The sequence below is a fragment of the Methylobacterium sp. E-045 genome (assembly GCF_022829685.1).
In the GTDB taxonomy this organism is placed as follows: domain Bacteria; phylum Pseudomonadota; class Alphaproteobacteria; order Rhizobiales; family Beijerinckiaceae; genus Methylobacterium.
In genome coordinates, this window is sequence record NZ_JAKSYE010000122.1 from 54,186 (window position 1) to 106,625 (window position 52,440).

The 52,440-nt window shown below is 65.3% G+C and carries 70 protein-coding genes and 1 pseudogene (2 of these 71 running past the window's edge); 38 read left to right on the forward strand and 33 right to left on the reverse strand.

The window, feature by feature from the left end; genetic code table 11:
* Both MKK51_RS22435 and MKK51_RS22440 read right to left on the reverse strand, forming a co-directional pair.
* A pseudogene (locus tag MKK51_RS22435) lies at positions 1-94 on the reverse strand (adenylosuccinate synthase) (its annotated part extends 113 nt beyond the left edge of the window); the annotation flags it as partial.
* 6 nt (positions 95-100) lie between these two features.
* Entirely contained in the window at positions 101-574 is a 474-nt protein-coding gene (locus tag MKK51_RS22440; protein ID WP_243981106.1) for a lysozyme inhibitor LprI family protein, read from the reverse strand.
* A gap of 339 nt (positions 575-913) precedes the next feature.
* Here MKK51_RS22440 and MKK51_RS27440 point away from each other — a divergent pair, with 339 nt between their 5' ends.
* The gene (locus MKK51_RS27440) at positions 914-1,069 is read left to right on the forward strand and encodes a DUF4113 domain-containing protein (protein WP_313898831.1); all 156 of its coding nucleotides are present in this window, start codon (positions 914-916) and stop codon (positions 1,067-1,069) included.
* Positions 1,070-1,357: 288 nt separating this feature from the next.
* On the opposite strand, the gene MKK51_RS22450 is transcribed toward MKK51_RS27440, so the two are convergent.
* Positions 1,358-2,083 carry a thermonuclease family protein gene (locus MKK51_RS22450; RefSeq protein ID WP_243981108.1) on the reverse strand — a complete coding sequence of 242 codons (726 nt, stop codon included), beginning with the start codon at positions 2,081-2,083 and terminating at the stop codon, positions 1,358-1,360.
* Between the two features lie 105 nt (positions 2,084-2,188).
* Between MKK51_RS22450 and MKK51_RS22455 the strand changes: the two genes are divergently transcribed.
* Positions 2,189-2,413, forward strand: coding sequence for a hypothetical protein (locus MKK51_RS22455; RefSeq protein WP_147833233.1), 225 nt, complete (start codon positions 2,189-2,191; stop codon positions 2,411-2,413).
* Between the two features lie 53 nt (positions 2,414-2,466).
* Here the strand turns inward: MKK51_RS22455 and MKK51_RS22460 are convergent, their stop codons facing one another.
* The 3 genes from MKK51_RS22460 to MKK51_RS22470 form a co-directional block, all read right to left on the reverse strand.
* Positions 2,467-3,120 carry an SOS response-associated peptidase gene (locus tag MKK51_RS22460; RefSeq protein ID WP_243981109.1) on the reverse strand — a complete coding sequence of 218 codons (654 nt, stop codon included), beginning with the start codon at positions 3,118-3,120 and terminating at the stop codon, positions 2,467-2,469.
* Positions 3,121-3,599: 479 nt separating this feature from the next.
* Positions 3,600-4,244 (reverse strand): RloB family protein, encoded by a 645-nt coding sequence (locus MKK51_RS22465; protein ID WP_243981114.1) that lies wholly within the window; start codon positions 4,242-4,244, stop codon positions 3,600-3,602.
* A complete protein-coding gene (locus MKK51_RS22470; protein ID WP_243981116.1) occupies positions 4,216-5,601 on the reverse strand; it encodes an AAA family ATPase in 1,386 nt (461 codons plus the stop codon). The genes MKK51_RS22465 and MKK51_RS22470 overlap by 29 nt, the downstream gene beginning before the upstream one ends.
* Positions 5,602-6,015: 414 nt before the next feature.
* On the opposite strand from MKK51_RS22470, the gene MKK51_RS22475 reads away from it, so the two are divergent.
* On the forward strand, positions 6,016-6,225 hold the full coding sequence (locus tag MKK51_RS22475) for a hypothetical protein (RefSeq protein WP_243981118.1): 210 nt from the start codon (positions 6,016-6,018) through the stop codon (positions 6,223-6,225).
* Here the strand turns inward: MKK51_RS22475 and MKK51_RS22480 are convergent.
* From MKK51_RS22480 to MKK51_RS22520, 10 genes are all read right to left on the reverse strand, one after another.
* Positions 6,222-6,455, reverse strand: coding sequence for a hypothetical protein (locus tag MKK51_RS22480; RefSeq protein WP_243981120.1), 234 nt, complete (start codon positions 6,453-6,455; stop codon positions 6,222-6,224). The genes MKK51_RS22475 and MKK51_RS22480 overlap by 4 nt on opposite strands.
* Before the next feature lie 7 nt (positions 6,456-6,462).
* Entirely contained in the window at positions 6,463-6,651 is a 189-nt protein-coding gene (locus MKK51_RS22485) for a hypothetical protein (protein WP_243981122.1), read from the reverse strand.
* 52 nt (positions 6,652-6,703) lie between these two features.
* Positions 6,704-7,000, reverse strand: a complete 297-nt coding sequence (locus MKK51_RS22490) for a hypothetical protein (RefSeq protein ID WP_243981124.1) — start codon at positions 6,998-7,000, stop codon at positions 6,704-6,706.
* 479 nt (positions 7,001-7,479) lie between these two features.
* Positions 7,480-7,881: a DUF6950 family protein gene (locus MKK51_RS27650; protein ID WP_409565747.1), complete on the reverse strand. Its 402-nt coding sequence runs from the start codon at positions 7,879-7,881 to the stop codon at positions 7,480-7,482.
* Positions 7,878-8,594: a hypothetical protein gene (locus MKK51_RS22495; RefSeq protein WP_243981125.1), complete on the reverse strand. Its 717-nt coding sequence runs from the start codon at positions 8,592-8,594 to the stop codon at positions 7,878-7,880. Before MKK51_RS22495 ends, MKK51_RS27650 begins: the two co-directional genes overlap by 4 nt.
* Positions 8,591-8,794, reverse strand: coding sequence for a hypothetical protein (locus MKK51_RS22500; protein ID WP_243981127.1), 204 nt, complete (start codon positions 8,792-8,794; stop codon positions 8,591-8,593). Before MKK51_RS22500 ends, MKK51_RS22495 begins: the two co-directional genes overlap by 4 nt.
* A gap of 463 nt (positions 8,795-9,257) precedes the next feature.
* Positions 9,258-9,470 carry a hypothetical protein gene (locus tag MKK51_RS22505; protein WP_243981129.1) on the reverse strand — a complete coding sequence of 71 codons (213 nt, stop codon included), beginning with the start codon at positions 9,468-9,470 and terminating at the stop codon, positions 9,258-9,260.
* Positions 9,467-9,793, reverse strand: a complete 327-nt coding sequence (locus tag MKK51_RS22510) for a hypothetical protein (RefSeq protein WP_243981131.1) — start codon at positions 9,791-9,793, stop codon at positions 9,467-9,469. Before MKK51_RS22510 ends, MKK51_RS22505 begins: the two co-directional genes overlap by 4 nt.
* 58 nt (positions 9,794-9,851) lie before the next feature.
* The gene (locus MKK51_RS22515; RefSeq protein WP_243981133.1) at positions 9,852-10,052 is read right to left on the reverse strand and encodes a hypothetical protein; all 201 of its coding nucleotides are present in this window, start codon (positions 10,050-10,052) and stop codon (positions 9,852-9,854) included.
* The gene (locus tag MKK51_RS22520; RefSeq protein WP_243981134.1) at positions 10,052-10,327 is read right to left on the reverse strand and encodes an HU family DNA-binding protein; all 276 of its coding nucleotides are present in this window, start codon (positions 10,325-10,327) and stop codon (positions 10,052-10,054) included. Before MKK51_RS22520 ends, MKK51_RS22515 begins: the two co-directional genes overlap by 1 nt.
* A 463-nt stretch (positions 10,328-10,790) precedes the next feature.
* Between MKK51_RS22520 and MKK51_RS22525 the strand changes: the two genes are divergently transcribed.
* The 8 genes from MKK51_RS22525 to MKK51_RS22560 all read left to right on the forward strand — a co-directional run bounded on the left by MKK51_RS22525 (position 10,791) and on the right by MKK51_RS22560 (position 15,573).
* The gene (locus MKK51_RS22525; RefSeq protein WP_243981136.1) at positions 10,791-10,949 is read left to right on the forward strand and encodes a hypothetical protein; all 159 of its coding nucleotides are present in this window, start codon (positions 10,791-10,793) and stop codon (positions 10,947-10,949) included.
* A gap of 59 nt (positions 10,950-11,008) precedes the next feature.
* Positions 11,009-11,233 (forward strand): hypothetical protein, encoded by a 225-nt coding sequence (locus MKK51_RS22530; protein ID WP_243981137.1) that lies wholly within the window; start codon positions 11,009-11,011, stop codon positions 11,231-11,233.
* A 334-nt stretch (positions 11,234-11,567) separates the two neighbouring features.
* Positions 11,568-12,338, forward strand: coding sequence for a hypothetical protein (locus tag MKK51_RS22535; protein WP_243981139.1), 771 nt, complete (start codon positions 11,568-11,570; stop codon positions 12,336-12,338).
* A gap of 87 nt (positions 12,339-12,425) precedes the next feature.
* Positions 12,426-12,617: a hypothetical protein gene (locus MKK51_RS22540; RefSeq protein ID WP_243981141.1), complete on the forward strand. Its 192-nt coding sequence runs from the start codon at positions 12,426-12,428 to the stop codon at positions 12,615-12,617.
* A 147-nt stretch (positions 12,618-12,764) separates the two neighbouring features.
* The gene (locus MKK51_RS22545) at positions 12,765-13,001 is read left to right on the forward strand and encodes a hypothetical protein (protein WP_243981143.1); all 237 of its coding nucleotides are present in this window, start codon (positions 12,765-12,767) and stop codon (positions 12,999-13,001) included.
* A 324-nt stretch (positions 13,002-13,325) separates the two neighbouring features.
* Positions 13,326-13,613: a hypothetical protein gene (locus MKK51_RS22550; protein ID WP_243981145.1), complete on the forward strand. Its 288-nt coding sequence runs from the start codon at positions 13,326-13,328 to the stop codon at positions 13,611-13,613.
* Positions 13,600-14,208 carry a hypothetical protein gene (locus tag MKK51_RS22555; protein ID WP_243981153.1) on the forward strand — a complete coding sequence of 203 codons (609 nt, stop codon included), beginning with the start codon at positions 13,600-13,602 and terminating at the stop codon, positions 14,206-14,208. Before MKK51_RS22550 ends, MKK51_RS22555 begins: the two co-directional genes overlap by 14 nt.
* A 3-nt stretch (positions 14,209-14,211) precedes the next feature.
* Positions 14,212-15,573 (forward strand): P-loop NTPase fold protein, encoded by a 1,362-nt coding sequence (locus MKK51_RS22560; protein ID WP_243981155.1) that lies wholly within the window; start codon positions 14,212-14,214, stop codon positions 15,571-15,573.
* On the opposite strand, the gene MKK51_RS22565 is transcribed toward MKK51_RS22560, so the two are convergent.
* The 9 genes from MKK51_RS22565 to MKK51_RS22605 form a co-directional block, all read right to left on the reverse strand.
* Positions 15,566-16,123 (reverse strand): hypothetical protein, encoded by a 558-nt coding sequence (locus MKK51_RS22565; RefSeq protein ID WP_243981157.1) that lies wholly within the window; start codon positions 16,121-16,123, stop codon positions 15,566-15,568. The two genes, MKK51_RS22560 and MKK51_RS22565, sit on opposite strands and share 8 nt — an antisense overlap.
* A gap of 10 nt (positions 16,124-16,133) precedes the next feature.
* A complete protein-coding gene (locus MKK51_RS22570) occupies positions 16,134-16,619 on the reverse strand; it encodes a hypothetical protein (protein ID WP_243981159.1) in 486 nt (161 codons plus the stop codon).
* Between the two features lie 90 nt (positions 16,620-16,709).
* Positions 16,710-16,982, reverse strand: a complete 273-nt coding sequence (locus MKK51_RS22575; RefSeq protein WP_243981162.1) for a helix-turn-helix transcriptional regulator — start codon at positions 16,980-16,982, stop codon at positions 16,710-16,712.
* 73 nt (positions 16,983-17,055) lie between these two features.
* Positions 17,056-17,262, reverse strand: coding sequence for a hypothetical protein (locus MKK51_RS22580; RefSeq protein WP_243981164.1), 207 nt, complete (start codon positions 17,260-17,262; stop codon positions 17,056-17,058).
* 70 nt (positions 17,263-17,332) lie between these two features.
* Complete coding sequence (locus MKK51_RS22585; protein WP_243981166.1) at positions 17,333-17,674, reverse strand: hypothetical protein; 342 nt, start codon at positions 17,672-17,674, stop codon at positions 17,333-17,335.
* 167 nt (positions 17,675-17,841) lie between these two features.
* Entirely contained in the window at positions 17,842-18,318 is a 477-nt protein-coding gene (locus tag MKK51_RS22590) for a hypothetical protein (RefSeq protein WP_243981168.1), read from the reverse strand.
* Positions 18,315-18,566: a DUF6074 family protein gene (locus MKK51_RS22595; protein ID WP_243981170.1), complete on the reverse strand. Its 252-nt coding sequence runs from the start codon at positions 18,564-18,566 to the stop codon at positions 18,315-18,317. Before MKK51_RS22595 ends, MKK51_RS22590 begins: the two co-directional genes overlap by 4 nt.
* A gap of 193 nt (positions 18,567-18,759) precedes the next feature.
* Entirely contained in the window at positions 18,760-19,005 is a 246-nt protein-coding gene (locus tag MKK51_RS22600; RefSeq protein WP_243981172.1) for a DNA-binding protein, read from the reverse strand.
* Between the two features lie 11 nt (positions 19,006-19,016).
* Positions 19,017-19,640: a hypothetical protein gene (locus MKK51_RS22605; protein WP_243981174.1), complete on the reverse strand. Its 624-nt coding sequence runs from the start codon at positions 19,638-19,640 to the stop codon at positions 19,017-19,019.
* Positions 19,641-19,743: 103 nt separating this feature from the next.
* Here MKK51_RS22605 and MKK51_RS22610 point away from each other — a divergent pair, with 103 nt between their 5' ends.
* From MKK51_RS22610 to MKK51_RS22650, 9 genes are all read left to right on the forward strand, one after another.
* Positions 19,744-20,859: a tyrosine-type recombinase/integrase gene (locus MKK51_RS22610; RefSeq protein WP_243981176.1), complete on the forward strand. Its 1,116-nt coding sequence runs from the start codon at positions 19,744-19,746 to the stop codon at positions 20,857-20,859.
* A 724-nt stretch (positions 20,860-21,583) separates the two neighbouring features.
* Complete coding sequence (locus MKK51_RS22615; protein ID WP_243981178.1) at positions 21,584-21,826, forward strand: hypothetical protein; 243 nt, start codon at positions 21,584-21,586, stop codon at positions 21,824-21,826.
* Positions 21,827-21,938: 112 nt separating this feature from the next.
* A complete protein-coding gene (locus MKK51_RS22620) occupies positions 21,939-22,157 on the forward strand; it encodes a hypothetical protein (protein ID WP_243981180.1) in 219 nt (72 codons plus the stop codon).
* On the forward strand, positions 22,154-22,930 hold the full coding sequence (locus MKK51_RS22625; protein ID WP_243981182.1) for a hypothetical protein: 777 nt from the start codon (positions 22,154-22,156) through the stop codon (positions 22,928-22,930). Before MKK51_RS22620 ends, MKK51_RS22625 begins: the two co-directional genes overlap by 4 nt.
* Before the next feature lie 100 nt (positions 22,931-23,030).
* A complete protein-coding gene (locus tag MKK51_RS22630) occupies positions 23,031-23,243 on the forward strand; it encodes a hypothetical protein (protein WP_243981184.1) in 213 nt (70 codons plus the stop codon).
* Positions 23,244-23,338: 95 nt separating this feature from the next.
* The gene (gene rmf, locus MKK51_RS22635) at positions 23,339-23,518 is read left to right on the forward strand and encodes a ribosome modulation factor (RefSeq protein WP_243981186.1); all 180 of its coding nucleotides are present in this window, start codon (positions 23,339-23,341) and stop codon (positions 23,516-23,518) included.
* 252 nt (positions 23,519-23,770) lie between these two features.
* Entirely contained in the window at positions 23,771-24,271 is a 501-nt protein-coding gene (locus MKK51_RS22640; RefSeq protein ID WP_243981187.1) for a hypothetical protein, read from the forward strand.
* Between the two features lie 281 nt (positions 24,272-24,552).
* Positions 24,553-24,828, forward strand: a complete 276-nt coding sequence (locus MKK51_RS22645) for an adenylosuccinate synthase (protein ID WP_243981189.1) — start codon at positions 24,553-24,555, stop codon at positions 24,826-24,828.
* A gap of 186 nt (positions 24,829-25,014) precedes the next feature.
* Positions 25,015-25,269, forward strand: a complete 255-nt coding sequence (locus tag MKK51_RS22650) for a hypothetical protein (protein WP_243981192.1) — start codon at positions 25,015-25,017, stop codon at positions 25,267-25,269.
* A 430-nt stretch (positions 25,270-25,699) separates the two neighbouring features.
* Here MKK51_RS22650 and MKK51_RS22655 read toward each other — a convergent pair whose 3' ends face one another.
* A complete protein-coding gene (locus MKK51_RS22655) occupies positions 25,700-26,137 on the reverse strand; it encodes a DnaB helicase C-terminal domain-containing protein (RefSeq protein WP_243981193.1) in 438 nt (145 codons plus the stop codon).
* Between the two features lie 165 nt (positions 26,138-26,302).
* Between MKK51_RS22655 and MKK51_RS22660 the strand changes: the two genes are divergently transcribed.
* The 3 genes from MKK51_RS22660 to MKK51_RS22670 all read left to right on the forward strand — a co-directional run bounded on the left by MKK51_RS22660 (position 26,303) and on the right by MKK51_RS22670 (position 29,857).
* On the forward strand, positions 26,303-28,456 hold the full coding sequence (locus tag MKK51_RS22660; protein ID WP_243981195.1) for a marine proteobacterial sortase target protein: 2,154 nt from the start codon (positions 26,303-26,305) through the stop codon (positions 28,454-28,456).
* On the forward strand, positions 28,453-29,028 hold the full coding sequence (locus MKK51_RS22665) for a class GN sortase (RefSeq protein WP_243981197.1): 576 nt from the start codon (positions 28,453-28,455) through the stop codon (positions 29,026-29,028). The genes MKK51_RS22660 and MKK51_RS22665 overlap by 4 nt, the downstream gene beginning before the upstream one ends.
* A gap of 70 nt (positions 29,029-29,098) precedes the next feature.
* Complete coding sequence (locus tag MKK51_RS22670; protein WP_243981199.1) at positions 29,099-29,857, forward strand: multiprotein-bridging factor 1 family protein; 759 nt, start codon at positions 29,099-29,101, stop codon at positions 29,855-29,857.
* Between the two features lie 267 nt (positions 29,858-30,124).
* Here the strand turns inward: MKK51_RS22670 and MKK51_RS22675 are convergent, their stop codons facing one another.
* The 6 genes from MKK51_RS22675 to MKK51_RS22700 form a co-directional block, all read right to left on the reverse strand.
* A complete protein-coding gene (locus tag MKK51_RS22675) occupies positions 30,125-31,009 on the reverse strand; it encodes a 2-hydroxy-3-oxopropionate reductase (protein WP_243981201.1) in 885 nt (294 codons plus the stop codon).
* Positions 31,010-31,034: 25 nt separating this feature from the next.
* The gene (locus MKK51_RS22680) at positions 31,035-31,799 is read right to left on the reverse strand and encodes an HpcH/HpaI aldolase family protein (protein ID WP_243981203.1); all 765 of its coding nucleotides are present in this window, start codon (positions 31,797-31,799) and stop codon (positions 31,035-31,037) included.
* 24 nt (positions 31,800-31,823) lie between these two features.
* The gene (gene gudD / locus MKK51_RS22685) at positions 31,824-33,173 is read right to left on the reverse strand and encodes a glucarate dehydratase (RefSeq protein ID WP_243981205.1); all 1,350 of its coding nucleotides are present in this window, start codon (positions 33,171-33,173) and stop codon (positions 31,824-31,826) included.
* Positions 33,174-33,305: 132 nt separating this feature from the next.
* Positions 33,306-34,193 carry a LysR substrate-binding domain-containing protein gene (locus MKK51_RS22690; protein WP_243981207.1) on the reverse strand — a complete coding sequence of 296 codons (888 nt, stop codon included), beginning with the start codon at positions 34,191-34,193 and terminating at the stop codon, positions 33,306-33,308.
* Positions 34,194-34,269: 76 nt separating this feature from the next.
* Positions 34,270-35,592, reverse strand: a complete 1,323-nt coding sequence (locus MKK51_RS22695) for an MFS transporter (RefSeq protein ID WP_243981208.1) — start codon at positions 35,590-35,592, stop codon at positions 34,270-34,272.
* Between the two features lie 411 nt (positions 35,593-36,003).
* Positions 36,004-36,354, reverse strand: a complete 351-nt coding sequence (locus tag MKK51_RS22700) for a hypothetical protein (protein WP_243981210.1) — start codon at positions 36,352-36,354, stop codon at positions 36,004-36,006.
* Positions 36,355-36,744: 390 nt separating this feature from the next.
* On the opposite strand from MKK51_RS22700, the gene MKK51_RS22705 reads away from it, so the two are divergent.
* The 3 genes from MKK51_RS22705 to MKK51_RS22715 all read left to right on the forward strand — a co-directional run bounded on the left by MKK51_RS22705 (position 36,745) and on the right by MKK51_RS22715 (position 38,620).
* Positions 36,745-37,197 carry a tellurite resistance TerB family protein gene (locus tag MKK51_RS22705; protein WP_243981212.1) on the forward strand — a complete coding sequence of 151 codons (453 nt, stop codon included), beginning with the start codon at positions 36,745-36,747 and terminating at the stop codon, positions 37,195-37,197.
* 520 nt (positions 37,198-37,717) lie between these two features.
* Positions 37,718-38,038 (forward strand): hypothetical protein, encoded by a 321-nt coding sequence (locus tag MKK51_RS22710; RefSeq protein ID WP_243981214.1) that lies wholly within the window; start codon positions 37,718-37,720, stop codon positions 38,036-38,038.
* 117 nt (positions 38,039-38,155) lie between these two features.
* Complete coding sequence (locus MKK51_RS22715; protein ID WP_243981216.1) at positions 38,156-38,620, forward strand: hypothetical protein; 465 nt, start codon at positions 38,156-38,158, stop codon at positions 38,618-38,620.
* A 79-nt stretch (positions 38,621-38,699) separates the two neighbouring features.
* Here the strand turns inward: MKK51_RS22715 and MKK51_RS22720 are convergent, their stop codons facing one another.
* Positions 38,700-39,098: a hypothetical protein gene (locus MKK51_RS22720; protein WP_243981218.1), complete on the reverse strand. Its 399-nt coding sequence runs from the start codon at positions 39,096-39,098 to the stop codon at positions 38,700-38,702.
* Positions 39,099-39,254: 156 nt separating this feature from the next.
* On the opposite strand from MKK51_RS22720, the gene MKK51_RS22725 reads away from it, so the two are divergent.
* From MKK51_RS22725 to MKK51_RS22780, 12 genes are all read left to right on the forward strand, one after another.
* The gene (locus tag MKK51_RS22725) at positions 39,255-39,542 is read left to right on the forward strand and encodes an MTH1187 family thiamine-binding protein (RefSeq protein WP_243981219.1); all 288 of its coding nucleotides are present in this window, start codon (positions 39,255-39,257) and stop codon (positions 39,540-39,542) included.
* Positions 39,543-39,609: 67 nt separating this feature from the next.
* Positions 39,610-40,539, forward strand: coding sequence for an aldo/keto reductase (locus tag MKK51_RS22730; RefSeq protein ID WP_243981221.1), 930 nt, complete (start codon positions 39,610-39,612; stop codon positions 40,537-40,539).
* The gene (locus MKK51_RS22735) at positions 40,523-41,272 is read left to right on the forward strand and encodes an NADPH-dependent F420 reductase (RefSeq protein WP_243981222.1); all 750 of its coding nucleotides are present in this window, start codon (positions 40,523-40,525) and stop codon (positions 41,270-41,272) included. Before MKK51_RS22730 ends, MKK51_RS22735 begins: the two co-directional genes overlap by 17 nt.
* Positions 41,269-42,642 carry an NTP/NDP exchange transporter gene (locus MKK51_RS22740; protein WP_409565748.1) on the forward strand — a complete coding sequence of 458 codons (1,374 nt, stop codon included), beginning with the start codon at positions 41,269-41,271 and terminating at the stop codon, positions 42,640-42,642. The genes MKK51_RS22735 and MKK51_RS22740 overlap by 4 nt, the downstream gene beginning before the upstream one ends.
* Before the next feature lie 75 nt (positions 42,643-42,717).
* The gene (locus MKK51_RS22745) at positions 42,718-43,185 is read left to right on the forward strand and encodes a low molecular weight protein-tyrosine-phosphatase (protein ID WP_243981224.1); all 468 of its coding nucleotides are present in this window, start codon (positions 42,718-42,720) and stop codon (positions 43,183-43,185) included.
* Positions 43,182-43,982, forward strand: a complete 801-nt coding sequence (locus MKK51_RS22750) for a fructosamine kinase family protein (RefSeq protein WP_243981226.1) — start codon at positions 43,182-43,184, stop codon at positions 43,980-43,982. The genes MKK51_RS22745 and MKK51_RS22750 overlap by 4 nt, the downstream gene beginning before the upstream one ends.
* Before the next feature lie 191 nt (positions 43,983-44,173).
* A complete protein-coding gene (locus tag MKK51_RS22755) occupies positions 44,174-44,836 on the forward strand; it encodes a protein-L-isoaspartate O-methyltransferase family protein (RefSeq protein ID WP_243981228.1) in 663 nt (220 codons plus the stop codon).
* A 290-nt stretch (positions 44,837-45,126) separates the two neighbouring features.
* A complete protein-coding gene (locus tag MKK51_RS22760; protein ID WP_243981230.1) occupies positions 45,127-46,521 on the forward strand; it encodes a TolC family outer membrane protein in 1,395 nt (464 codons plus the stop codon).
* Between the two features lie 187 nt (positions 46,522-46,708).
* Complete coding sequence (locus MKK51_RS22765) at positions 46,709-47,260, forward strand: PopZ family protein (protein ID WP_243981433.1); 552 nt, start codon at positions 46,709-46,711, stop codon at positions 47,258-47,260.
* A 97-nt stretch (positions 47,261-47,357) separates the two neighbouring features.
* Positions 47,358-50,093 (forward strand): valine--tRNA ligase, encoded by a 2,736-nt coding sequence (locus tag MKK51_RS22770; protein ID WP_243981237.1) that lies wholly within the window; start codon positions 47,358-47,360, stop codon positions 50,091-50,093.
* On the forward strand, positions 50,090-50,812 hold the full coding sequence (locus MKK51_RS22775; RefSeq protein ID WP_243981238.1) for a DUF2459 domain-containing protein: 723 nt from the start codon (positions 50,090-50,092) through the stop codon (positions 50,810-50,812). Before MKK51_RS22770 ends, MKK51_RS22775 begins: the two co-directional genes overlap by 4 nt.
* A 96-nt stretch (positions 50,813-50,908) precedes the next feature.
* Positions 50,909-52,440, forward strand: partial view of a Do family serine endopeptidase gene (locus MKK51_RS22780; RefSeq protein WP_243981239.1) — the 5' portion only. The gene runs 4 nt beyond the window's last position; 1,532 of the gene's 1,536 nt are visible here — the first part of the coding sequence; it begins with the start codon at positions 50,909-50,911; the stop codon falls past the right edge of the window.

The following is a 52,440-nucleotide window of genomic DNA, read 5'->3' on the forward strand; positions in this document are numbered from 1 at the left end:
GGACCATCTGGCCAATCGCGAGCGGCGTCAGGCGGGGGTTGCCTCGCCGGAGTTGATCGACGCCAATGCTGACCGGAGCGCCTTCGCGGTCAGCAAAGGCTCAGCGGCGAAGTTCGTTATAGCGCGCAACAAACTGGCGGATCTGACACGTAACCATCTCGAGGTCTCCACCATTGCCGCCGCCCATGCTCACCTCCTCAAGCGCGAAGCCACAATCTGCATTGACGTAGGCATCCCATGCGGACTGCGTGCGCTTTAGCCCCGCCTTCAGCTTCTTCGCCCGCTCCGCGCCAGTAAGACCGCCTATTTCACCATCGGCCGCCTCTGCCTCTGCCTCTGCCATACGCTTCTTAAGTTCCGAATTGACCCGAATGCGGAGGGCCGCCACCTGATCTGCATAGCAGCTGCTCTTCTCGACATGCGAAAGATCGTTTCGGCATCGCTTTAGGTAGCTCTCTGTGCGCTCCTGGTACGGACGCAACGTCGGATCATCGGTCGTGAGACCTTCAGCTGCCGCACGCCCTGGGGCCAAGACGACAACACCCAGCAGTGCAACCGGCAGAAGAAAGCGCATCGAGAGTCCTACGATCATGTATGGAGCCGAAGAAAGTGCCCTGTGAGCAGTGACGTGACGCCTCGTTCTTCCTCTATACCCCGATCCGCATACCACAGCGACCTATTGCGCTTAGTCTCCACGATGATCACCCCGCCTGTGGCAGCGAACGACGCGCTACCGCTCAACAAGGCGGCCCGTGAAGGCGTCGCACACACCTACCGTGAGGCGCCTGACGATCGGCCGTAGCGCTACAGCAAGGCGGGCGTCATCACCACTGACCTCAAGCTGCTGGAGGAGACCCAGCGCGCCCTGATCGACCAGCTCGACCGCGAGCGCAGCGTTCCGCTGATAGCGGCAATGGACAGGTGTATTCGGCGCTTCGGACGCGGTGCCGTCGTGCCGGCTCGGGTGGGCCTGGAGAAGAAGCGCACGTGGTCGACGAAGTTCGAGATGCGCAGCCCACGATACACGACGCAGGTCAGCGAACTGCCGACGGCCCTCGTCCTGTCGTGATAAAGTCCGATCCCTGCCAAGGGGCCTACAGGCCGGGATACCGGTCAGCGCCCGTCACCCTGACTTGTCGCCCCTCACGTCGCGCTATCTCGACCGCGACACGCCCCCAGTACCGGGCTTGGCCATCTCGATTGATCCGGGCCAGCTTGCGGGCCTCGGCGTAGGCCAGCGGCCCATGAGCGGCGATGAGAGATGTCGCCTTGGCATCGACCTCGCGGCGGAAGCGGCCAGGTCGCAGCCGGTCCGTGAGCTAGCGCGGAACGGATGCCAATCGGTCACCGAGCCAGCTCATCCCCGCGGCGCCCGCCACCCGGCCGCCTTCGCCTCGCCCTCCGAGCAGAACATGCGCTCGCCGTCCTTCTCGCTGATCCGGGTCCGGTTGTAATCGCGCGATCCGGGGACGTGGAAGACCTTCTCGCCCTTCCGGCTGATGTTGCCCTTGATCGCGCAGCCGCCGGCCTTGAGCGCCGGCTGCGGGGGCGGTGGCGAGGGAATGGGACCATCCGGGCCGCCCGGCGCCGAGAACCCCATTGTCATGGCACGCTCGCCCTTGCGCCAGTCTCCCGGCGCCGTGAAGGAGCCAGCCCATATCCCGAGCTTCCTCGCCTTCGCGGTGTCCTCGTCCGGGACATAGTCCTCCGAGTACCGGCGGTACGCGACGGCATGGCCCTGCGCGACCAGCCAGTGGTTCAGATCCTCCGTACCCCTCCGGCAGACCGCGACGGTGCGCCCGTACTTGTCTGTGTCCCGAGAATCGCAGGAGACGGTCGCGGAGCCGATCCGGTCGGCCAGCGCGAGTGCAGCCGCCTGTCCGCATCGGAGGGCCTTCCCAGCCTTATCCTGGCAGAGCTGTGCGCTCTCAGGCGCATCGATCCCATGGAGCCGAATGCGGGTGCCGCCGATGTCGAGGGTGTCACCGTCAACCACCGAGGCCCGGCCAGTGATGGGCTCGGCCGCGAATGCAGGAGCTATGGACAGGACGAGAACAAGAGCGGAAACAAGCATCGATTTCATCAATACCGGCTATCGATTTGATCTGTTGGAATGATGGTGCACCGCAGCGCATATCCCTCTCATGAAACGGGGTTCAGACCCCGAAACTCTTGAGGGATAAGTACCATGACCGTTCGTAAAATCGTGCTCGCCGCTCTCGCCGCCGCCACCCTGACCGGTACGGCGATGGCTGAAGATCGCGTCAACATCACGCCGACGCTCTACCGTGAACAGGCTCGCGTTACGGCATCTGTGCGTCCGGCTTCCGAGCTGACGACCACGCCGTCCCTGACCCCGCGTGCCCCCGCGACCCGCCGCCTTGTTGCCGACGCGGAAGCCTCGGCCCGGTAAGACGGCTTCCCGGCCGGTCTGGTCCTAGCACCAGGCCGGCCGCGATGCGATCCTCACTCTGCCGGATCGCGCCGCGCGCCTGTCGCCACTACCTTCATCATGGCGTCGGGCAGCGGGCGCTGGAGCTCAAGAGCGATTTCGGTCGGCGCTTCGAGCCACGTCCGCCACTCCTCCGGCGTCGTCAGTAGGACGGGCATTGCCTTCGGGTGGACCGGGCCAACGATTCCATTGGCGTCACAGGTGAGGAACGAGAACAGCCGGTGCTCGGCCTCCTCGCGGTCGGGGTTCTCGGCCTTGGTGCCGCGCACGCCGGTCCAGGGCCGCCAGATGCCGGCGAAGGCGAAGAGCGGCCGGTCGTCATCGAGGGCGAACCATGTGAGCGTCTTCTTCGGCTTGGTGTCCGCGTACTCGCTGAAGGAGGACACCGGGACGAGGCAGCGGTATTCCGGCTTGAGCCAAGGTCGCCAGTGCGGGCTCTTCACGTTGCGGACGTTGGTGACGGGATGCTCACCGTACTGCTTCGGTCCGGTGATGCCCCATCGGAACATCTCAAGGGTCCGCCTGCCGCCCTCGATCCGCACGATGGGCGCCATCTGGTCGGGGAAGATGCCGGGTATCCTCGGCAGGTTGCCGGCGCGGTCCTCCCCCACGCCGAACGCCTCACGGATCTCCGCTTGTGAGGTGACCAAACTGTAGAGGTTGCACATCGCTCGCGTCCGTGGCTGCCTAAAATGGCACTGTGACCTTCCAAGCAGTTCCGCGCACCCCGGAAACCAAACTCGCGAGGTGGTATGACCGCATGGAAGGCTGTCGGATTGAACAGGGTGCGCGGATCATCCGCGAGGAGTCAAAGAAGCACACGCACCTGCTCGCTGCCATTGAGCGGGAACAGGCCACCGAGAACCGAACGCACGGATGCGACGCGCATGCTTAGCCTTTCGCCCTATCCCCACCCGACGCGCTTCATCGCCTGTCGGTCATCCTGAGAGAGCGATATGACCCCGCACGGCTCACACCCGTTCGGCATCCGCTTGCTTGATTCGAATACCGCGAAGGCCCTGAAGGGTAAAGACTGATCCCGCATATGAAGCAAAGAGCTTGGCAGCATCGGGGGCAAGGGTACTGTTCAGCACCAGAATTCTAAAATTGACGCAGCAATAGTAGATATTTGACTCAAATTCATAGTTTATTTCTTTTGCGCGATCAGATTGTAGAATTTCCTGATGAGCCTATGAACATCTGTAGCTGGGTTGGCGAGTCCCTGTTGAGCGAGCCAATCAGCATGAAGACATGCATCTCGCGTTTTGCCGAAAAGAACTTCGAACGGAACCTCTTTGCTTTTTCCGCTATAGGCTGAGTGGTGTTGCGACACCAAATTAATCGCTTCCTGTTCGGTTTGTAGTGAAGCAAGTGAAATTCGGCACCAATGCAGAGCTAGCCAGACCTCAAAACAGCGTGAAGAGAGACAAAGATTGATGCTTTCACGGCTAGCTAAAGCTTTCGCCTTTTGAACGTCACCAGATTTCGTGTCGTCCACATCACATACACACCAGATTTCATCGAATGGTCCGTCGGACTTAGACTGAACTAAGCAGGCCTCAACAGCTTTCAGCGCATTTCCACCACTTCTCACGTAGAATGGCGCCAAGACCATTCCTATAGTTCCAAGTTTCCGCTGCCATCCGCGGAAGTACTCGGCCTCGGTCCTTCTGCCGTCATATGCAACAGCAGTGACTTTTCGCGGATTTCTAACTTTTAACGCTCGACGTTCAAGATCGCGTTGAACGAAACGCTTTGACCGCTCAGCCATCGAGCGCTTGCTCTTCATCATTGGGCAAGGGCTCAAGCTCGTGCTGTATGTTTTGTGAACCTAGCCAATTTGCGCTTAAACCCAGCGCTGGGATGGCACCATACCTTCCTCTGAGATATCCTTTTTCAAGATTCTCGTCCTTTCGTGGGCTAAATTCGAGCAGCGAGTAAAGCTCAGAGCAACATTTGTCCTTCTCGACGAACCACACTTGATCTCGACGCAATAGAGATTGATCTAGCATATTAGTATCGTGTGTTGTGAAAATCAGCTGAGACTTTCCGACATTTACTTCGGGATTTTGAAATAGATCGACAATAAATCTCGCAAGATGTGGGTGTATGCTGGACTCTAATTCATCAACAACAAATAGTCCGCCTTTTCTTAACGCAGACATGACGCGGGCGCTTAAGGCAAAAAGCTTTTGGAAGCCTCTTGACTGCGCTTCAAGTGGAAGATTGAGTTTCTTGGATCCATCGAGCACCGTAAAGTGAACTTTGTAACGAAAATCGCGAAAATATCTCTCGCGGAACCTTGCGCCCACGTCTTCCAGAAAATCCGGTGGAGATGATGATACATCAGATTTTTGAACCCGTATATCCACCAGGTTGGGATCTGCGGCTTTCATAACAGTGAGTATAGAAGATTTGGACTGCGGATCGCTTGCAATAAGCTCTGCGGCCGACATGGCAAAAGAGCGATCCGTTGAAATCGATATATTATCGACTTGTATGCTTCTAAACCATTGATAGATCTTTAGGCAAATTGGATGGTTGTCTTGAGCGGCCACGGACAAAAACAAGCTGTTTTGCCTACATCGAGTGACTGCGCCATCCAGATACTCGAGGTCTTTAGTGAAATGTTCGCTTGCGTTAACCTTTATCTGACCTTCAATTTCGCTGCCGGGCTTCAATTTGTAAAAGTCGGGGCTAACGCTGGAGATGCGTTGAAATAACGGCCTTTCTCTGCCGAGAGGGAATGACTTAAGCCACTCCTCTGCGAAAAAACCCGGATGTGCTACAATACCATAGACGTATCGAACGTCTTCAAGTATGAACTCAACCTCGATCGAGGTGAGGTCGTTTCGACCGTGCTTGTCGCCAAAAGGCCTTACCCGAGTTCCGCCGTCTGGCTCCCATTTCGATTGTGAATGTAGGACTGCTGATCTAAGATAATCAACAGACTTCAGTAGGTTCGTTTTTCCAGAGGAGTTTGCTCCATAAATTGCTACTACCGGAAGCAGATCGACGGTTTTCCTTGCTGCAACTTTCGCCTTGATTAGGCTGCTGCGCAGAGTTTTATCCGCTTTGTGGGCAATCAAGGAAATTTCTGCCTCGTCTCTAAACGAGAGGAAATTCCTGATTCTGAGAGCGAGAAGCATTTGGTCCATACGCTACGAGCTACAAGCTACTGCCTTAGAGGCAAATTCGTGAAAAGTCCACGAATTTTGCGGTTTTTGGCGTTAGCTTGGAGATCGGCCACAAATTTGAGGCACTTAGGCACCCCTGAGGTTCTTCCCAGTCAGACCAGCAGATTGTCTCAAGCGTAGGAATGGAGATGGAGCAATTGCTTGCGATAGGCCGCCCTATCCCCCACTGATGCGCTCCAGCGGACGCTGCCCGATCATCGCTACCATGAGCTTGCCCGCGTAACCAACGCCGACGATCTCGCTGACGCTTTAAACGCCGTAAAGCGGGGGGAGCCGGAGTCTTCGGTCACTTGGGCTTGACGGCTCGCATTAACCCGCCATCAGCCATAGTCATGCGATTTTGGGGGGCTCTCCGAACCTCCGGCCATGCCTCTGAGCCTTTACCGCATCGGGCCTGACGAGCATCACCTGATCCAGGGTGGCGAGGTCGTCGGCAATCTGGCGCGTGAGGAAGGCAAGACGAGCTGGCGGGTGTCGCTCGTGGAAGAAGCCGGGACGATCAGAGAGCGGCTATTCCGATCCTTCGACGCCGCGTTGGACTGGCTGGGTCTGCCGGCTGTGGCTGAGCCGGTTTAGGGCTCACCAAACTCCGCCGTCAGCGCCCGCGCGATCACCGTCGCCATCTCCACCGCCTCGGCCTCGGCCTCGGCCTTCGTGACCCGCTTGGCGCTGGATCGGCGGATCGGTTCGTCCTCATGGTAGACATACGCACAGTGCGTTTCCAACGCGTCCAGCATGGCGATGGCCTCGCCTACCTCGGTGATGCGAAGGGGAAAGCGGATCGTGGGGTGCTCAGAAGCTGCCACTCAGCGGCTACGGCGCGTCATTGTCGTGGTCCTTAGGAGGCGTCCCGCCCTTCAGCATGTCGTCCAACAGCGAGAGCAGATCGAGGAGTTCGAGCTTGCCGTCATTCGTGATGTCGGGCTCGTAGATCCGGCGTTGGATCGTCGCTCTCATGCCGGCCAAAGCCTCGATGTATCCGTCGGCGCGTTCGGTGCTCATGGTCGGGTTCCTGGCGGTGCCCGCGAGGACATAGGGTACACGGCCAAGCCGCCTACCGCCTCGCAGCCCAGATCGGCACTGCGCCCTTCGACCGGCCTGGCACGTCTCGAAAGTATCGCGTCCGCTCGAACCGGATGAAGTCCGCCTGAACCTCGGAAACGAGATCACCGCTCAGAACCATGGCTCTGCAGAAGTCGGAGCGGATCACGCCGAGGTCGGGATGGACGCCGAAGAGCCGCAGCGTCGTCCAGCCGAGCCGGCCAGCCTCGTCGGCGTGCTTGTTGAGGAAATCCAGCGAGGCGGTGTGAATGGCTTGCCAGCTGGCTGGCGTCAGTCCAGAGCTCGGCACCACGCTTGGCTTCATGTAGAGGAATGCCTCACGCCAAGCCTGCGGGCTGCCGGGTTCGATCTTGAAGGCTGGTGATGCTGACGTCGCCACCGGATAGGGGAGGGTGAGCTCGGTCGCTATGCCTGGGATGCCACATGCGTCGAAGGGCTACTTCCCCTCCCTATCCCGCTTCTCGGTCAGCACACGCAACGCCTCGGCGTAGAGGCCGGTGCGATGCTTCTCGATTAAGGCGCCCCTGAAGCATCATCGGGGCAGGGAACTCTTCAGCTTTCAGAGATCGCCGATACCTGCCTTGCGTGCCAATTGCTCGATCCTGACTAAGGCCCGTGAGTGCCGAGAGTGGCGCATCCGTATGAGCCTGTCGGGGCTCTGCATGTCGAGTTCAGACAGGGCGCTGCGGTGAAGCCTCAGCAGCAGGCGAAGGCTTGGGTCTCGATCCCCCGGCGGCTGACGCAAGATGGCCACGGCATGGGCGCGGTTCATTGGGGCTGCGCCTTCGATGGGATAGTCCAAGCGACCACATGGCGGAACGGCCCGCATCCGAGGCCCGAGAGGGACTTGCTGGCCCATCCGACGCGCGTCCGGATCGCGAAAGCAAAGCCGTCGCCAAGATGGATCACTCCCACGTCACCGGGTTGCGGGTCGTCGGTCTCCAAGAAACCGGCGGCGGCCATAAGGTCCGAGACCATGCGGACGAAGCCGCCGCGGCGCTTGATGTGTCGGGCTGCCCCAACGGGCGTCCGATATCGGCCTCGAAGCGGTGCGGCCGCGTCGATGCCTGTCTGGGTCAGGATCCAGTCCGAAGGGAACAGGCAGCAATCCGCGACACCCCACACGAAGGGCTCCGAAGCGCCTGTGCGAAGGTGCTCGGCTAGGGTCATGCGAAGGCGGGGATTCCCGATGCCGTGATGCGGAAGGGATCGCTTACGGAGCCCTGGGCCTTGATCGGGCCGGCAATTGGCTCCCCGATCTTGTCGGGCCAGCGCCGGACGATGGAGGTAGTGATGCCTTCGCGGGTGATGTGGGTCCGCTGGCAGAAGCCCCCGACGACATAGCCGGGCACGCCGGCCGGATCGGTGTTAAGGATGCGCCGCTGCCGGTCCATAACCGCGCCAGCTTCGCTGGCACCGGGGTCGCCATGCATTGGCTCGACATGGGCAACGAGGTCTGGCGAAAGAGGGGTCAGGAGGCGAACGAATGGTTCTGTCTTCCAACCCGGCTCCCCGTATTCAATGGTGCCTTGCATGAAAGCGCCAGCGAACTGCCCGACGTGCTCAGAGTAGCCCAGCAACATAAGCTGCCAACCATTAAAGCTCTTGGGGCCCATAGCGGCCCGGAGGTTAGGCGGCGGATTAAGGATCAGAGGACCGACATCGCGCACAGCTTGGTCAAACGAGGTGAAAAGGGACGGCAAGTGGCTTTGCAGAACGTGAATCGTCTGTGAGTTTCCACGCACCACCATGCAGGCGTTCATGTGCGGAAGCGGGACCACCTTAGGGGCGATCCAGAGGAGCCTACCGTCATCTCCAATCCAGGCCCCATCCGTGTAGACGGTCGCCGAATCCTTTGCGGCCCATGCGTTGATCGCTGTCATCTGGGTGCCTTGAGCGAATAGGGGGCGATGGACGCATAGGTTACTGAGGCGGCTCCGATGGTGAAGGCTGTACCGGCGAGGGCCGTTCCACTGAGAGAGGCAGCGATAAGCGGCGTCAGGATCGGATCGGCTTTGGCACCGGTCGCACCGATGCTGAGGAACAGGAAGGCCGCGAGGCCAAGGGCTGTACGAGATCGCATAGGGTACTCCTTGCATAGTATGCCACTGGTAATAGGATATGCCTATCGGAATGAAATTTCACCACCGTAATTTTCCTGGGGCTGGCGCTTTCCGACGAGCTAGTTCGGTCGCGTCCCTGGCTGGCGAAACACATCGCAAAAGAACGCCTCGGGTTCGATTTCTGACGCCGCCGGAGATAACCCCACCGGTAGAGAGACCGGTCGCAGAGCATAAGCCGGCAGATCAATCGAATCGTCCGGCCACCCGACGTAGGCGGACCTATGCCGTCGAGATGGAACGCGATCTGCACATTCGGCTTCGGCTCCTCGCCCGAAAGAGCGGCATGCCCAGCGAAAAGATCATTGCAGCAGCCGTCAGGTGGTTCGTGATGGAGGAGAAGCCGCCGTTGCCCGGCCGAAACGAAGAAAGCCGCCCAGCGGGCTGCTGAGCGGCCTATCGGGGCAATGAAGCGATGATGCGGCCTTAGCCGCCACTGGTGATCGTACCGGCAGGGGCTGAAGCCATATCTGCGCCCCGCCTCCCGATCTCATCCTCAATGAACTCGATCGCCCGATCGTGTACGGCTTTCCGAGCAGCAAACTCCTCGTCGTTGTTCGGAAGCTTTGCGCGCTCCGCCACGTGCCATTTCTTCATATCCTTGAGGGCATCAATTGCGCCCTTCTCGAATTCGCTCATATTTCCTCCTTCAGCGCGAGCAGCGCTTTGCCCTTATCTGTCAGCCAGCCGCTGCGCATGGTGACGCCGAATTCGATCAGCCCGTGATCGTAGGCACGTTCGATCGCGGCATCCACCACCTTCCATGGCGCTCCAGTATTGCGAACGAGGATCTCGTCCACAAATTCGAATTCGAAAGCCGGTTCAATTCCAGGCGTCGTGAAGGAATGCTGGGCCATCTCCATCGGCGGAATGGCATCTCGCAACGCTCCCATCTCGACATAAGCCCGGCAGACCATTTCGTCGGTGATGTCGGATCGGCGCCAACGGCAAGTGGCGGTCATTGCCATCTCCTGAATTGGAAAAGCCGCGACAGCCGAAGCCATCGCGGCGGGGGATGAATCAGCTTGCGGTCGGTCGGAGGATCAGCGGCGAGCACCAGACGCACTGAAGGGCCCCGTTGTGCATCCACGACACTTCGATCTGCGTGGCGCCAGATCGGAGCATTACGCCAGTGACGGCGCCGACGATGAGGTCGTCCTCACCCACGTAGACTTTTTGGCCAAGAGCGAAGTCGGACCAATAGGCGATGCCGCCGTCCATCAGGCCACCGCGTCCGAAAACGCTTTTGCCGGCTTGAATTGGACAATTCGCTTCGAGGCGATCTGAATGGCCTCACCAGTCGACGGGTTGCGGCCAGATCGCGCCTCGCGCTGCTTGCGCTTGAATACGCCCAGGCCCGCGACGGTCAGATCCCGACCGTTCCGCACTTCGATATTGATGTGATCCACCAGGGCATCGACCGCAGCAGCGGCCTGAGCCTTGGTGAGGCCTGCCTGCGCAGAGACCGCAGCGGCCAACTCGTTCTTCGTCGTCATGTGCTCAGCCCTCATAGGGAGGGGTGCATCCGAGCCAGAGCCGCAGGATGCCTGAAGTTGTCGCGAAGTAAAGGGGTCGGGCCCCTTTCGCCCGGTTTCAGCGCCTCCGATGCGATACTCGCCGGTACGGGGCCGGGCACTTTCGCGGTTTGGAGGCCCGGACCCACGGAATGCGCGCTCAAGTATAGCTGCGTCGGATTTTTTCGCATGGATAGCGCGGAGGAAGACCAACGCAGTCGGTCGCGCCCTTTCTAGCATTTTTCTTAATCGCACCCCCGTACCCCTTACTCTCGCGTACGTGCGCGAGGGCGTGTGCACCGAACGGATGCTTTGCTTTGCTGCTCTGTGGATGCGCCTTTGCTTGCGCTATTCTTGATTTTCTGCGGATTGGCTGTTGACGTGATCCCCGGCATGTGGTTTTTGGTGTTCAGGGCAATTGCGCCCACCGAACGGAATCGACCCCATGACCTTCCTCACGATCATTGCTGCCCACGCTGCCGCTGCCCGGTTTGATGCCGAGTACGGTTGTGGCTGCTACCGCTACCGGTTCAACAGCGTCCCGCGTGGATTTGAGGTGGCGGTGTATTCGCTCACGTCCGGCACCTTCCTGACCTACGTCTGAGGTCGCCGCTTTCACCATCTCGCCACGGGCAAATGCGCCCACCGCTAGGACACAGACTGATGACCACCACAGCTCTCCCCTCTATCGCTTCTCGCTTCCATGCAGCTGATGCGGCTTGGCAGGCTGGGTTGGTGGCTGAGTTCGGCCGGTCTGCTTCGGAGGCCCGCTATTCGGATGTGGGCCAGGGTGAACCGGGAACTGAGCTTCGGCGCCTCTACGTGGCTCGATATGCGGCCTACGTGGCGTGGTGCGAGGCGAACGACATCGAGGCGATGCGGGCATGAGGCGCGAGGCGCAGCGCCTTGGGGCCGGTCTGTGCTGGCCTCACACGGTGCGCCTAACCAGCCACCCCGTGAATGGCCGCACGCGGCCGGATGCGGCCGGGAGTGCGAGAGATGGTTCTCTCTCTGGCAATCTCCAGAAAGCCAAACGGCGAGTGGAGTTTCAAGCTCCGCCTCGCCGTAGGGATCTCTCTCTGGAGTTGGCTTAGCCTCTTAGGCTGATGCCAGAGGCCGGTGGCTAGCCCCGCCGGCCTCACTCCCGACCATAGCGCAAAGGCGGTGCGCTTTCCAGACCGCCGACCACGGGCAATCACGCCCACCTACAGGACACAGACCAATGACCGACGTTCGTCCCGCCAGCACCGTCCCATTCGAGGCTGCTCGCGCCTACCTCCTCGCCGCGCACGCCGCCTTCCTGGCGCACCCTCTCAAGGCTACCAGCAAGACCGCTCGCACCGGTCACGCTCAGGGCGCCGCATTCGCCGCGACCATGGCGCCAGATCAGGGCGGTCTCACGCCCGCCGAGAACGCTGCTGACCTGTTGCGCTTTGCCGCCGCTATCACTGCCAACACCCTCATGGCGCACCGCATCCTGGCCCCTGTGGCCATGGTGGTGCAGCAAGACACGCACGCTGTTGTCGAGACTCACCAAGACGGCACACCCGTTGTTCTGCACACCGCAGACGCTGAATCGTGCGAGGCATGGGTGCGGGTTCGGGGCCGGTCGGGTTCGGATGCCTTCTCTCTCCGAGTGGTCCCGTATTCCTCCGCTGCTATGGTGGCGCAGCCGGTACAACAGGCGCAGGCAAAGGCCCGTGCGCCCAAGCCGGCCCGTGGTGAGCGTCGCTATGTGACGGTGCGGGACACTGAGACGGGCGAGACGCACCGTGTCCTGACATCGGTCGCCCGCGTGGGTGTGGCCGTGGTGATCTTCACACCGTCTAACCGGCACCGTGAAGGCGCCTTGGGCGGAATGCTCATCACCCACGATGATCGGCGCAAGGCGTGGGTGTTCAACGACGATGCGGAGGCGCGGCGGCTTCTCGCGTGCAATCGGGCCACGGGCGAGCGCGTCATCCGCGCCGAACTGATCGCCGATCCGGCTTGATGCGAGCAAGCGCGGCGCCATGCGGTGCCGTGTCTCCCGCCTCATGCGGACTTGGGCAATCACGCCCACCATTCAGGATGTCACCCGATGCGCCACGTTGCCCCATCCGAATTGAATATCGTCCATCTCGTCATCGTCGCGGGTATGCCGATGATCGATGCCACGCCCACCACGCGGGCTGTACGCCAGGCGATGCGGGAGGAGCGGACCAAGCTCACTCGCAAGGCCCGCCGCGCCCGTATCGCTGAGAAGGAAGCCTTCCTGCGCGGGATGCGGTGATCCGATGCGCGCCGTCCTCCTCCCCATCGCCGAGGCTTTCGCCTTCCTCACGCTCTGCGCTGACGCATGTGGTGCCGTCGCGATTTTTTTCTGAGCCGAACAATTCCCCCGAACTGGCAAGCACGCCAACCGACAGGATTCGATCCGATGAACGTTTGCGCTGACCTATCCGCAATCGCCCCATACAGCCGCGCCGAGACAGCCGCTGCCGCCTCCTGGGTGCGTTACATCGACCAGGCAATCACGGCCGGTGGCGAGCCCGCTGCGGCCATCGTGGAAGCAATCGACAAGCTCTATCGGCGCGGGCTGGTGACCGAATCCGTTGCCGCTCTCCTATCCGAGATATTCGACGTGCCGCATTGTGCGGTTCTAGAATTGGCGTGAGGTGGTTCTGATGGGTCTCTTCAATTGGGTTCGTGGATTGCGGACCCGGTACGATGCCAGGGTGAGACGTGCCGAAGCGGACGTCGAGCGCGAGAAAGCAAGGTACTTCGACCTAGTACGCCAGCAAGACGCCACGAAGGGCGCTGGTAGTGAGCCCGACGTTCACCCCGGCAAACCGAACCAGACCACCACCTGATGCGAGCAAGGCGGCCGGGCGCGCCCCGACCGCTCTCCCGCGCCATGCTTACCGCCCCTCTCTCGCTAGCCGCATATCGTGGCGACCTGAATCCCTCCGGCAATTGCGCCGACCTGCAAGGATGCCCCGTGAAGCTCTTCTCAATGGCCCGCCGGTTCATTCACGACCCCATCACCGCACGCGAGCTGTCGCAGCTGCTGGCGGCCTCTGGGCTGACCATGCACGAGTTCTGTCGGCGGACGGGCGCCGACATCCGCCGGGCGAAGCGGTGGCTGTCCGGTGAGCAGCAAGATCCGCCGCTGTGGGTCGCGTCGTTCCTAGTGGCCATGCAGTCTCGAGACGCTGACGAACGCGTACAGGCCTGGATTGATGATCGTGTGGTTGATGCGCGGACGGAGGGCGATGACGGTGAGTAAGGCTCACCGGATGGACGTCGATCCGCGCTCCAATCGGATTGCCTCGGCTCTCATGGCTTCGGCAATGGAAGACGTGGCGCAGCTGCGGATACGGCACGGCGTCGGCCACTACGAGGCTCGCGAGCGCGTCTTGCGGGATGTCTCGGGCGAATGGGTTGCTCAAGCGGGCAAGGAAACCGCGGACGCTGCCGTGAGGGGCCTGCACTTCCTCCAGGCTGATGAGTACCTGACGCGGCGCGAATCCGCCGTGCTGCGTGACCGTGAGAAGCAGAACTGGGCCCAGGAATGGGAACGCGTCACCGGCAAGCCGCTCGCCTGGTACAATCGGCTCTGGTTCGCTTGGTTCGGAATGGCGCTGTGGTGCGCTGTGGTGGCCGTGGGCGGCGTTCTCGTGGCTCCCGGCACATCTGAGGCTCGCGAGGCTTCTCCCCGGTGGAAGGCCCTCGCAGCGTGTGGCGTCGTCTCGATGAACTCGCCAGACTACGAACGCCGCTGTCGGCGATTCAGCCGAACAGAGATCACCACGACGCGAAGCTATGACGGGCCGGGCTTTGGTGCCCCGCGCGAATGGGAATTACCGAAGGCTTGGGAGTGAACCGTGAAGTTATTTCTGCCACCGCTTGAAATCGCCGACGACGAGGGGTTCACACCGGAGAAGGACATCTTCCGTAGGAAGGCAATAGGTGACGGCCTTACCAACCTTGTGACCTCGGTCGATCAGCCATTGGTCATTGCTTTAGACGCACAATGGGGAAGCGGGAAATCCACGTTCCTGAAGATGTGGGCAGGAGAGTTGCGCAAACAGGAAATAGGTGTTGTTTTATTTGACGCCTTTGAGAATGACTATCTAGAGGACGCCTTCACCGCTATTGCGGGGCAAATAGTTAGCTTAGCCAAAGACAAGAACAAAGCGCAGGAGGGGCGCGTCCAGCGTTTTGCACAAAGGGCATACGATGCCGGAAAGATCGTTGCGAGAAGCGGTCTTAAGGTTGGAATTAAAGCTGCGACAGTCGGCGCATTAGGCGCCGAGGATTTTAAAGATATCGCAAAAGAACTAGCTTCGGAAGCAAGCAGCCTTGGAGATAAATACCTCGGCGAAGCCATAACCAAGCAGAAAGAGCAAAAGGCTATTATTGAGGAATTTCGAGAAGCTCTTTCGCAGTTGCCCAGCCTATTGTCGCCACTACAAACAGAAGCCAAAGATGCACCGCAAAAACCACTTGTGATTATAATTGATGAGCTTGATCGCTGTCGTCCATCATTTGCCTTAGAGATTCTTGAGCGAATCAAGCACTTTTTCGCAGTGCCGAATGTTCATTTTGTTTTGGGTGTCCACATCGGGCAAATGGAGAATTCTGTAAAAGCAGCATACGGGACCGATATTGATGGAAGAATGTACCTTCAGAAATTTATAAGTCTCTCTGTCCTCCTGGTGGATAAGAAACAGGACGATGGCGCATACGCTCCAATGAGATACGCTCACTGGTTAGCTAATCAGCTAGAAATTGATGCACAAGATGGGGACATCTATGCCCGCTTCATAGGTGGAATAGCAATGGCACGACATCTTTCTCTCAGAACACTAGAAAAGATATTTACGAATGTTGCGATGACGCTCGCCTTCTCAAGCCCCCGTACATTGCGACCTGCCGTGATAGTGGCAGGACTATGTGTCCTGAGAGTAACAAATCCAGAATTGTACGTTCTAGCTAAAACGGGCGACCTCCGCTGGGAGGAAATGCATGACAAGCTTGCCCTTAACCGAACGCTCAAAGAAAACGAAAGTTTAAATTTGGAATATATCAGGGAGGTTTGGCAATACTGCACGGACTTCCAGATGGATCATGCGAAGCTTCAAGAAATGAGGCGGGAATTCTCGCGCTACATGGTCTCCGGCAGGGAAGGCATACTTCCGCATGTCGCGGGCAATGTGATGGATAGGTTTCTTCCACCTAGTTAAAGGGCAACAATCTCTCTTCCATTATACCAACAGACTTTGACCGCTCGGAAAATTTGTAGAATCGAGCCGTCGCATCGACGGCGGATAGAAACAGGATCGCCAGTGCTCGCTCATCGCCGAAGCCCTGGCCGCTCATCCATGTGAATGTGCGTCTCTCGTACACGCGGTGGAACATTAGCGCCTGCGCTTCGTCTCCGATCCGCCGGGTAAGCCGCTGCATCTCTGCAAGACCAGCAATCCGCGCATCCGTGACGCCGGCCAGGCCCGCTGAGGTATCCACGCCCGGCTCGAATCGTGGCTCCGGCAGCAACCCGGCGAAGGCGCAGTGGCACAGCTCATCGAAAGCCCTCATGGCGGCGATACGCGGGCCCGTGCGGTCTGATTGATTCCGGATCAGCATCCCGTAATCGGTGAGCGAGCCGCGCTTGCCGGAGGCGTCTCGAGCATTGCTGATGCTGATCTCGCGCTGTGCGGCCGCGGTGCGGGGGTCGATCTCCAGTTCGGCAGCCTTACGTGCGCTGGCTTTGGCGGCATCGGCCCGGCGCAGCATGCGCGCGCACTTACTTCGCAGTTTCAGACCTTTGGTGCTGAGCGCGAGCCTCCGCCCATTCCTGATCCCTGACGGCCTGCTGCTCTCGGATGACCGCGTCCGCCTTGGCCTGTTCGGCATACATCTTGATGTCTTCTCTCCGCTGACGCGCAGCAGCTTTCTTGCGCCGCTCCAGCTCCGCAGCCTTCTGCGCGATCATCTCCGCGACCGTGATCGGCTCGGGCTTCGCCTTGGGCTTCCTCCACGCATAGGCGTAGGCCTCGTAGGAGGAGCGAGAAGGCGAGGGGGGTGGTTGCGAGTGCGTTGGCCCCTGGAATGACCGTGGAGCGGCATCCACGAGCCGCACAGCCTCTTCCAGCGTCATGCCCGCCGAAGCTGCCACGCGTGCCGCAGCGGCTTGCCCAGCCGCACGCTCGCCGGGAGTAGCACCGCGGTCCGCAAGGGCCCGGCATTTCTCGAACCGATCCTGATCGAATTGGAACGGCTGCGATGTCATGCTTTGCCGTTTTCCAGGGCGGCCGCGCGATCAATCGAGTTTTTTAGCAGGCCCTCCTGGATGTCCCAGAGGCGGTGCGAGAAGAGCGGGTTAAGCTTGGGGGACGGGGTATTGCTCGTCATGCTGGGATCCTTCTGGTTCAGGGGATTCGGGCGGAGTCCAGGCCTTGAGGCCGTGCTCGATGGCGGCGATCGCCAGCGCGTGGATGTGGCTGGCGCCATGTTTTTCGAGGTGGAGGTATGCCGGTTGCGATATGCCGAGCTCCTTGGCGACCTGGCGCTGTGAAACTTTGCGCGCGGTCCTCCAGGCCTTGAGCTGCTCGGGGGAGATTGTGTAGGACTTGTGGCGAACCCGTTCCATCATGGCTCACTCCTGGTTCGTCTGCTGACGTCATCAGATGGTTTGTGCAGCCAGTAGGCGACTAGGCTATGGCGCTTCACGCGAACAGCCTCGCGATCTCGGGCATGCGGATCCCGAGGGTGTTGCGCAGCTCGTGGATGGCGTGCCCTCGGGCGCAGGTGCCGGCTCGTGAGCGATTGACGCCCGTCATGTCGGCGAGAGTCAATTCGTGGTGCTCGGCGACCCGGTTGATGACTTCGAGGGTGTCCCGGCGCATCTTCATCCTGTCGATCGCCGTTGTCATGTTAGCGGCCTTGTTCTGCCGCCAGATACCGGCAAGCAGGCTACGATTTGAATCTGGAAGGCGGGACCTGTTAATAAGACGGCTGCGCTTCGATAATCGGAGGGGAGGCAGCTTCCCAAGCCTCATCTTCAGCCCGCCTAGCGGTCTCCCGCCTAAACTGCTCGGCCAGATGCTCCTCAACGACCGGATCCTTTCCTGCAGCCTTGATCGCAGCAATCAGCGCATTCGCCAGCGCATTGGCTTGGCTCAAATCCAAATCGATGGTGTCAGCCGCTCTTGAGCTGTTCCCAATGCCATCGCGCATCTTCAGGTGCACCAAGGGCCGGCTGTCCGCCTTCACTGCAGAGACTGCCACTTGACGGTTTCCTTTACCGCCTACGCGGACCTTGAAGCCGCATGCCTCACGGATCACGACACGTCCCTCCTAATTGATAAGGCAATCGATCTTAGGAATGATGAGAGGCAGGACAGGGAGGCGTAGCGCCCGCTCCGCTCTGCTACTGGTAAACTAGATGTGTCCGCCCTGAGTACCTGTGAGACCCTCATAACAGGGCTTTACGGTCCGCCTAGAGGGACAGTTCATGCCCTCAAGGATTTTGACGGTCCGCTATGAGTACCTGTCAGTCCGCTATGGGGGACAGACTGTCCCTCAGGGCGGACCGTGGAAATGCTTCCAGGCCGCCATCTCATGAAAGCCTTGGACGGCAATTCGCCGGAAACATCGCAAGGGTGCTCAGTCAATCGCCACTCGGTGGCTCGCCCATCTTTGCGGCCCCCGAAGCTGCCGCGGATGACGACTTCCGTAAAACCGTGCGCCACGAGTTCCTTAAACGCCTCCGCGGCTGTCGTTTTGCTGATGTGCAGTTCCTCAGACACCTGTCGGATCGAGAGAACCAGACGCCCGTTATTCATGCCCCTGTATTGCGCCTTCAGCAGCACGTAGAGGGCACGCGCTTGAGCCGAAAGGTCCTTCCAGGCGTCGCTATCCATTAGCCAGTCATAGAGCCGTACGTGCGACGGCCCCTTGTTTGGGTTGCCTCTATGATCACGTTTCATGCGGCGCCTCCGTGGCTGAGGAGGAGCCGCCAGAGATGCGCACGGATGGCGCCTTCGTAGGAACTCACTTCAGACCGGATCAGGTCTTCGGCTACGCCCTTCTTCCGAAGGCCATCCTCGAGCCGCCGAAGCTGTTCACGAAGGTGCCCCTCGGCGTGGTTGTGGGGGACCGTCAGCATGTAGCTGGCGGTTTTGCGGATTTGCGGCAGGCGCCGGGCAAAGCGAAACGGAACGACGATCGCGCTCATGCCGTGCCTGCATTTTCTATTGCCCGTCCTGTTAGGGCGTTCTGAGCGGCCCTTTGATCGGCGAACGTGCCTAGCGGTTTTCCGTCAGGACCGTAGGCGTAGACGCCCGCTGTAGAGCCTCGGATGAACCCGATCGGTGTACGGCCGTCATAGACAGCGATATCGCCGCGGGCGGCACCAGGACGAGTGGCGCTCATGCCGCGCGCTCCTGGCTCTCGATCCACGCTAAAATGGTGGAACGGCGGGCACAGAGGGTGCCACCGAGCTTGAAGCTGGGGAGCCCCAGCTTGTCGGCCGCGTGGTAGACGCGGCGCTTGTTGGCCTCCGAAGCGCTCCCGAACATGAAAGCAGCAATCGCATCGGCGCCAGTCATAAGATCCTCGGCAAGCGGCAAGCCGCTCCCGTTCACGCCCATGGGGCGTGTTGCAGCAACTGACATTGGAGGTTCCTTTATCTTGTAAGCAGCCGCCCAACTGCGGCTAGCGTCTTCTCTGTGATCGTTGTTTTGTCGCGCCTATCGCCCGCGCGAGCTAAAGACTCGTCTTTGCTTCCGAATCCCAGAACCAGATAAGGCTCATCCAATTCTTCGGGATCATTAGATTCGGAGCCAATCCATAAAGAAATATATGGCTCCGGTCGTTGAAATGACAAAAAGACAGACATACCATTCCCGTCCATTAAGGACTTCCCGTTTTCCTTTGGAACGAAGCATTTCATCAAACCTACAAGGCACTGCCCCGATGATTCCGGATTGAACATTGCGCGTGTTAGTTCATCTTCATCCGCGCAATCCTCCTCGATAGGGTGAATGTCCGCACGGTCAGTGAGCGTCAGATACGTTGGAACGACTTCAGTAGCTTCCTTCGCCAGACCCGTTGCGTTGACACCGATGAGAAGGTTGACTGCGTCTTCGCATGTCATCTGCGCTGCCGCTCTTCCGCGTCCGTGTTTTGAGATCATTCCAGCGTCTCGAAGGTACTGGCCAACCCCGGTCACGGTCATCTCGCTGAGGCCTTCTATCTCCGCGATTGTACGGGTTAGGTCCCGAAAGAGCGCCATCGCATGTCCCGACATTTAGGATAATCCTGATAGACCGTCAACGCTCTATCTGGATAATTCTGAAAGAAGGGTGTTAGCATGCGACGTGGTGCCGATCCACGGCACCCGGAGGCATAAAATGGCGACCATTAGAAAGCGGACGCTGCCGAGCGGAAAGGCCGTTTGGTTGGCGGGATACATTGATGGGGCAGGGAAGCGCCGCTTCCGGCAATTCCCCACTAAGAAGGAGGCAGATGGGTTCCTGACCCGCGCCAGAAGCGAGGTTGCATCAGGCGTGCACGTGCCTGACTCCCAATCCATGACGGTCGGCCAGGCAGCGGACGAATGGCTGAGGTCGGCGGAGGAAGCGGAGCTCGAGCGCTCAACGCTGGTGCACTACCGTGCGCACGTGAACGAGCATATCCGGCCGCTCATCGGCGGCTTGAAGCTCACGCAAGTGACGACGCCGCGGGTCTACGCCTTCGCGGATGAACTGAAGGCTCAGGGACGCTCACAGGAGACAATCCGCCGTTCCGTCCAATCCCTCGGCCGGGTCTTTCGGTACGCGAAGGGCAGGGGGCTTGCTGGCCAGAACCCTGTTGCGGACGTGAAACTGAGGCGATCGAAACGCGATGCCGGCCGGGTCGAGATCCCCAGCCGCGAGGATCTCCGGGCGATCCTGGCAGCGGCGGAAGGGCGGTGGCGCCCGCTCATCATCACGGCGATGTTTACGGGCTTGCGCATTTCCGAGCTGCGGGGCCTGCGTTGGTCCGACGTGGATCTGAAGCGTCGGCTCCTCACGGTCTCGCAGCGAGCCGATGCCTGGAGCAAGATCGGACCGCCTAAGAGCGAATCCGGCACGCGAGATGTGCCGCTGTCACCGATGGCGCTCAACACCCTGCGAGAGTGGCGCTTGGGCTGTCCGAAGGGCGATCTCGATCTCGTCTTCCCGTCGGGGGCAGGGCAGGTCGAGTATCATGCCAACATCCTGAGCCGAGGATGGTACCCGACACAGGTAGCGGCAGGCGTCGTGGTGATGAAGGATGGCAAGCCAAAGGCCCGCTATAACTTCCACGCCCTCCGACACGCCGCTGCGTCCATGTTCATTGAGAGCAGGATGACACCAAAGCGGGTGCAGACGATCATGGGGCATTCCTCGATCACCGTTACGTTCGATATCTACGGCCACCTGTTCGAGGATGACGAGGCGGATCAGGCTGCGATGCGAACGATCGAAGAACGCATCTTCGGGTGATCCAGCAACACGCCTGCAACACGGCGCCTAAAACTCCAGCAAAATCAAAGGCCGTCGCGGGGCTCTGACTCCTCTAGTCGAGGTTCGAATCCTCGTCCCCCAGCCACTGATTTAACGCCGCTTTTTCCATTTCAGACCAAGAACAGCTAGGCACGGTCGGGTACCCGGTCGGGAAACTGCGTTCTTGTTTCGAGCTTCCTGATGGCCGCGATGGCGAACGCCTTGGTCACGGTTCAGGTCATGGGCCGGCGACGCGCCAGGTCTCAGCCCTCCGGCGAAGCTGCTTTTGCGAACAATCAAACCCACCCCATTGCCATGCCCCACGAAGGGTCGGCGGTGAGCGGGGCTGACGACAAGATGGCGCGCCAAAGGGCTGCGCGTCGCGCTCGAGATCCTGTTCCGGCCACTCCTCGACAGCGCCAGAGCTGCGCCCGACCACGTTGGGCCGGGGCACACCTCTGGACCCTTGTTGTGTCGCACTCTTTTTCGCCGAACCGGCATCCACTTCGGCGGAGAGCGCTCTGGCCGCAGGTGTCACCCTCCTTGAGCAGGCGGGTGAGGGGCCGCAGGTGCCTGCCGAAGGCGAGGGAGCAGGCGGCGAGCGCCTCGCGTGGCTGCTCCACCGGTTCCGGGGGACGAAAGACCGGAGCGGAACCAGCCAGAGAGCCACCCTCTTTGCTCCTTTGAGAACGCCTCCGGTGAGGCGATCGCAGGAGGCGGATCCATGCAGAGCAAGCTCACGAAGACGATTATCGGCGCCGTCATCGCCATCGCTCTCGCCGCTGCCGTGTCCTATGGGCTCATCAACCAGCAGACGGCGGACCAGCTGCAGACCAAGGCGAACCAGACGCTGTCGGACGATCAGGCCGCCCCGGGCACGGCTCCGCAGCCGCCATCGCCTGCGCCGCAGACCCCCAACCAGCAGGCGCCGACGCAGCCGAACCCCACGCCCGCACCTCGGCCGTGACGATAGCGGATCGGGCGCCGGCACGCCTTCGGTTCGCCGGCTGAAACCGCCCGGTAACCCTCCGGCTTTAGGCCTCGTTAGGCACGAAACCGCCGAACCGGGACGGATACCGATGACCAGGGACCAGCTTTCCGCCGAACTGTCGCGCATGGCGAAGATGCAGATCAGCGATATCACCCGGGCCGTGAAGAGCGGCGACAAGGCCATTGCCTTGAACGAGGTGAGCGACCTCGCGCTGCGCTTGAACCAACTCGCTGATGCCATCGCGGGCGTACCGGCCCCAGCACCGGCGCCTGCGGCTGCCCGCGACCGCGTCCTCGACCCGGCGTGACCGCGGCTTCGGAGTGGCGCGCGGAGCGCAATGCCCGCTCCCGCGCCCGCCTCGAACGGGCGCTCCCGGCGGTCTTCCCGGCGCCCGTCCTTCAGCACGCGCTGTCCCGTCCGCTGATGCCACCGACGCCGCGCCTCGCCGTCGAGAGCTACTGGCGCAACCACGTCCTCCGGGCCGATCGCCTGGCGCGGGCACTCGCCACGCGCTCGGGCCAGCCGGAGGGATGGACGTGGCGCCTGGGTTCCGAAAAGGGTTCGGGCCTCGCCGCGACCTTCCGGATGCCCCCTTCTCCCTATCGCGAGCCCGCGCACGCGCGAGGGCCCGGCCATTGCTGCATCTGCGGACAGCCGGTCTTCCGCTTCGGCTGGCACAAGGATCTGTGGGGTGCCGGCACGCCGAACAGGAACGCCCGCTGGCATTCGGCCTGCGTCACGGCCTGGAAGTTCTGGGTCGCGCCGAGCGATCAGGTGAAGGTTCTGAAGGCGCATCAGCGTCATCGCTGCGCGGCCTCCGGGAAGCGCCTGCTGAAGACGGCCGAGGTCGATCACTCCACGCCGCTCTACCGCGTCTGGCGCGAGCACCGAGATGCCCCCTGGCCGACCCTTCTGGCCTACTGGGGAGCGCCGAACCTTCAGGTCGTCAACCGCGTTGTTCACCTGGAAAAATGCGGCACGGAGGCCAGCGAGAGGGCGCACCGACGGCGGTGCCCCGTTCCTGAGGCAGCCCTCGATTCGGAGTCGGACAGCCCGATGCTTCTCCCAACGCAGGTCTGAGCCGCCTGTCGGAGCAAATTGCTGTCACGCCTGCCCATCGGGTGCCGTGATGTACAGGATAGCCGCGCGATGCGGCACCGCGCCAATCGGAGGACTCCACATGACGGATGACAAAGGCGGCCATCAGGATCGCAAGGACACCAAGGCGGCCAAGGCCGCAGAGCGCGCCGACATCGCCGGTCAGGTCTGGGAAGAGGTCAGGGGCCGGGAGACGGCGCGTGACGATCAGATCGTTCGCCTGAAAGCCCAGCGCCTCGAGCGAGATGCCGCGGACGCCGCTGCAGAAAAGCCCCCCACCAAGCGGTCGAAGTGAGGGACGCGCCACGCTCTGACCGAACCTTTTAGCCGCGGGATCGGGGGCCGGGCACGCGGGTTGGATCATCACACCCGCACCTCGGAGCCCGTCCCATGGCCGACATCCGTCACGCTTATTCCGACCCGATCGAACAGGGCGCCCAGGCCCGCATCCATGGTCATCCCAAGGATGCGTGCCCCTATCCGCGCGACAGCGAGGAGCGGACCTCCTGGATGGAGGGGTATGACGGGACGCCGCGCGAGGATGGGCCCGAGACGAGACCGGCCTGCTGAGAACGAGTGCGACCGTGGCAGGGGCCGTGCGCAAGCCGCTCACGGCCTCGCCGTCCAGGTCTCTCCTGCTGGTCGAACGACCCGACCTGAGTCAGGCCGCTGCATATGAGCAACATCGACCGGCAGGGTCCACGAGATCATGTTTGGCCAACCTTGGCGCCCTTGACGATTACGGAAAATTAGGGAGTGTTCTCAGGTCGGCACGCTGGACGCCGGGAAGATGCGCTCAGATAGATGGTAAGGATTCGTACGGTGGATCAGATCGAAAAGATCATGCGTGATCTCACCAAGGATTTCGAAGCCGAGCGGCAGACATCCGACACAAAGCAAACTCCGCCGTCTTCACTGGCCGGTATCCTGCGTGTCATCGGCCCGACGGACCGGCAAAACGCCGAATTTCCTCTCAATCAGCACGCGACTCCGCAGGATTGGTCGGACCTCATCGAAAGGGTCAGGAACGCGGCGCATCGCGTGAGGGAGGCTGAGGCTGAGGCTCATGAGCAAGAAATCCGGGTTCGTGAGCTTCTGGACCGGGTTCGTGAGGATATGACGGTCGCGCATGATCGCATCAGGGCGGCCGAGAGCCATGCCCAGGACATTCAAACCCGGTCCGATGCTCTGCTGAAGGCCGCGGATGCTCGGGTCAAGGACGCGGAAGAGCGGGCTCGCTCCGCGGAGGCGTGGCTGTCGAAGATCTCGATGACGATCACCGAGGAATTCGCCGCCAAGGACGAAAAGCGGCTCACGGCCTGAATGTGATCCGCATGAGGTGCGGGTGGCTGCGGTTGGACGCGGCCGCTCCACGGCTCCGGCGCATCGCTGGCAGCGTCAGGGACCGTCCGGTCGGGCGGCAGCATGTCGTCCACCCTGACCAGGAGGGTCGACGGTTCGAGCGTCCCATCCTCCCGCACCCCGTCCTCGCCGAAGTGTCTCTCACGAAACTCCCGCTGCGCCGTCGTGTTCTGAGCGAGAACCGACCGAGGCCGGAAGTTTGGTGAGGCACTCTAGGTTCGCCGCCGGATCAGGGAGACGACATGGCGTTCACAGCAAAATCGGCCTCGGAAACGAAGGCCGCCGATCTGGCATCGGCCCTGGTCCGGATCGCGGATCGAGAGGGCGCGCCGGTCGGCATCGGTGTCGATCAGCTGCGGCGGGGCAATCCGCGACTGACGCCCCTGGCGATCGGCCAGATGTACCGGAAGCATCGCGATATCCTCGAGGCTGCTCTCGCGGAGCGCGGCTACGTGCTGATCGACTATACCGACCAGGGACCGGGCAGGGGAATGGAATTTGAGATCGGGTCGTCCTGAGCATGGTCGCCACGATGGGGCTCGCGCGGCCACCGCGAGGATTCAAGCCAGCGGCACTCGATAAGTCCCCGACACGCGATTCAAGCCGAAACTAATCGCGCGCATTCGTCGAACTCGTGATGGCTCGACGGACATAAAAAGCGGCGTATCCTCATTCTTGTCCCAAACGGGACAGGGGAGGCAAAAATGTCCGCGAACTGGAAATTGGCCAAAGAGGATTTGGACTGGAGCCTCAACCAAGGACACGATGTAAAAGGCCGAGCCGAGTTGAAGGAGGCGTTCAGCAAGGGCGACGCAAAAGAAATAGGACACGTCATCGAAGCATTCAAAATGGGCCAGCGAGACAACCACAAGCTGGCAAATCTGGCGCGGTGCGCCCACGAGGACGACAAGAGGCTGTACAATATCGGTCGAAAACTGATCGAGCTAAAACCGTCATAGCAATCCGGCCGGGACGACGTATCGCAGCACGAAGAGCGGCCCAGGAGGATTGAAGCTGCTTTCGTTCACCGCCTGCGACGACGAGGGAAACACGGGGATACCGCCACCCGAAAGGGACGACGCACAAGGGCACAGCCCCAACAGGGCCGGACTGCACGCGATCCGGTGCATCTTGCCGTGGAGGACGGCGAAACGGCTTCGCCCCACCGTGGGGCGTGTAACGGCCGAGGCGATTGTGCACCGGTTGGGGAAAGGGACCGATCGGTGGCTTGCGCCCGATCCGGCGAGACCCTGACCGACCGAGAGGGTTGCACCCGATCCGGTTGAAACCCCGGATCGGGTGAACCGACCGGCGAGTTCCCCCGATCCGGGGGGCGCAGATTGCCGGTCCCCGAAACTGCTGTTGCGAGGCCTGAGTTTTCAGGGCTGCTCATCGACCTGTCCCCGTCAGCAGGGCGGGAACCGGCCGTTCTACGGGGTTCTCCCCCTCGCGGTTCAGCTGGGACACGCCGACCACGGGAATGCCAAGTTCCTTGGCCAGCCCCTTCAGGCCGGTGGTGATCTCGGTCATCTGCCGCACCCGGTCGCCCTGGGAGCGCTTGGAAGGCCGGATCAGGCCGATATGGTCGATGATGATGGCCGCGAGCGGGATGCCCCGACACTCGGCGCGCAGGCGCATCTGACCGGTCCGGGCCGCGATCCGCGCCGGCATCAGGCCGGACTGCGGCTCGATCCGGAGCGGGATGTCGACACAGATCGTCTCGCCTTCCGGCGAGAGGCTGCGAGCCTCGGCGAGGGCGCGAGAGGTGGTCGCCTCCTGCGAGTGGGGCGAGGTCGGGCTCGCCTCGAGGGCGGACCGGAACCGCATTGTCCGCACGGGACCGGACGGACCCCGCACAGATCCGCCGGCCTGGGGCCCGATCGTCCGGGTGCGGCCCGAGACTGGCAGAAGCGTCCCATGGCGAAGCTTCGATGCGCGGGTGAATCTCCTGGACGAGCCGGCCGTCGAGCCGGGAGTCCGGAGATCAAGCCCATGTTGCCCTCACTCATCACCACGCGGTTCCGCCTGCCGGAGGGCGCCGGAATCGTCCAGCCCGTCTCGCCGCTGTTCCTGGCGCTTCTCGCGCTGCTCATCTCGATCTGCTCGGCCAGTGCCCTGCCGGCACCGTCGAGCGGCAGTCTCGTCCTGCGCGGGTCGGATGCTGCCTCGCCGGTCGAGGCGCCGCGGCTCAGCACCGATTTCAGCGTCACCGTCAGCGGCCCGACCGCCCGCACGGTGGTGACGCAGGCCTTCCGCAACACCACCGGATCCTGGGTGGAAGGCACCTACCTCTACCCGCTGCCGGACGATTCGGCGGTCGATACGATGAAGCTCGTGATCGGCGACAAGGTGGTCGTCGCCGAGATCCGCGAACGCGCGGCGGCCAGGCGCCTCTACGAGGCGGCCAGGGCGGCCGGACAGAGCGCCGCCCTGACCGAACAGGAGCGGCCGAACGTCTTCACCAACACCGTCGCCAATATCGGACCGGGCGAGACCGTGCTGGTGCAGATCGAGTACCAGCAGACGGTGGCCATGTCCGGGGGCACCCGCTCCCTGCGCCTGCCCCTGGTCGTGGCGCCCCGCTACAACCCGGCCCCGCCGGCAGTGGATCTCGTCTCGGCGCGCGATGAGGCCGTCTCAGACCCGGTGCCCGATCGCGGCCGGATCACGGCGCCCGTCCTCGACCCCTCCCTAGCCGCCCCGGTCAATCCGATCGGTATCACGGTGCGGCTCCAGGCCGGCTTCCCGCTCGGCCCGGTGAGGAGCGCCACCCATCCGCTCCATGTGGACGAGACCGGTCCGGAGTCCCGGCGCGTCACCCTCGCCGACGGGGTCGTCCCTGCTGACCGCGACTTCGAACTCACCTGGGAACCCGTGCCGAGCAGGGAGCCGCGCCTCGGATTGTTCCGGGAGACGGTGGCCGGCCACACCTACCTCCTCGCGACCGTCACCCCGCCGGACGCGAACGCAGCGCCGCGCCAGCCCCGTGACGTGGTCTTCGTCATCGACAATTCGGGGTCGATGGCCGGTGCCTCGATGCGGCAGGCGAAGGCCGGGCTGCTCGCCGGCCTGGCCCGGCTCACCCCCCGGGACCGGTTCACCGTCATCCGCTTCGACCACACCATGAGCCAGCTCTTTCCGGAGCCGGTCCCGGCACATCCCGAGAATCTGCAGGCGGCCGAGAGCTTCGTCGCCGGACTGGAGGCGAGCGGCGGCACCGAGATGCTCGCTCCGCTCCGTGCGGCGCTCGCCGACAGCCATCCGGAGGATCGCAGCCGCGTCCGGCAGATCGTCTTCCTCACGGATGGCGCCATCGGCGACGAGAACCGGATCTTCGCCGCGATCCATGATGGAATCGGCCGCAGCCGGCTGTTCATGGTCGGGATCGGCTCGGCCCCGAACGGGCATCTGATGCGTCACGCCGCCGAGATCGGCCGGGGCAGCTACACGGCGATCCACACCGTCGACCAGGTCGCCGAACGCACACGCAGCCTCTATGCCAAACTGGAGAACCCCGCCGTCACCGACCTGGCCGCCACGCTCTCGAACGGCGGCGACATCACGCCGAATCCGCTGCCCGACCTCTACCGCGGTGAGCCGGTGGTGCTCGCGGCCGAGATCGCCGACCCGACGGGCACCCTGACACTGACGGGCCGCATCGGCGAAGCGCCGTGGCAGACCAGCGTATCCCTGGCCGAGGCGGCCGAGGGTACGGGCATCTCGAAGGTCTGGGCACGCTCGAAGATCGCCGAGGCCGAAACCGCCCGCGTCACCGGGCGCGTGATGCCGAACCAGGCCGATGCCACGATTCTGCAGCTTGCCCTCGCGCATAAGCTGATGACCCGCCTGACCAGCCTCGTCGCCGTCGACGCGACCCCGCGCCGGCCGGCGGGGACGCCCCTCATGGCGACCGATCTGCCCTTGAACCTGCCCGCGGGCTGGGACTTCGCGAAGGTCTTCGGCGAGCGCGCCACGCCGTCGCCGCAGGAGCGCCGCGCGGCTCTCATCCCGGCCCAGGCCATGGTTTCGGCCCCGACGGTCCCGCTGCCCCAGACCGGCGCGGGCACCCGGGCGCAGATCGTCCTAGGCCTTGTCCTGCTGCTCTGCGGATGGCTCACCCTTCGCAGGATGCGGAGCGTCCGATGAGCGGCCGGACCGGGGGGAGGGTGCTCGCCACCCTCCTCATCCTCGCGGGCCTCGGCGTCCTGGCCGGGGCCGCCTGGATCCCCGCAAAGGCCGCGCTCGCGCAGGTACTGCTCGAGCGCGCCTTTGCCCGAAGCCTCGCCGAGGGCCGCCCGGTGCGGCCCTGGCCATCGGCCGATACCGAGCCGGTGGCCCGCCTCACGGTAGCGGGACAGAGCTTCATCGCCCTGCGCGGCGGCAGCGGACAGGCCCTGGCCTTCGGCCCCGGCCATCTCGACGGGACGCCGGAGGCGGGCGAGCCCGGCACCGCCATCTTCGCGGCTCATCGCGATACGCAATTCGCGGTGCTCGCCACGGTGAAGCCGGGCGATGTCGTCGCGGTGACGCGACGGGACGGACGCACCGTCCGGTTCCGGATCAGCGGCAGCCGGGTCGTGCCCTGGGACGCATCGGGGATCGATCCGGCCTCGTCGGGGCGGACCATCGCCCTCGTGACCTGCTGGCCTCTCGACGGCCTGGTGCAGGGGCCGCTGCGCCTGGTTGTGGAGGCGGAGGCCGTGGACGACGCGGAGTGAACCGCTCCCCTTGCCAGCCCGTGCGGTTTCGTGCGGATCTCTGCGGAGACGAGCGACGAGCCAAGAGACCGTGCAAGAACCCGAGACCGAGCTGCCCGAGGGCCAGAGCCGCGCCATCGCCCAGGCCGTGCGCGAGGCCCTCGCCCGCCGCCGGATCTCCCGCCAAGCGCTCGCCGATCTGGCTCGGATCAGCATCTCGACCCTGGAAAAGGCTCTGGCCGGCCGCCGGCCCTTCACCCTCGCCACCACCATCCGCCTGGAAGAAGCGCTCGGCCAGCGTCTGCGCGACGGCGCCGAGCCCGCGACCGCGGCACCCGAGACCCGGCATGCCCCTTCGGAACTCGGCTCCTATTCCCGCGAATCCGCCACCTGGCTCGAAGGGCGCTATCTGACGCTGCGACCGTCCTTCGGCATGGCGGATGCGGTCTTCGCCTATCGCACCGAGATCGCCTGGGACGCGGCGACCGCACGCCTCGCCTTCCGCGAGGCCGAGCGGAGCGATACGCCCTTCGCCCAGACCGGCAGCGTCGCGGTGCCGAACCAGTCGGGCATGATCTACCTCGTCACCAATTGGCAGGGGCAGTGCCGCCTTGCCGTGCTCTGCCGGCCGACCATTCATGGCGAGATGTTCGGGCTGCTGACGACGCTGCATGCGGGACGCGGCACGCAGCTCACCCCGGCCGCGGCTCCGCTCGCCCTCATCCCCGAGGCCTCGGCCGGCCCGGAACTCAGCTACGGACGCGTGACGTCCGGCATGCCGGCCTATGCCGATTACCGCCGCCAGCTCGGACGGGTGTTCGACGAGGGCTACGGGGTCCTGTTCTCCTGATCCCCGCACGCCGTGCCGCGCCCAGACTCTCACGATCACGGTGGAGCGAGCCCGAAGGCCGCGTCCCGGTGAGAGGCGGCATGCGCCGATCGAGCGGACGGGTCCGACGTCCGGATGCACGGCTCCCGACAGGCGACACCCTCACGCCAAACGGTAGCTTGAGCATCTCTCGCGCGCGCCGAAGTCCCTACGAGGCGCATGATCCCGGACTGCGATGGCGCGGACCTGACAAAGTGCCGTCACGTCGCGTCCTCCACTCGGCACCGATTACGGCAGCGCGACCTCGTGGTGGCCCATGATCTCCAGCGCGCGCACCAAAGCCGAATGGTCCTGTCCGCCGGCACCGTTGGCCACACAGACGGAGAACAACTGCTGGGCCAGCGCCGTGCCCGGCAGGGCGAGTCCAAGCGATCGGGCGCTCTCCAGGGCGAGGTTCAGGTCCTTCTGGTGGAGGGCGATGCGGAAGCCCGGATCGAAGGTCCGGGCGATCATGCGCTCCCCGTGCAGTTCGAGGATGCGCGAGGTGGCCAGGCCCCCGGTGATCGCCTGACGGACCTTGGCGGGGTCGGCTCCGGCTTTCGATGCGAAGAGCAGCCCTTCGGCCACCGCCTCGATGGTCAGCGCCACGATGATCTGGTTGGCCACCTTGGCGACCTGACCGGCGCCCGCTTCGCCCACATGGGTCACGGTCCTGCCCATCAGGTCGAGGAGCGGCTTGACGCGGGCGAAGACGTCCTCTCTGCCGCCGACCATGATCGAGAGCGCCGCGTTCTTTGCGCCGACCTCGCCGCCGGAAACGGGGGCGTCGAGGTAGTCGACGCCGCGCGTGGCGAGGCGGGCTGCGAAATCGCGGGTGGCGATGGGCGAGATCGAGCTCATGTCGACCACGACCGCGCCCGGCTTCACGCCCTCGGCGACGCCGCCGGTCCCGAACAGGACGGCCTCGACGTCGGGGGTGTCGGGCAGCATCAGGATGACGACGTCCGAGCGCTCGGCCACCTCGGCGGCGCTGGCGCAGCTCCGGCCGCCGGCCGAGATCAGCGCCTCGGGCACCTGCCGGCGGGTGTTCAGGGCGAGGCTGTGCCCCCCAGCGATGAGGTGGCCGGCCATGGGCGCGCCCATGATGCCGAGGCCGATGAATCCGACGTTCATGTCTGTCTCCGGGGATGTGACGGCGTCAGCGGAAGCGCGCGGCGAGCGCCTCGGAGGTGCGGGCGAGGAGGCCCATATCCGAGCCGACCGCCGTGAAGCGCGTGCCGGCTTCGATGTAGCGGTGGGCCAGTTCCTCGTTGGCGGTGAGGATGCCCGCATGCTTGCCGGTGCGGCGGATGCGGGCGATCGTCTCCTGCACGACCTCGACCACGTCGGGGTGGTTCTGCCGGCCGATGAAGCCGAGGCTGGTGGAGAGATCACCGGGCCCGATGAAGACGCCGTCGACACCCTCCACCGAGGCGATGTCCTCGAGGTTGTCGAGGGCCCGGCGCGATTCGATCTGCACTGCGACGAAGATCTCGGCCTCGCAGCGGGAATGGTAGTCGGGGATGCGGCCGAACCGGGCGGCGCGCGGCGCCTGCGAGAAGCCCCGCACCCCGCGCGGGGCGTAGCGGGTGGCCGCAACCGCGCGGCGGGCCTGGTCGGCATCGTCGATGTTGGGGATCATCAGCGACTGCACGCCGGTGTCGAGGATGCGCTTGATGGCGATGGGCTCGTCGCTCGGCATCCGCACCATGGCATGGGCCGAGCCCTCCATCATCGCCTGGACCTGCGCATAGACGTCGCGCAGGTCGTTGGCCGAATGCTCCATGTCGAGGAGCAGCCAGTCGAAGCCGGAGCCGGCCACGACCTCGGTGGAGATCGGGCTGGCGAGGCTGCACCAGAGGCCGATCTGCTGCCGGCCTTCGGCGAGGGCGGCCTTGAAGCGGTTGGTGAGGATGTCGGTCATCGTCGCGTCTCCGGGATCTGCCGCTCAGCGCACGAGGCAGGGGCGCTTGTTGTCGAAGGTCCAGTTCGGGATCAGGAACTGCATGGCACCGGCATCGTCGCGGGCGCCGAGGCCGTGACGCCGGTAGAGGGCGTGCGCCGCCTCCACCTCGGCCCAGTCGAGCTCGATGCCGAGGCCGGGCCGTTCCGGCACCCGCACGAGGCCGCCCTCGATCCGAAGCGGCTCCTTCGTGAGCCTCTGGCCGTCCTGCCAGATCCAGTGGGTGTCGATGGCGGTGACGCGGCCGGGTGCCGCGGCGGCCACATGGGTGAACATCGCCAGCGAGACGTCGAAATGGTTGTTCGAATGCGAGCCCCAGGTGAGGCCGTGGTCGCGGCAGAGCTGCGCCACCCGCACCGAGCCGGCCATGGTCCAGAAATGCGGATCAGCCAGCGGGATGTCGACGGAGCCGAGCTGGATCGCGTGGTTCATCTGGCGCCAGTCCGTGGCGATCATGTTGGTGGCGGTGGGCAGGCCCGTGGCCCGGCGGAACTCGGCCATGATCTCGCGGCCGGAAAAGCCGCCTTCCGCCCCGCACGGATCCTCCGCATAGGCGAGCACGTCGCCCCGGCCCTTGCAGAGCCGGATCGCCTCCTCGAGCGACCAGGCGCCGTTCGGATCGAGGGTGACGCGGGCGGCGGGGAAGCGCGCGTGGATGGCGGTGACCGCCGCGATCTCCTCCTCGCCGGAGAGCACGCCGCCCTTCAGCTTGAAGTCGTTGAAGCCGTAGGTCTCGTAGGCGGCTTCCGCGAGGCGCACCACCGCGTCGGGGGTCAGGGCCTCCTCGTCGCGCAGGCGGAACCAGCCGTCGCGGGCCTCCGGCTCACGATAATCCAGATCGGTGCGGCGGCGGTCGCCGACATAGAAGAGGTAGCCGAGCATCTCGACGGCGTCGCGCTGCTGGCCCTCGCCGAGGAGGGCGGCCACCGGCACGTCGAGGAACTGCCCGAGCAGGTCGAGGAAGGCGGATTCGATGGCCGTCACCGCATGGATCGTGACGCGCAGGTCGAAGGTCTGGAGACCGCGGCCGCCGGCATCACGGTCCGCGAAGCGCGTCCGCATGGCGTTCAGCACCGCCTGCCAGTCGCCGATGGGGCGTCCGATCACGAGGTCGGCCGCATCCTCCAGGGTCTGGCGGATGCGCTCGCCGCCGGGGACTTCGCCGAGGCCGGTGGCGCCCGTCGAGTCGGTGAGGATGACGAGGTTGCGCGTGAAGAAGGGGCCGTGGGCACCGCTGAGGTTGAGCAGCATGCTGTCGCGTCCGGCCACCGGCACGACCTTGATGGCGGTGACGGTCGGCGTGCGCGAAGGCCCTCGCGAGGATTCGATCTGCATGAGCGTTCTCCCGAACTGGATGCAGCGGCGTCTCCGCGCCGTCTGGCTCCCTCCGTTCTAGATGGGTCCGGCAATGCCGGTCCAAGCCAAAGGCTGGATCGATCGATGCACTGACGGCATCGATCCCGCGTTTCAGGCCGGCATGTCGCGCAGGATCGCCAGCAGGGGTTTGAGCAGTGGGACGTCGCTGCCACGGCGCCAGGCGAGGTGAAGCTCGGCGGGCTGCGGCTGCGCGAGGTCGAGGGGGCGGAAGGCGATGCCTTCGAAGCGCAGACGCTCGGCGGCCGCAGGCACCAGGGCGAGGCCGATCCCGGCGCGGACGAGCGCCAGGATCGAGTGGATCTGCGTCAGCTGCTGGAGGATGCGCGGCTGTATGCCGGCCCCGGCGAACAGGCTGTCGAGGAGGTGGTGGAAGTAGCTCGCCTCGTGCGAGGCATAGGCGATGAAGGGCTCGCCGTGCAGATCCCGCAGGGTGATCGCGTCCCGCCCGGCCAGGGGGTGATCGGCCGGCAGGGCCGCCACCATGGGCTCGGCGAGGGCCTGCTCGGACTCGAGTTCCGGATGGCTCACCGGTGGGCGGATCAGCCCGGCATCGATCTGGCCCGAGAGGATGCCCTCGACCTGATCCTTCGTCACCATCTCGCGCAAGGACAGGGTGACGTCCGGCATCGCGTTCCGGCAGGCGATGACGAGGCGGGGCAGGAAGTCGTAGGCCGATGCCGCCGTGAAGCCGAGCTTGAGCACGCCCGCCCGACCGGCGGCCACCTGGCGCGTGACGTAGGTGGCGGTCTCGGCGAGCCGCAGGATGCGCAGGGCCTCAGGCAGGAAGCTACGCCCGGCGGCGGTGAGGCGCACCGAGCGGCTGGTCCGATCGAGGAGCTGCACGTCGAGGACCCGTTCCAGCACCTGGATCTGCCGCGACAGGGGCGGCTGCGTCATGTTCAGCCGGGCGGCGGCACGGCCGAAATGCAGTTCCTCCGCGACGGCGGCAAAGCAGCGGAGTTGGCCGAAATCGAGCATGGCGCCTCACAACGACGATGCGGCCGCGGGTTTCCCCACGGCCGCGGATCCTCTCACGGTGTGCCGCGGGTGGGGCTCAGCGCAGCTCCACCCGTTTGATCTCGCCAACGATGACGAGATAGCAGAACACGGCCACCAGGGCATTGAGCCCGACGAAGACGAGGGCGCCGTTGAACGATCCGGTCTGCTGGACGATGTAGCCGATGGCGATGGGCGTGGTGATGCCGGCCGTATTGCCGAAGGTATTGAATAGGCCGCCGTTGAGGCCGCCGGTGGCGCGCGGCGACGTATCGGAGACCACCGCCCAGCCCAGCGCCCCGATGCCCTTGCCGAAGAAGGCCAGCGCCATCAGACCGATCACGAGGGCATCCGCCTGGACGTAGTTGCAGCCGATGATGCTCATGGAGAGCAGCATTCCGCCGACGATCGGGATCTTTCGCGACACGGTCAGAGAGTAGCCGCGGCGCAGCAGCATGTCCGAGAGCCAGCCGCCCAGGATGCCGCCGACGAAGCCGCACAAGGCCGGCAGCACGGCGGCGAAACCGGCCTGCAGGATCGAGAGCCCGCGCTCCTTCACGAGATAGACCGGAAACCAGGTGAGGAAGAAGTAGGTCAGCGTGGTGATGCAGTACTGGCCGATATAGATGCCGAGCAGCATGCGGTTCGAGAGGAGTTGCCGGATCGTCCTGCCCGCATCGGCCGGAGCACCGGCACCGCGGCCGTCCATGTCGAGCAGCGCGCCGCCCTCGCCGATATAGTCGAGCTCGGCCTTGTTGATGGAGGGATGCTCCTTCGGGCCGTACATCACCTGCGTCCAGACCAGAGCGAAGGCGATGCCCAGCGCGCCCATCAGGGTGAAGACGTGGTGCCAGCCGTAATGATGGACGACGAAGCCCATCAGGGGCGTGAACAGGACGGTGGCGAAGTATTGCGAGGCGTTGAAGAAGGCCGAGGCGGTGCCGCGCTCGGCGGTGGGGAACCACGCGGCGGTGATGCGGGCATTGGCCGGGAAGACCGGCGCCTCGGCCAGTCCGACCAGCAGGCGGAGGCTGAACAGCACCGCCACCGCCGTGAAGCCGGTGAAGAAGCCCACCGCCCCCTGCATCAGGGTGAAGGCCGACCACAGGAAGATCGCGCCGGCATAGACCCATTTGGCGCCGTAGCGGTCGAGGAGCCAGCCGCCGGGCAATTGCGCGAGGACGTAGGACCAGGCGAAGGCCGAGAAGACGTAGCCCATGGAGACCGCGTCGAGGCCGAGGTCCTTGGCCAGGGACGGGCCGGCGATCGAGAGCGTGGCCCGGTCCGCGTAGTTGATGGTGGTGGCGATAAACAGCATCGTGACGATGAGGAGCCGCACACGGCTCCGCTTCGCCGCGGTCATGACCAGACCGGCGCTCATGGCGTCTCTCCCTGAGATCGGGCCGTCCGGTCGATACCAGGACGGGCAGCGGTCGTTCTCTCAGGCCCCTGACGGGAGACCTCGGCGACCAATTGCAGGATCAGGCTACGGCCCGGCAGGATACTGCGTCCAACTCAAAGGCTGGATGGATCGATGCCGTTCGGGTATCGATGGAGCGCGACGAAGCGGGTAACCGGCGTCCCTCGGATCGGACTCGTGGTTCGCAGCCAAGATCAGTGGCATACGGTCCCGTCGTTCGAGGGTGGTCTGCTTTGGAGAGCACCCTCGAACGACTGTTGCCTTCACATCGGGGCGGCACCGGCCCGTTCGATCCTCCCCCGGATTTCGCGGACAGGGGTCCGGCGCGCGCCAAGTCTTACTAGATCGAAGTCTTGCGATGTCGAAGTCTTGCTATGTCGAACGCGGCTTCGGGAGGCGTCGATGGGCCAGGATCGTCGGCTGGCGTCTCGGCTCGGGCAGACCGAGGGCGCCCGGCGGCCCCAGAAGCAGTGCGTGCGCCGCCGGCCCCGTTTCGTCGGGCGTCCCGGCCGTCCAAAGCACGATATCGACTCTGGCCGGCGAGGGGCGTCCCTCGATGGCCCTCCGCTCGGGAAGAACCCACAGGACACCGAATGCGATGAGGCACAGGACGCCGATCAGGGTCGCATTCCAGTTCGGGGCTTCCTGGATCATCAGCACGACGAGGCCGCCGACGGCAACGACCGCAGCGTACGCCCTATTCGTGTGCCGATCCCGCGCCATTCCTCATGTGCTCCGGCAGAAATCGCCATCGGGTGAAGGTATTCCGTCAAATTTTCACTGTCACCGCATCGATCCATAGCGTCCGGGCTGAAGTCGAGGGTGCGCGGACCCTTGCGCGGCACAGTGCGATGAAGCGAACCGGATGCCGGCCGCCATCGCCGGACGTCTTCATCCAAACGAGGGTGCGACCCGCACGGTTCCAGGCGTCGGCGCCCCGTCGACGGGGCCGCGCGGCGGCCTGACCCCGCCCTGCCGTGCGTTCGCCGCGCATCTGCCGGAGCGAAGAAAGCGCGTGCGTTCGAGGAAGGAAGTTTGCATACGACGCCGATGGGCGGGCTCCAGCGTTACCGCTTCGCGGCCCCTCGGCCGGACCGCTCCAGGGAGTCCGTAATGGGCATCTTTCAGAACCTTCTCGAACACGTCACCGCCTATGTCGGCGACAAGACCCTGATGCAGGCGGCCGTGTCGGCGGCCTCCAACGTGATCGTGGCCGACAGCGAGGTGGACGAGGGGGAGGTCGAGGTCGCCCTTGCGGCCATGCGCGCCAATCCGATCATCGAGAAGGGCTACGACACGCTGATGCTGGAGGCGGAACTGTTCGACGGGATCGCGCGGGCTCGGACCCGCGTCGGACGGGCGGACAATCTGAGCCGCGTGGCCGCCATCGCGGACCGATCCCTCGAACAGCGAAACGGGGTGTTTCTGATCGCCGCCGATGCCGCCGACCACGAGGGCATCAGCGACGTCGAGCATCAGGCACTCGAGGAGATCGCCGGAGCCCTGTCCGTCGACAAGGAGACACTGCTCAGGCTGGCTCCGGTGAAGCCATCCACCCCGTCGTGACCCGGCCCACGCGCCGCGTGCATCCGTCGCTCCGGCTCGACGCGCCGGCCCCATTTGCGCTTCCGCGTCGGTCGAGTGTGCTCCGGGGGCGACACCGAATGGTTAAAATCACATTAACCATTCATGACGACACCACGTTAGAGATCTTTCGACTATAGAGCCGGCATCGAACCCCTGCCGGTCATTGCCATGATCCTCGCGTCCCGTAACATCGTCAACGAACACCGTGAGATCGCGGCCATCGCGATCACGTATGGAATCTTTCTGAGCGGGATCATGCTCCTCACCTGGACGATGGCCTGACGCAGCCGCCCGAGCAGCCCGAGGCCCTGTCCGGCCGCCCGTGAGGCGTCGACGGACGGCGTCGCGAATCGCGGCGGCTGACGACGACAGGCCGAGCATCCCGCTGTTTCGGGGATGTCCCGAAGACCTCGTGCAAGGCGACAGGCCGAATGCCTGTCTTCGTCGAGGAACTGATGCACCGTCACAGATGTTCGTTCATCCAAATCGGAGGACATGAATGTCTGACAGTGCCTTAGCTTCGGTCGTCGTCCCCTCTCTCCGGGCTGCCCGCTCGGCGAGGGAACGGCTGGCCCGCGCCGGCTTCGCCCGCAACAGCGTCGACATCGAACGCCACGATGACGCGTTCGAAGTGTCCATCAGCACGAAGGCGGAGAATCTGGATCGCGCTCGGAACATCCTTCTGGGCAATCCGGTCGTCGATGACCTTCGCGATGCCGGCTCGCGTGCGCTCGGCGCCTTCCACGACAACCGGCCCCTCGTGCTGGGCCTCGCGGCCCTGGCCGGCTTTGCCATCTTCCATGTCTCGAAGAAACGGTGAAGACGAGGGGGGCGAGCGCGCGGGAGGGTAAGCGCCGCCATCGCAGGGCAAGGAACGCGGGCCGCTTTGCTCCGTAAAATGATGGCGGTTAGACTGCCGTCCATGCGCCATGCAGTCATGAGCCATGAAACGATCCGCCGGCTTGTCGTCGCGCGCCGCCTCGGCGCGGCGATGCTCGGCGGATTGTCGATGACGATGGCGCTCCCCGTCTTCGCGCAGCCTCCGTCGCCGCCAGCCACCGTGAACAATTGGGCGGAGCTTCGCGCGACGCTCGCCTCCTGCTGGTCGGTCCCACCCGATACCAGGGGATCGTTGATCGCGTTTCTGTTCGGCATCACCAAGACAGGTGAGCTGCGGGGTGCGCCCCGCGTGACGGCGCGACGCCTCGAAGGCCATCAGGAAGCCCGCAAACACTACGAGGCGGCCGCGAGGGACGCGGTGTCCCGGTGCTTTCCCGTCACGGTGACCCCGTCCTTCGGTGCCATCCTGGGCGAAAGCCCCATCCGCCTGCGCTTCGTCAATACGCCGCCGACGGCCGCCTACCAGATCAACGGCAACATCACGATCTTCGCGCCCCCCTGATCCAGCGGCGACGGCGACGCGCCGACGCAAAAAAGGGCCGCCTCGCGGCGACCCCTTCTCATCGACATGCCATTCCGGCTCAGTAACCGTAGTAACCACCATAGCCGTAGCCATAGGCCGGCGCGGGGGCGTAGCCGCCGTAATAGCCGACCGGGCGGCCATAGCCGTAACCGTTGTAGCCGTAGCCGCCATTGTAGGCTCCGGCCGCGATGGCTCCGGCCGCCAGGCCAGCGATGCCCAGACCGATGGCGGCACCCGGACCGATGCCGCGACGGCCATATCCGTAACCGCCACGATAACCGCCGTAACCGCCGCTGTAACGGCCGTAGCCGCCGCGATGACCGTAGCCGCCATGGCCGCCGAAGCCACCATGGCCGTAGCCGCCGCCGTGGCCCCAGCCGCGGGCTTCCGCAGGTGCCGCAGCGAGGAGGGCGCCGAGGCTGACGGCCGCGGCCGAGAGGAGTGCGAGCTTGCGCATTCGAAATATCCTGTTGTGAGGTATGCCCATCAACGGATCGGGCGCCCGGCCGTTCCCATCGGCCCCCGGGCGCTGGCGACGCAGGCTGGAAAGCAACCTCCGCGACCACGAGGATCGGCCCCGTCCCGTTCGCCCGAAATTCCAAGGAGAACCGTCATGAAAGTCGTCGCGGATCTGTGCATCGTGCCCATGGGCGTCGGCCCTTCGGTCTCGTCCTACGTGAAGGAGATCAAGGCCATCATCGAGGCCAGCCACCTCAACGCCGAGATGCATGCCAACGGCACCAATATCGAGGGCGAGCTCGCCGACATCTGCCGGCTCATCGAACTCTGCGAGGAGAAGCTGAGCCAGCTCGGCGTTCAGCGGGTCTTCTTCACCATGGCGTTCTCCTCTCGGCGGGACAAGGAACAGTCCATGGCCGACAAGCTGACAGCCGTTTCCTGATCCGCCGGCACCATGCGCGTGCCCATGCGTTAACGCTGTCCGATCCCCGCATGAGGACCGAGCCCGCATGCATCCGTCCCGACGCGCGTTCCTCGCCGGCACCGGTCTGTCTCCCTTGATGATGCCCCTGCTGGAGCGCGCCGCGTCCCCGGCCCGTGCGGAGGAGGGCGGGTTGATCCGCCGGACCATCCCATCCTCCGGCGAGACGCTCCCCGCCATGGGAATCGGAACTTCGCGCCGCTACGAGGTCGAGCCGGTTCCCGAGGCGCTCGCCCCCTTGCGCGAGGCGGTGATGCGGTTCGTCGCGCTCGGCGGCTCGGTCATCGATACGGCGCCGAGCTACGGCACGGCCGAGGATGTCCTCGGCCAGATCCTGTCCCGGGACGGTCTGCGTGAGAAGGTGTTCCTGTGCAGCAAGGTCGGGACACCCGGCCGCGAGGCCGGGGCAGCGGAGATCGCGCGCTCCTTCCGCCGCATGGCGACCGACCGGATCGATCTCGTGGCGGTCCACAACCTCAGTGACACGGCGACAAACCTCGCCACGCTGCGGGACCTCAAGGCCGAGAAGAAAATCCGCTACATCGGCGTCACGGTCTGGCGCGACAGCCAGTTCGCGGATCTCGAGGCGGTGATGCGGCGCGAGGCAATGGACTTCATCCAGGTCAATTACGCCCTCGACGATCGCCGCGCCGCCGAGCGCATCCTGCCCCTGGCGCGAGAGCGCGGCATGGCGGTGATGGTGAACGTGCCCTTCGGGCGCGACCGCCTGTTCAAGGCCGTGCAGGGGCGCGACCTGCCGGCCTGGACGACGGAGTTCGACTGCGCGACCTGGCCGCAATTCTTCCTGAAATACGTCCTCGCCCACGAGGCCGTCACCTGCCCGATCCCCGGCATGGCCAAGGCGGCCTATGTCGAGGACAATCTCGGCGCGGCCCGAGGCCGGCTGCCCGATGCCGCCCAGCGAACCCGAATGGAGGCCTATGTCGACGCGCTCTGACTCCCTCAACCGCCGTGCCGCCCTCGTGCTCGGAGGGTGCCTCGTTGCCGCTTCGGGCCTGCTCGCATCACGGATTCCCGCCTCGGCCCAGCCGGCGGCGCAACCGGCACGCATCGGCATCGTCGGGGCCGGCAATATCGGCAGCACCATCGGCGGCCTCTGGGCCAAGGCCGGCCACGAGGTGATGCTGTCCTCGCGCCATCCGGAGGAACTGAAGGGCCTCGTCGAGGGGCTCGGGCCCAAGGCGAAGGCGGGCAGCCCGGCCGAGGCCATCGCCTTCGGCGACGTCGTGCTCATCGCGGTGCCCTACAAGGCCTATCCCCAGCTGGCGCAGGACCATGCCGCCGCCCTCAAGGGCAAGGTGGTGATCGATGCCGGCAACGCGACGCAGGCCCGTGACGGAGAGGTCTATGGCGAAGTCCAGGCCAACGGCATTGCGGCGGTCTCGGCCAAGTACCTGAACGGGGCGAAGATCGTCCGGGCCTTCAACGCGGCCAACTACAAGGTCTTTGCCAAGAACGCCCATCGCGAGGGCGGACGCATGGCGATCCCCATCGCCGGCAATGATCCCGCGGCGCTCGCGATCGCGGCCCAACTCGTCAAGGATGCCGGCTTCGACCCGGTGGAGGTCGGGCCGCTGGCCAAGGCGGACAGCTTCGCCATGGGCTCCCCCGGCTTCGGCCTCGACCTGAATGCGGAGGAATCGCGGGCGCGCTTCGGAGTCGCCCGTTGAGCGACGGGCCAGGGGCGGAGACAAGGGCGGTCGATCCGGTTCCGGCCGGCAGCGGCGGCCCCGTCCCGCCCTGGCTGCGGCGGCTCATCGATGTGCGGGCGGAGGAAGTGCCGGCCCTCGCATGGTCCTGGGCCTACATCTTCTCGATCCTGGCGGCCTACTACGTCCTTCGCCCGATCCGCGACCAGATGGGGGTCGCCGGCGGGATCGAGAACCTGCCCTGGCTGTTCACCGGCACCCTCGTGGGCATGCTGGCCCTGAACGTCCCCTTCGCCTGGCTGGTGAAGACCCTGCCGCGCGCCCGGTTCGTGCCGCTGACCTACCGGTTCTTCGCCGCCAACATCGTGCTGTTCGCCGGCGCCCTCTATCTCGCCGGGCCGGAGGGCGACGTCTGGATCGGCCGGGCCTTCTTCGTCTGGCTCTCGATCTTCAACCTGTTCGTGGTCTCGGTGTTCTGGGCCACCATCGTCGACGTGTTCTCCACCGAGCAGGGCAAGCGCCTGTTCGGCTTCATCGCGGCCGGCGCGACCCTCGGGGCGATCGCCGGATCGGCGACGACGGCGATCCTCGCCCGCGACGTGCCGACCTGGGCGCTCCTCCTCGGGGCCGCCCTGCTCCTCGAGGGCGCGGTGTTCAGCATGCGCGGCCTCGCGCGCCTGTCCGACCGCCTGAACCGGGCTCCCGTCACGGGCGACGCCGCCCCGTCGGAGGCCATCGGCGGCAGCGCGTTCGCGGGCATCACCCGCACGCTCCAGTCGCCCTATCTGCTCAATATCGGGCTGTTCCTGCTGCTGTTCTCGGTGACCTCGACCTTCCTGTATTTCGAGCAGGCCGGCATCGCCAAGCGCAGCTTCCCCGATCGCGGGGCGCAGACGGCCTTCTTCGCCAGCGTCGATCTGCTGGTGAACCTGCTCACCCTCGGGGTGCAGTTCTTCCTCACGGGCCGGATCGTGCGCCGCATCGGGGTCGGCCCCGCCCTGGCGCTCCTGCCGGCGGCGAGCATCCTCGGCTTCGCGGCACTGGCCGTCTCGCCCACGATCACGGCGATCGTCGCGTTCCAGGTGTTTCGACGCGCCGGCAACTTCGCCATCGCCCGGCCGATCCGCGAGGTGCTGTTCACGGTGGTGCCGCGCGAGGACCGCTACAAGGCGAAGAACTTCATCGACACCGTGGTCTACCGCACCGGCGACCAGATCGGCGCCTGGTCTTTCCAGGGGATCGCGGCCCTCGGCCTCGGTTCGACGGCCGTGGCGGTCGCGGCGGTACCGCTCTCGGCGGCCTGGCTCCTGAACAGCCTCTGGCTCGGCCGCCGGCAGGAGGCGAGGCGGGTCGCGATGGAGACGGAGAGGGGCCCCGGCCCCGTGCCGTGAGGCGGATGGCCCGACCGGTGTCGGGCCATCGAGACGGTTGCGCTACGTCGTGGCGCCGACATGGGAGGAGCCCGCATGCCCGCCGACAAGCCCGCCATCCTGTTCGTGTGCCTGGGCAACATCTGCCGTTCGCCCCTGGCGGAGGCCGCGTTCCGCCTCGAAGCCGAACGGGCGGACCTCGAGGCGGCGGTCGATTCGGCCGGAACCGGCGCCTGGCACGCGGGCGAACCGCCCGACCGGCGCGCCCAGGCCGTCGCCCGGCGCAACGGCATCGACATCTCCGGCTACCGCGCCCGTCAGGTCGACGCCGCCGACTTCCATCGCTTCAGCCATATCGGCGCCCTCGACGGCGACAATCTCACCGTGCTGCGGAGGCTTCGTCCACGGGACGGGGCCGCGTTGTCGCTTCTCCTCGATCCTGTGCCGGGGCGGAGGGGTGAGGCGGTCGCCGACCCCTATTACGGCGCGGATGCGGGGTTCGACGCCACCTGGGCGGACGTGACCCTGGGCGCCCGCCACCTCGTGCGCGCGCTCAAGGCATGACGCCTCTGGCCGAGCGTGGAGCGGCGTTGCTCGGGCGCCGGCTCGCGCGGGCCGAGCCCATGAGCGGCGGCAACCTGTCCGGCCTCGTGCGGATCGTGCTCGACGACGACAGCGCGGCGATCGTCAAGGACGGCCCCGATCCGCTGGCGGAAGCCGGGATGCTCCGCGCGATCCGCGCCGCCGGAATCCCCGCGCCGGAGGTGCTCGCAGCCGATGCGCGGACCCTGGTGATCGAGCCCCTGCCGGCGGGCGGCGGCCATGCGGATGCCGATCTCGGCCGCGTGGTGGCGCGCCTCCATGCCGTGACCGGCGACGCTTACGGCTGGCATGACGATTATGCCTTCGGGGCGGTGCGGATCGACAATCAGCGCGGCGAGGATTGGCCCGGCTTCTGGGCTGAGCGCCGCCTCCTCTGCCATGCTCCCCATCTCGACGCCACGCTCCGGCGCAGGATCGAGGCCCTGGCGGCCACGCTCCCCGCTCGCCTGCCGGCCCGCCCCCGCCCGGCCTTGCTGCATGGCGACCTGTGGAGCGGCAACGTCCTGACCGATGGCGGTCGCGTCTCCGGGCTCATCGACCCCGCCTGCTACCACGGCCATGCCGAGGTGGACCTCGCCATGCTGTCCCTGTTCGGCTCGCCCGGCACGGCCTTCCGCGCGGCCTATGGCGCGGCCGAACCGGGCGCGCCCGAGCGCAGGGCGATCTACCAGCTGTGGCCGGCGCTGGTTCATCTGCGCCTGTTCGGATCGGGATACCGCTCCATGGTCGAGGCACGGCTCGACGCCACAGGCTGCTGAAACCTCCGCCCGCTCCATCGGACCGGAGACGCGGTGGTCTTCGGGCGACACAGACCCCTCCTCGAACCTTGCGTTTTCAGGGCCGATCCCCGACAACCCGGCAAGCTTCGGCGCTGGCGTCCGGCTCCTTCCGAATCTCCGGATGAGCGGAGGGGCGCCTACGGTCGATGCGGCGAGGGAAGACGAAACCCATGCTCGATTACGCGCAGGCGCGACGCCTCATGGTGGATTGTCAGTTGCGGACCTTCGACGTCAACGACATCCCGGTCCTCGACGCGTTCGAAGCCGTGCCGCGCGAGCGCTTCGTCCCGCAGGGTCGCGAGGACTTCGCCTATATCGATCAGTCCCTGCGCATCACCGGACAGGACTCGACGACGGATCGCGCCGTTCCGGCACCGATGATCCTCGCCCGCATGATCCAGGCCCTGCAGCTCGCGCCGGGTCAGGTCGCCCTCGACGTCGCCACCGGCTACGGCTACGCCGCCGCCATCATGCGGCAGCTCGGCGTGCGGGTGGTCGCCCTCGAATCCGACGACGGCCTCGCCGCCGAGGCGGAGAGTCGGCTGTCGGCAACGGACGGGATCGAGATCGTTCGCGGCCCCCTGCAGACGGGCGCGGCGAAGGCGGGGCCGTTCGACGCCATCCTCGTCAACGGTCGTGTGGAGACGCGGCCCCAATCCCTCCTCGACCAGCTGAAGGATGGCGGGCGTCTCGCCTGCGTGATGGGTCGCGACAAGGCCGCGAAGGCCACCCTCTTCATCCGGACCGGAGACGCGTTCGGTGCGCGTCCGCTCTTCGACGCGTCGCTGCCCGCCCTGTCGGCCTTCAGCCCGGAATCCAGCTTCTCCTTCTGAGCCGGCTCACGAGAGAGGTCGCCGATTCCGCATCCGGAAACCGGCGACACTGCAAAGGCCTAAGGAAAGGTGAAGCGTCGGCTTGCCGATGCGGGCCTGCTCGGCGGCGAGGGCAGGTGTCGCTTTTATGCGGCACTGCGCCATCAATCTCGCCCCTCATCCGTCACGGCCGATGCCCTGACGCACAACCTCCGCTAAACTGACCCGTGAGGCGGGCAATCCGGATGGCGCCCCAGGCGCCGTGGCTGTGATGAATAGCCGACCGGTTCATCGAGAAACCGCAAGGGCAGATGGACGTGAGACAACGCAAACCTGCGAAGAGCCTCCGGCTGCGGCTCGGTGGCTTCGCCGCGCTGACCCTCCTCGCCGCCTCTCCGGCCGTCGCCGAGACGCTGGATAGCGCGCTGGCCCGGGCCTATGGCGCCAACCCGGCGCTGAACGCGACACGGGCGGGTCTGCGCGCCTCCGACGAGAACGTCGCGCAGGCCAAGTCCGGCTACCGTCCCACCGTGAGCCTCGACGCCGATATCGGACTCAGCCAGTTTCAAGGCCGCATTAGCGGCGCGACCCTCAATCAGGCGACCAAGCCCGGCGGCGCGGGTCTCACCATCAACCAGACCCTGTTCAACGGCTTCCAGACCGACAACCAGACCCGCCGCGCCGAATCGGACGTGCTCGGGACGCGCGAATCGCTGCGCTCCACCGAGATGAACACCCTGTTCAACGCGGCCCAGATCTACATGTCGGTCCTGAGCGACACGGCGACCCTGGAGCTTCGCCGCAACAACGTCGAGGTGCTGGAAGAGCAGCTGCGCCAGACCCGCGACCGCTTCAATGTCGGCGAGGTCACCCGGACCGACGTGGCCCAGGCCGAGGCCCGCCTCGCCGGTGCGCGCTCCGACGTCAGCGGCGCGGAGGCCAACCTGCGCGCCAGCATCGGTACCTATCGGCGCATCATCGGCGTCGAGCCGCGCCAGCTCGCACCGGGACGGCCCCTCGACCGGTTCGTGCCGCCGAACCTCGACAACGCCATCTCCATCGGCCTGAAGGAGCACCCGCAGATCCTGTCCTCGATGCACGCGGTGGACGTGGCCGAGGCGCAGGTGAAGATCTTCGAGGGCCAGCTCTATCCCACCGCCGCCCTCCAGGGCAGCGTCCAGCAGCGCTACGATTCGCAGTTCCCGGGCGATAACGGCGTGACCGCCTCCATCGTCGGCCGGCTCTCGATCCCGCTCTACGAGGGCGGCCAGACCTATTCGCAGATCCGCCAGGCCAAGGAGCTAGTCGGTCAGGCCCGCATCAACGTCGAGGACATCCGCGACCAGGTCCGTTCCGCCATCGTCACGGCCTGGGGTCGCCTCGAAGCGGCGAAGGCGCAGGTCATCGCATCGCAGGCCCAGGTGCAGGCCAACGAAGTGGCGCTGAACGGCGTGCGCGAAGAGGCCCGCGTCGGCCAGCGCACCACCCTCGACGTGCTGAATGCGCAGCAGGAATTGCTGAATTCCCGCGTGAACCTCATCCTAGCCCAGCGCGACCGCGTGGTAAATTCCTACGGCGTTGTCCAGACCGTGGGCCGCCTCACCGTGCGCTTCACGTCGATCCCGGTGGTGGCCTACAGCCCGAAGGAGCATTTCGACCAGGTCAAGGACCTCTGGTACGGCGTGCGCACGCCGGACGGGCGCTGAGGGAGGCGCTAAGGAACGCGTGAGGCATGGATGTTATCCTGTGCCTTGCGCACGGCCGGTGCTTGTTTCCGGTCCCTGTGGTGAAATACTCAGAGTGATCGCAAGACTTCTTTAACCATGTGACTTGAGCGTCGTCCGGATGAGTGCAGCGAGCCCCAAGGCGCCGGACAAGGCTCCGGAACCCTCCATGGAGGAGATCCTGGCGTCCATCCGCCGGATCATCGCCGACGACCAGAACGCCAAGGCGGAGGTGGTCACGCCGGTGCGCGCCTCTCCGCCGCAGCCGGAAAACGACGACGTGCTCGACCTCGCCGAGGTCGCACAGCCGCGCAAGCCCCAGCCCGCACCGATCGAGGAACCGGAGATCGACTTCGCCGAGAGCGGCCAGATCGACTTCGACTCGATTTCCTTCGACGACGAGCCCGAACCGGAGCCTCTGCCGCCGCCACCGGTGGTGCGCCAACCCGAGCCGCCACGCGCCGCCCCCCGCCCGGAACCGGTGGAGGCCCCCCGCGAGAGCCCGCAGCAGCGCCTCGTTTCCGAGATCACCGATGCCAGCGTCGGCCATGCGTTCCAGCTTCTGGCGGGGGCGCGGGTGAGCCAGAATGCCCGGACCATCGAGGACATGGTGCAGGACATGCTCCGGCCGATGCTGCAATCCTGGCTCGACGACAACCTGCCGGGCATGGTCGAACGCCTCGTCCGCGCCGAGATCGAGCGCGTGGCGCGGGGCCGCTGACCGTCCTGCGATGTTGACGCGGGGGGCGTGACGGGGTGAAAGCGGGCCAACACGCGGGCTGACGCCCGCCCCGCACGAACTGGCCCGACGCAAGCCCATGATGGACAAGACCTTCGATCCCGCCGCCGTCGAGGCGCGCATCGCGTCCGCCTGGGAGGCGGGTGACGCGTTCAAGGCCGGCCGGCCGGAGCGTGCGGACGCGCGGCCCTTCACCATGGTGATCCCGCCGCCGAACGTCACCGGCAGCCTGCATATGGGCCATGCCCTCAACAACACCCTGCAGGACATCCTGTGCCGGTTCGAGCGCATGCGCGGGCGCGACGTGCTGTGGCAGCCGGGCACGGATCATGCCGGCATCGCCACCCAGATGGTGGTGGAGCGCCGGATGATGGAGGCGCAGGAGCCGGGCCGGCGCGAGATCGGCCGCGAGGCCTTCGTCGAGAAGGTCTGGGCCTGGAAGGCCGAGTCCGGCGGGGCGATCGTCAACCAGTTGAAGCGCCTGGGCGCCTCTTGTGACTGGTCGCGCGAGCGCTTCACCATGGGTCTGTCCGGCCAGCCCGACGACCAGATGGTCCGGGCCGTGACGAAAACGTTCGTCGATCTCTACAACGACAAGAAGATCTACCGCGACAAGCGCCTGGTGAACTGGGACCCGAAGTTCCAGACCGCGATCTCGGACCTCGAAGTGCTGCAGGTCGAGGTGAAGGGCCATCTCTGGCACTTCGACTATCCGATCGTCGACGAGGCCGGAAACGAGACCGGCGCGGTCATCACGGTGGCCACCACCCGACCCGAGACCATGCTCGGCGACACGGCCGTGGCCGTCCATCCCGACGACGAGCGCTACACGCATCTCGTCGGCCGCTTCGTGCGCCTGCCCCTCGTCGGCCGCCTCATCCCCATCGTCGCCGACACCTATTCGGATCCCGAGAAGGGCACGGGCGCGGTCAAGATCACGCCCGCCCACGACTTCAACGATTTCGAGGTGGGCAAGCGGGCCGGCTGCACGCCGATCAATATTCTGGATCCGGAAGCGCGCATAAGCCTCGATGGAAACGCGGCTTTCCTGAAGGATTCGAGCCCGGAGCCCGAGGCCCTAGCGCTCCACGGCCTCGACCGGTTCGAGGCGAGGAAGCGGGTCGTCGCCCTGATGGAGGCGCGCGAGCGCTTGGCGCTTGTGGAGCCGAACACCCATGCGGTCCCGCACGGCGACCGTTCGAACGTGGTCATCGAGCCCTACCTCACCGACCAGTGGTACGTGAACGTGAAGCCCCTGGCCGAGCGCGCCCTCCAGGCGGTGCGCGACGGACAGACCAAGTTCGTGCCCGAGAACTACGAGCGGACGTTCTTCCAGTGGCTGGAGAACATCGAGCCCTGGTGCATCTCGCGCCAGCTCTGGTGGGGTCACCAGATCCCGGTCTGGTACGATGACGAGGGCGGCATCTTCGTGGCCTCCAGCGAGGCCGAGGCCCTGGAGCAGGCGACGGCCAAGCACGGCCGCGCCGTCGCCCTGCGCCGTGACGAGGACGTCCTCGACACCTGGTTCTCCTCCGCCCTGTGGCCGTTCTCGACCCTCGGCTGGCCCGACGCGACGCCGGAACTCGAGCGCTACTATCCCACCGACACCCTGGTCACCGGCAAGGACATCATCTTCTTCTGGGTCGCCCGGATGATGATGCTCGGCCTCCACGTCACCGACCGGGTGCCGTTCGATACGGTCTATCTCCACACCCTGGTGCGCGACGCCTCGGGGGCCAAGATGTCGAAGTCGAAGGGCAACGTCGTCGACCCGCTGGGGCTCATCGACCAGTACGGTGCCGACGCCCTCCGTTTCACCCTGGCCGCCATGGCCGCGCAGGGCCGGGACATCAAGCTCGCGGTGAACCGCGTCGAGGGCTACCGCAACTTCGCGACCAAGCTCTGGAACGCCTCGCGCTTCGCCGAGATGAACGGCTGCGTGCTCCGCGCCGACTACCGCCCGGGCGACGCCGCCGAGCCCCTGAACCGCTGGGCGCTGGGGGAGGCCGCGCGCGCCGTGGCCGAGGTGACGGCGGCCCTCGACGCCTACCGCTTCAACGACGCGGCGGCGGCGGCCTACCGCTTCGTCTGGAACATCTTCTGCGATTGGTATCTCGAACTGGCCAAGCCGGTGCTCCAGGGCGAGGGCGTCGATGCCGGCCTCAAGGCCGAGACGCAGGCCACGGTGGCGTTCCTGATCGACCAGATCGCCAAGCTGCTGCACCCGTTCATGCCGTTCCTCACCGAGGAGCTCTGGGCGATCAAGGGCGAGGGCATCGCCGGGCGTGGGCTCCTGGCTTTGGCGCCCTGGCCCGACCTGTCGGGTCTGGCCGATCCGGACGCAGAGTCCGAGATCGGCTGGGTGGTGGACCTCGTCTCCGAGATCCGCTCCGCGCGCTCGGAGACCAACGTGCCGGCCGGTGCCCAGATTCCCCTGGTCATCGTGGGCGCCGACGCGGCCCTGCGGGCGCGGGCGACCCAGTGGCAGGACACGCTCCTGCGCCTCGCCCGCCTGTCGGACATCACGTTTGCCGAAACCGCGCCGAAGAACGCGGTCCAGCTTCTGGTGCGCGACTCCGTGGCGGCGCTTCCCCTGGAAGGCATCGTCGATCTCAAGGCCGAGGTCGCCCGCCTGAACAAGGAGGCGGTGAAGGCGGCCTCCGAGATCGGCAAGATCGAGGCCAAGCTCGGCAATGCCGACTTCCTCGCCCGCGCCCCCGACGAGGTGGTGGACGAGCAGCGCGAGCGCCGCGACGCGGAAGCCGCGCGGCTGGAGAAGATCCGGGAAGCCCTGGCGCGGTTGTCCGACGCGTGATCCTGCGCCGGCTGGGCCAGGGTCTCGCCGGCCTCCTCGCGCTCCTCGTCCTCGCCGCGATCGTCACGGCGAGGCCCGGCGAGCCGGCGCTCTATCCCGCTCCCGACGCCGACTCACACACCATCGAACTCGTCAGCCACGGCTGGCATTCGGGCCTCGTGATCCCGCGCGAGGCCCTCACCGGGGAGGGCGCCGGCACGGCGCTCCGCCACATCGCCACCCGCTTCCGGGCCTATCCGGAGATCGAGTTCGGCTGGGGCGAGGCCCGCTTCTACCGGGCGACGCCGACCCTGGCGCAGTTCGACCTGCGTCTCGCCCTCGAAGCCCTGTTCACCCCCGGCGGCCGCGACGGTGTCGTCCAGGTGGTGGGCCTCGAAGACGACACGCGGACGAGCTTCCCGCATTCGGACATCGTCCCCATCCGGGTCTCCAAGGCCGGCCTCGCCCGCCTGCTCGCCCGCCTCGACGCGAGCTTCCGCCTCGCCGACGACGCCCCCGTCGAGGGCGGCCCCGGTCTCTACGGGCCGAGCCTGTTCTACGAAGGGCAGGGGCGCTTCAGCGCCGCGAACGTCTGCAACCACTGGGCCGCGCGCCTCCTCAACGCCGCCGGCCTGCCGATCACGCCCGTGCTCGACACGCACCCGGCGGGATTGCTGCTCGATCTGGAGTGGCGGGCAGGGGTGAGGGCGCTCCCTCCTGCCAACCTGTCCAAACCGTAATCTCGGCGACACGGGCGGGTCAGGCTCGGGTCTCTACACGAAGGGTCATGGCCCCGCTCGACGGCGGGGACACGACCTTTCCGGAGAGCCCAGTCCATGATCTCGTCCACCTCCCGCCTGCGCCGCAACGCCCTCGCCTCCGTCGCCGCCATCGCGATCGCGGCCACCGGAGCCGCGGGCATCGGCCTGACCCAGCCCTCCACCCCGGCCTACGCCCAGGCCCTGTCGAAGAACCCCATCGACGTGCCGGACCATCCGCCCGGCTCCTTCGCCAGCGTGGTCGACAAGGTGAAGCCCGGCGTCGTCGCGGTGAAGGTGAAGCTCGACGACAGCGCCGGCATGGACGACGATGACGGCCCCGGCCAGGGACAGGGTCAGCAGGTGCCGCCGCAGCTGCGCGAGTTCTTCAAGCGCTTCGGCCAGGGCGGCCAGGGCCAGGGCCAGGGCTTCGGCGGCCCCTCGCCCAAGCGGCAGGGCCAGCGCGGTGCCATGGGCTCGGGCTTCATCATCTCGGCCGACGGCTACGTCGTCACCAACAACCACGTGGTCGACAAGGCCAAGACCGTGCAGGTGACCCTGGACGACAACCGCACCCTCGACGCCAAGGTCATCGGCAAGGACCCGAAGACCGATCTGGCGCTGCTCAAGATCACCGATGGCGGCCCCTTCCCCTACGTCTCGCTCGGCAAGACCGCCCCCCGCGTCGGCGATTGGGTGGTGGCCATCGGCAACCCGTTCGGCCTCGGCGGCACGGTCACCGCCGGCATCGTCTCGGCCCGTGGCCGCGACATCGGCGCCGGCCCCTATGACGACTTCCTGCAGATCGATGCCCCCATCAACAAGGGCAATTCCGGCGGCCCGACCTTCAATGTCGGCGGCGAGGTGGTGGGCGTGAACACCGCCATCGCCTCTCCCTCCGGCGGCAGCGTGGGCCTGGCCTTCGCGATTCCCGCCGAGACCGTGCAGGCGGTGGTCGACCAGCTCCGCGCCGACGGCAAGGTGGCCCGCGGCTATCTCGGCGTCCAGGTCCAGCCGGTGACGAAGGACATCGCCGACGGCCTCGGCCTCGACAAGGCCAAGGGCGCCCTCGTGGACCACGCCGAACCCGGCACCCCCGCGGCCAAGGCCGGCCTGAAATCCGGCGACGTGATCGAATCGGTCAACGGTGCTGCCGTCAACGATGCCCGCGAACTGTCGCGCCGGATCGCCGGACTGAAGCCCGGCGCCAAGGTCGATCTCGCCTATCTGCGCGGCGGCAAGTCCGACACCGCCACGGTGGAGCTCGGCGCCCTGCCGAACGACCCGAAGGCCGGCAACGACAACCGCAGCGGCGCGACGAGCGACGGCCAGCCGCGCCTCGGCCTCAGCCTCGCCCCGGCCGCGGAGGTCGGAGCCGGCGACGAGGGCGTCGCGGTGATGGATGTCGATCCCGACGGCCCCGCCGCCGCCAAGGGCATCGAGCAGGGCGACATCATCCTCGATGTCGCCGGGTCCAGCGTCTCGAAGCCCTCGGAGATCGCCGAGCGGGTGAAGGCGGCCGAGGCCAGCGGTCGCAAGGCGGTGCTGATGCGGGTCAAGAGCGCCAAGGGCGTCACCCGCTTCGTCGCGGTGGCCCTGAACAAGGCCGG

Bases quoted from the DNA above. Each gene is read 5' to 3' on its own strand.
- MKK51_RS22750 (WP_243981226.1), top strand. From the start codon at position 43,182: ATGACGCCTCTGGCCGAGCGTGGAGCGGCGTTGCTCGGGCGCCGGCTC.
- MKK51_RS22595 (WP_243981170.1), bottom strand. From the start codon at position 18,566: ATGAGCGCGATCGTCGTTCCGTTTCGCTTTGCCCGGCGCCTGCCGCAA.
- MKK51_RS22700 (WP_243981210.1), bottom strand. From the start codon at position 36,354: ATGGCGCGGGATCGGCACACGAATAGGGCGTACGCTGCGGTCGTTGCC.
- MKK51_RS22730 (WP_243981221.1), top strand. From the start codon at position 39,610: ATGCATCCGTCCCGACGCGCGTTCCTCGCCGGCACCGGTCTGTCTCCC.
- MKK51_RS22715 (WP_243981216.1), top strand. From the start codon at position 38,156: ATGAGCCATGAAACGATCCGCCGGCTTGTCGTCGCGCGCCGCCTCGGC.
- MKK51_RS22475 (WP_243981118.1), top strand. From the start codon at position 6,016: ATGCCTCTGAGCCTTTACCGCATCGGGCCTGACGAGCATCACCTGATC.
- MKK51_RS27440 (WP_313898831.1), top strand. From the start codon at position 914: ATGGACAGGTGTATTCGGCGCTTCGGACGCGGTGCCGTCGTGCCGGCT.
- MKK51_RS22545 (WP_243981143.1), top strand. From the start codon at position 12,765: ATGAACGTTTGCGCTGACCTATCCGCAATCGCCCCATACAGCCGCGCC.
- MKK51_RS22565 (WP_243981157.1), bottom strand. From the start codon at position 16,123: ATGCTGCGCCGGGCCGATGCCGCCAAAGCCAGCGCACGTAAGGCTGCC.
- MKK51_RS22745 (WP_243981224.1), top strand. From the start codon at position 42,718: ATGCCCGCCGACAAGCCCGCCATCCTGTTCGTGTGCCTGGGCAACATC.
- MKK51_RS22580 (WP_243981164.1), bottom strand. From the start codon at position 17,262: ATGACAACGGCGATCGACAGGATGAAGATGCGCCGGGACACCCTCGAA.
- MKK51_RS22705 (WP_243981212.1), top strand. From the start codon at position 36,745: ATGGGCATCTTTCAGAACCTTCTCGAACACGTCACCGCCTATGTCGGC.
- MKK51_RS22725 (WP_243981219.1), top strand. From the start codon at position 39,255: ATGAAAGTCGTCGCGGATCTGTGCATCGTGCCCATGGGCGTCGGCCCT.
- rmf (WP_243981186.1), top strand. From the start codon at position 23,339: ATGGCCGACATCCGTCACGCTTATTCCGACCCGATCGAACAGGGCGCC.
- MKK51_RS22520 (WP_243981134.1), bottom strand. From the start codon at position 10,327: ATGACGACGAAGAACGAGTTGGCCGCTGCGGTCTCTGCGCAGGCAGGC.
- MKK51_RS22605 (WP_243981174.1), bottom strand. From the start codon at position 19,640: ATGTCGGGACATGCGATGGCGCTCTTTCGGGACCTAACCCGTACAATC.
- MKK51_RS22440 (WP_243981106.1), bottom strand. From the start codon at position 574: ATGCGCTTTCTTCTGCCGGTTGCACTGCTGGGTGTTGTCGTCTTGGCC.
- MKK51_RS22610 (WP_243981176.1), top strand. From the start codon at position 19,744: ATGGCGACCATTAGAAAGCGGACGCTGCCGAGCGGAAAGGCCGTTTGG.
- MKK51_RS22655 (WP_243981193.1), bottom strand. From the start codon at position 26,137: ATGCGGTTCCGGTCCGCCCTCGAGGCGAGCCCGACCTCGCCCCACTCG.
- MKK51_RS22500 (WP_243981127.1), bottom strand. From the start codon at position 8,794: ATGCGATCTCGTACAGCCCTTGGCCTCGCGGCCTTCCTGTTCCTCAGC.
- MKK51_RS27650 (WP_409565747.1), bottom strand. From the start codon at position 7,881: ATGACCCTAGCCGAGCACCTTCGCACAGGCGCTTCGGAGCCCTTCGTG.
- MKK51_RS22600 (WP_243981172.1), bottom strand. From the start codon at position 19,005: ATGTCAGTTGCTGCAACACGCCCCATGGGCGTGAACGGGAGCGGCTTG.
- MKK51_RS22465 (WP_243981114.1), bottom strand. From the start codon at position 4,244: ATGATGAAGAGCAAGCGCTCGATGGCTGAGCGGTCAAAGCGTTTCGTT.
- MKK51_RS22720 (WP_243981218.1), bottom strand. From the start codon at position 39,098: ATGCGCAAGCTCGCACTCCTCTCGGCCGCGGCCGTCAGCCTCGGCGCC.
- MKK51_RS22455 (WP_147833233.1), top strand. From the start codon at position 2,189: ATGACCGTTCGTAAAATCGTGCTCGCCGCTCTCGCCGCCGCCACCCTG.
- MKK51_RS22695 (WP_243981208.1), bottom strand. From the start codon at position 35,592: ATGAGCGCCGGTCTGGTCATGACCGCGGCGAAGCGGAGCCGTGTGCGG.
- MKK51_RS22505 (WP_243981129.1), bottom strand. From the start codon at position 9,470: ATGAGCGAATTCGAGAAGGGCGCAATTGATGCCCTCAAGGATATGAAG.
- MKK51_RS22620 (WP_243981180.1), top strand. From the start codon at position 21,939: ATGACCAGGGACCAGCTTTCCGCCGAACTGTCGCGCATGGCGAAGATG.
- MKK51_RS22495 (WP_243981125.1), bottom strand. From the start codon at position 8,594: ATGACAGCGATCAACGCATGGGCCGCAAAGGATTCGGCGACCGTCTAC.
- MKK51_RS22570 (WP_243981159.1), bottom strand. From the start codon at position 16,619: ATGACATCGCAGCCGTTCCAATTCGATCAGGATCGGTTCGAGAAATGC.
- MKK51_RS22590 (WP_243981168.1), bottom strand. From the start codon at position 18,318: ATGAAACGTGATCATAGAGGCAACCCAAACAAGGGGCCGTCGCACGTA.
- MKK51_RS22515 (WP_243981133.1), bottom strand. From the start codon at position 10,052: ATGGACGGCGGCATCGCCTATTGGTCCGACTTCGCTCTTGGCCAAAAA.
- MKK51_RS22770 (WP_243981237.1), top strand. From the start codon at position 47,358: ATGATGGACAAGACCTTCGATCCCGCCGCCGTCGAGGCGCGCATCGCG.
- MKK51_RS22540 (WP_243981141.1), top strand. From the start codon at position 12,426: ATGCGCCACGTTGCCCCATCCGAATTGAATATCGTCCATCTCGTCATC.
- MKK51_RS22510 (WP_243981131.1), bottom strand. From the start codon at position 9,793: ATGACCGCCACTTGCCGTTGGCGCCGATCCGACATCACCGACGAAATG.
- MKK51_RS22535 (WP_243981139.1), top strand. From the start codon at position 11,568: ATGACCGACGTTCGTCCCGCCAGCACCGTCCCATTCGAGGCTGCTCGC.
- MKK51_RS22615 (WP_243981178.1), top strand. From the start codon at position 21,584: ATGCAGAGCAAGCTCACGAAGACGATTATCGGCGCCGTCATCGCCATC.
- MKK51_RS22660 (WP_243981195.1), top strand. From the start codon at position 26,303: ATGTTGCCCTCACTCATCACCACGCGGTTCCGCCTGCCGGAGGGCGCC.
- MKK51_RS22765 (WP_243981433.1), top strand. From the start codon at position 46,709: ATGGAGGAGATCCTGGCGTCCATCCGCCGGATCATCGCCGACGACCAG.
- MKK51_RS22530 (WP_243981137.1), top strand. From the start codon at position 11,009: ATGACCACCACAGCTCTCCCCTCTATCGCTTCTCGCTTCCATGCAGCT.
- MKK51_RS22575 (WP_243981162.1), bottom strand. From the start codon at position 16,982: ATGATGGAACGGGTTCGCCACAAGTCCTACACAATCTCCCCCGAGCAG.
- MKK51_RS22650 (WP_243981192.1), top strand. From the start codon at position 25,015: ATGTCCGCGAACTGGAAATTGGCCAAAGAGGATTTGGACTGGAGCCTC.
- MKK51_RS22485 (WP_243981122.1), bottom strand. From the start codon at position 6,651: ATGAGCACCGAACGCGCCGACGGATACATCGAGGCTTTGGCCGGCATG.
- MKK51_RS22760 (WP_243981230.1), top strand. From the start codon at position 45,127: ATGGACGTGAGACAACGCAAACCTGCGAAGAGCCTCCGGCTGCGGCTC.
- MKK51_RS22735 (WP_243981222.1), top strand. From the start codon at position 40,523: ATGTCGACGCGCTCTGACTCCCTCAACCGCCGTGCCGCCCTCGTGCTC.
- MKK51_RS22555 (WP_243981153.1), top strand. From the start codon at position 13,600: ATGACGGTGAGTAAGGCTCACCGGATGGACGTCGATCCGCGCTCCAAT.
- gudD (WP_243981205.1), bottom strand. From the start codon at position 33,173: ATGCAGATCGAATCCTCGCGAGGGCCTTCGCGCACGCCGACCGTCACC.
- MKK51_RS22680 (WP_243981203.1), bottom strand. From the start codon at position 31,799: ATGACCGACATCCTCACCAACCGCTTCAAGGCCGCCCTCGCCGAAGGC.
- MKK51_RS22690 (WP_243981207.1), bottom strand. From the start codon at position 34,193: ATGCTCGATTTCGGCCAACTCCGCTGCTTTGCCGCCGTCGCGGAGGAA.
- MKK51_RS22645 (WP_243981189.1), top strand. From the start codon at position 24,553: ATGGCGTTCACAGCAAAATCGGCCTCGGAAACGAAGGCCGCCGATCTG.
- MKK51_RS22710 (WP_243981214.1), top strand. From the start codon at position 37,718: ATGTCTGACAGTGCCTTAGCTTCGGTCGTCGTCCCCTCTCTCCGGGCT.
- MKK51_RS22630 (WP_243981184.1), top strand. From the start codon at position 23,031: ATGACGGATGACAAAGGCGGCCATCAGGATCGCAAGGACACCAAGGCG.
- MKK51_RS22675 (WP_243981201.1), bottom strand. From the start codon at position 31,009: ATGAACGTCGGATTCATCGGCCTCGGCATCATGGGCGCGCCCATGGCC.
- MKK51_RS22450 (WP_243981108.1), bottom strand. From the start codon at position 2,083: ATGAAATCGATGCTTGTTTCCGCTCTTGTTCTCGTCCTGTCCATAGCT.
- MKK51_RS22665 (WP_243981197.1), top strand. From the start codon at position 28,453: ATGAGCGGCCGGACCGGGGGGAGGGTGCTCGCCACCCTCCTCATCCTC.
- MKK51_RS22460 (WP_243981109.1), bottom strand. From the start codon at position 3,120: ATGTGCAACCTCTACAGTTTGGTCACCTCACAAGCGGAGATCCGTGAG.
- MKK51_RS22755 (WP_243981228.1), top strand. From the start codon at position 44,174: ATGCTCGATTACGCGCAGGCGCGACGCCTCATGGTGGATTGTCAGTTG.
- MKK51_RS22470 (WP_243981116.1), bottom strand. From the start codon at position 5,601: ATGCTTCTCGCTCTCAGAATCAGGAATTTCCTCTCGTTTAGAGACGAG.
- MKK51_RS22525 (WP_243981136.1), top strand. From the start codon at position 10,791: ATGACCTTCCTCACGATCATTGCTGCCCACGCTGCCGCTGCCCGGTTT.